At 33.5% G+C, this 57671-nt stretch carries 50 protein-coding genes (2 of these 50 cut by a window edge); 23 read left to right on the forward strand and 27 right to left on the reverse strand.

Translation table 11 applies throughout. The features are described 5' to 3' along the window. From EGI22_RS19325 to EGI22_RS19365, 9 genes are all read left to right on the forward strand, one after another. Nucleotides 1-1285, forward strand: the 3' portion of a protein-coding gene (locus tag EGI22_RS19325) for a RagB/SusD family nutrient uptake outer membrane protein (protein ID WP_255070092.1). The gene continues 443 nt to the left of window position 1, outside the view; only the last 1285 of its 1728 coding nucleotides appear in the window; its start codon lies beyond the left edge, outside the window; it ends in the stop codon at nt 1283-1285. A 169-nt stretch (nt 1286-1454) separates the two neighbouring features. Then, complete coding sequence (locus EGI22_RS19330; protein WP_255070093.1) at nt 1455-4862, forward strand: VCBS repeat-containing protein; 3408 nt, start codon at nt 1455-1457, stop codon at nt 4860-4862. Nucleotide 4863: 1 nt separating this feature from the next. Beyond that, nucleotides 4864-6354: a VCBS repeat-containing protein gene (locus tag EGI22_RS19335; RefSeq protein WP_255070094.1), complete on the forward strand. Its 1491-nt coding sequence runs from the start codon at nt 4864-4866 to the stop codon at nt 6352-6354. Continuing rightward, nucleotides 6351-8693 carry a prolyl oligopeptidase family serine peptidase gene (locus EGI22_RS19340; protein WP_255070095.1) on the forward strand — a complete coding sequence of 781 codons (2343 nt, stop codon included), beginning with the start codon at nt 6351-6353 and terminating at the stop codon, nt 8691-8693. Before EGI22_RS19335 ends, EGI22_RS19340 begins: the two co-directional genes overlap by 4 nt. 57 nt (nt 8694-8750) lie before the next feature. Continuing rightward, nucleotides 8751-10307, forward strand: coding sequence for a trehalose synthase (locus tag EGI22_RS19345; RefSeq protein ID WP_255070096.1), 1557 nt, complete (start codon nt 8751-8753; stop codon nt 10305-10307). Nucleotide 10308: 1 nt separating this feature from the next. Then, nucleotides 10309-11136 (forward strand): hypothetical protein, encoded by an 828-nt coding sequence (locus EGI22_RS19350; protein WP_255070097.1) that lies wholly within the window; start codon nt 10309-10311, stop codon nt 11134-11136. Between the two features lie 78 nt (nt 11137-11214). Next, nucleotides 11215-11895, forward strand: coding sequence for a response regulator transcription factor (locus EGI22_RS19355; RefSeq protein WP_255070098.1), 681 nt, complete (start codon nt 11215-11217; stop codon nt 11893-11895). A 59-nt stretch (nt 11896-11954) separates the two neighbouring features. Continuing rightward, entirely contained in the window at nt 11955-13001 is a 1047-nt protein-coding gene (locus EGI22_RS19360) for a cell wall metabolism sensor histidine kinase WalK (RefSeq protein WP_255070099.1), read from the forward strand. Nucleotides 13002-13024: 23 nt separating this feature from the next. Further along, nucleotides 13025-13777 (forward strand): RluA family pseudouridine synthase, encoded by a 753-nt coding sequence (locus EGI22_RS19365; RefSeq protein ID WP_255070100.1) that lies wholly within the window; start codon nt 13025-13027, stop codon nt 13775-13777. Between the two features lie 10 nt (nt 13778-13787). Here the strand turns inward: EGI22_RS19365 and EGI22_RS19370 are convergent, their stop codons facing one another. From EGI22_RS19370 to glyA, 3 genes are all read right to left on the reverse strand, one after another. Then, entirely contained in the window at nt 13788-14873 is a 1086-nt protein-coding gene (locus tag EGI22_RS19370) for an AI-2E family transporter (protein ID WP_255070101.1), read from the reverse strand. Continuing rightward, entirely contained in the window at nt 14870-15727 is an 858-nt protein-coding gene (gene tatC, locus EGI22_RS19375; RefSeq protein ID WP_255070102.1) for a twin-arginine translocase subunit TatC, read from the reverse strand. The genes EGI22_RS19370 and tatC overlap by 4 nt, the downstream gene beginning before the upstream one ends. Nucleotides 15728-15828: 101 nt before the next feature. Next, complete coding sequence (gene glyA / locus EGI22_RS19380) at nt 15829-17121, reverse strand: serine hydroxymethyltransferase (protein ID WP_255070103.1); 1293 nt, start codon at nt 17119-17121, stop codon at nt 15829-15831. Between the two features lie 335 nt (nt 17122-17456). Between glyA and EGI22_RS19385 the strand changes: the two genes are divergently transcribed. Further along, a complete protein-coding gene (locus EGI22_RS19385; RefSeq protein ID WP_255070104.1) occupies nt 17457-18176 on the forward strand; it encodes a hypothetical protein in 720 nt (239 codons plus the stop codon). A gap of 4 nt (nt 18177-18180) precedes the next feature. On the opposite strand, the gene EGI22_RS19390 is transcribed toward EGI22_RS19385, so the two are convergent. The 4 genes from EGI22_RS19390 to EGI22_RS19405 form a co-directional block, all read right to left on the reverse strand. Next, nucleotides 18181-19068 carry a TIGR01777 family oxidoreductase gene (locus EGI22_RS19390; protein ID WP_255070105.1) on the reverse strand — a complete coding sequence of 296 codons (888 nt, stop codon included), beginning with the start codon at nt 19066-19068 and terminating at the stop codon, nt 18181-18183. 100 nt (nt 19069-19168) lie between these two features. Next, entirely contained in the window at nt 19169-21457 is a 2289-nt protein-coding gene (locus tag EGI22_RS19395; RefSeq protein WP_255070106.1) for a family 20 glycosylhydrolase, read from the reverse strand. Between the two features lie 146 nt (nt 21458-21603). Then, nucleotides 21604-22815 (reverse strand): bifunctional 3,4-dihydroxy-2-butanone-4-phosphate synthase/GTP cyclohydrolase II, encoded by a 1212-nt coding sequence (locus EGI22_RS19400; protein WP_255070107.1) that lies wholly within the window; start codon nt 22813-22815, stop codon nt 21604-21606. A 56-nt stretch (nt 22816-22871) separates the two neighbouring features. After that, nucleotides 22872-23744 carry a hydroxypyruvate isomerase family protein gene (locus EGI22_RS19405; RefSeq protein ID WP_255070108.1) on the reverse strand — a complete coding sequence of 291 codons (873 nt, stop codon included), beginning with the start codon at nt 23742-23744 and terminating at the stop codon, nt 22872-22874. Nucleotides 23745-23855: 111 nt separating this feature from the next. On the opposite strand from EGI22_RS19405, the gene EGI22_RS19410 reads away from it, so the two are divergent. After that, nucleotides 23856-24395 carry an RNA methyltransferase gene (locus tag EGI22_RS19410; protein ID WP_255070109.1) on the forward strand — a complete coding sequence of 180 codons (540 nt, stop codon included), beginning with the start codon at nt 23856-23858 and terminating at the stop codon, nt 24393-24395. Here EGI22_RS19410 and EGI22_RS19415 read toward each other — a convergent pair. The 3 genes from EGI22_RS19415 to EGI22_RS19425 form a co-directional block, all read right to left on the reverse strand. Further along, nucleotides 24381-26723, reverse strand: coding sequence for a sialate O-acetylesterase (locus EGI22_RS19415; protein ID WP_255070110.1), 2343 nt, complete (start codon nt 26721-26723; stop codon nt 24381-24383). The genes EGI22_RS19410 and EGI22_RS19415 overlap by 15 nt on opposite strands. 41 nt (nt 26724-26764) lie before the next feature. Then, nucleotides 26765-27805 carry a phenylalanine--tRNA ligase subunit alpha gene (gene pheS, locus EGI22_RS19420; RefSeq protein ID WP_255070111.1) on the reverse strand — a complete coding sequence of 347 codons (1041 nt, stop codon included), beginning with the start codon at nt 27803-27805 and terminating at the stop codon, nt 26765-26767. 423 nt (nt 27806-28228) lie between these two features. Then, a complete protein-coding gene (locus EGI22_RS19425; protein WP_255070112.1) occupies nt 28229-28999 on the reverse strand; it encodes a M15 family metallopeptidase in 771 nt (256 codons plus the stop codon). Nucleotides 29000-29081: 82 nt separating this feature from the next. Between EGI22_RS19425 and EGI22_RS19430 the strand changes: the two genes are divergently transcribed. Continuing rightward, a complete protein-coding gene (locus tag EGI22_RS19430) occupies nt 29082-30323 on the forward strand; it encodes a nucleoside recognition domain-containing protein (protein ID WP_255070113.1) in 1242 nt (413 codons plus the stop codon). Here the strand turns inward: EGI22_RS19430 and EGI22_RS19435 are convergent. Beyond that, nucleotides 30320-30532, reverse strand: coding sequence for a hypothetical protein (locus EGI22_RS19435; protein ID WP_255070114.1), 213 nt, complete (start codon nt 30530-30532; stop codon nt 30320-30322). The genes EGI22_RS19430 and EGI22_RS19435 overlap by 4 nt on opposite strands. Before the next feature lie 162 nt (nt 30533-30694). Between EGI22_RS19435 and EGI22_RS19440 the strand changes: the two genes are divergently transcribed. Further along, complete coding sequence (locus EGI22_RS19440) at nt 30695-31837, forward strand: hypothetical protein (RefSeq protein WP_255070115.1); 1143 nt, start codon at nt 30695-30697, stop codon at nt 31835-31837. 34 nt (nt 31838-31871) lie between these two features. Here the strand turns inward: EGI22_RS19440 and accC are convergent, their stop codons facing one another. From accC to EGI22_RS19480, 8 genes are all read right to left on the reverse strand, one after another. Beyond that, nucleotides 31872-33215: an acetyl-CoA carboxylase biotin carboxylase subunit gene (gene accC, locus EGI22_RS19445; protein WP_255070116.1), complete on the reverse strand. Its 1344-nt coding sequence runs from the start codon at nt 33213-33215 to the stop codon at nt 31872-31874. A 19-nt stretch (nt 33216-33234) separates the two neighbouring features. After that, on the reverse strand, nt 33235-33711 hold the full coding sequence (accB, locus tag EGI22_RS19450) for an acetyl-CoA carboxylase biotin carboxyl carrier protein (RefSeq protein ID WP_255070117.1): 477 nt from the start codon (nt 33709-33711) through the stop codon (nt 33235-33237). Nucleotides 33712-33774: 63 nt separating this feature from the next. After that, nucleotides 33775-34344 (reverse strand): elongation factor P, encoded by a 570-nt coding sequence (gene efp / locus EGI22_RS19455; protein ID WP_255070118.1) that lies wholly within the window; start codon nt 34342-34344, stop codon nt 33775-33777. Nucleotides 34345-34346: 2 nt separating this feature from the next. Next, nucleotides 34347-34985: a hypothetical protein gene (locus EGI22_RS19460; RefSeq protein WP_255070119.1), complete on the reverse strand. Its 639-nt coding sequence runs from the start codon at nt 34983-34985 to the stop codon at nt 34347-34349. A gap of 4 nt (nt 34986-34989) precedes the next feature. Continuing rightward, entirely contained in the window at nt 34990-35976 is a 987-nt protein-coding gene (locus EGI22_RS19465; protein WP_255070120.1) for a beta-ketoacyl-ACP synthase III, read from the reverse strand. 29 nt (nt 35977-36005) lie between these two features. Next, on the reverse strand, nt 36006-36947 hold the full coding sequence (gene plsX, locus EGI22_RS19470; RefSeq protein WP_255070121.1) for a phosphate acyltransferase PlsX: 942 nt from the start codon (nt 36945-36947) through the stop codon (nt 36006-36008). A 39-nt stretch (nt 36948-36986) separates the two neighbouring features. Then, nucleotides 36987-37172, reverse strand: a complete 186-nt coding sequence (gene rpmF, locus EGI22_RS19475; protein ID WP_255070122.1) for a 50S ribosomal protein L32 — start codon at nt 37170-37172, stop codon at nt 36987-36989. A 22-nt stretch (nt 37173-37194) separates the two neighbouring features. Further along, entirely contained in the window at nt 37195-37734 is a 540-nt protein-coding gene (locus EGI22_RS19480) for a DUF177 domain-containing protein (protein WP_255070123.1), read from the reverse strand. Between the two features lie 147 nt (nt 37735-37881). Here EGI22_RS19480 and EGI22_RS19485 point away from each other — a divergent pair, with 147 nt between their 5' ends. Then, the gene (locus EGI22_RS19485; protein WP_255070124.1) at nt 37882-38643 is read left to right on the forward strand and encodes a type III pantothenate kinase; all 762 of its coding nucleotides are present in this window, start codon (nt 37882-37884) and stop codon (nt 38641-38643) included. Here EGI22_RS19485 and nadD read toward each other — a convergent pair. From nadD to EGI22_RS19505, 4 genes are all read right to left on the reverse strand, one after another. Beyond that, the gene (gene nadD, locus EGI22_RS19490; RefSeq protein ID WP_255070125.1) at nt 38634-39206 is read right to left on the reverse strand and encodes a nicotinate (nicotinamide) nucleotide adenylyltransferase; all 573 of its coding nucleotides are present in this window, start codon (nt 39204-39206) and stop codon (nt 38634-38636) included. The two genes, EGI22_RS19485 and nadD, sit on opposite strands and share 10 nt — an antisense overlap. Then, nucleotides 39206-39811, reverse strand: coding sequence for a guanylate kinase (gmk, locus tag EGI22_RS19495; protein WP_255070126.1), 606 nt, complete (start codon nt 39809-39811; stop codon nt 39206-39208). The genes nadD and gmk overlap by 1 nt, the downstream gene beginning before the upstream one ends. 66 nt (nt 39812-39877) lie before the next feature. Next, nucleotides 39878-40201, reverse strand: a complete 324-nt coding sequence (locus EGI22_RS19500) for a hypothetical protein (protein WP_255070127.1) — start codon at nt 40199-40201, stop codon at nt 39878-39880. Nucleotides 40202-40228: 27 nt separating this feature from the next. Continuing rightward, nucleotides 40229-40843: a sigma-70 family RNA polymerase sigma factor gene (locus tag EGI22_RS19505; RefSeq protein ID WP_255070166.1), complete on the reverse strand. Its 615-nt coding sequence runs from the start codon at nt 40841-40843 to the stop codon at nt 40229-40231. A gap of 177 nt (nt 40844-41020) precedes the next feature. Here EGI22_RS19505 and EGI22_RS19510 point away from each other — a divergent pair, with 177 nt between their 5' ends. Continuing rightward, nucleotides 41021-41566: a DinB family protein gene (locus EGI22_RS19510; RefSeq protein WP_255070128.1), complete on the forward strand. Its 546-nt coding sequence runs from the start codon at nt 41021-41023 to the stop codon at nt 41564-41566. Nucleotides 41567-41789: 223 nt separating this feature from the next. Continuing rightward, nucleotides 41790-43706, forward strand: a complete 1917-nt coding sequence (locus EGI22_RS19515) for a metallophosphoesterase (protein ID WP_255070129.1) — start codon at nt 41790-41792, stop codon at nt 43704-43706. 28 nt (nt 43707-43734) lie between these two features. Here EGI22_RS19515 and serA read toward each other — a convergent pair whose 3' ends face one another. The 3 genes from serA to EGI22_RS19530 form a co-directional block, all read right to left on the reverse strand. After that, complete coding sequence (gene serA / locus EGI22_RS19520; RefSeq protein WP_255070167.1) at nt 43735-45639, reverse strand: phosphoglycerate dehydrogenase; 1905 nt, start codon at nt 45637-45639, stop codon at nt 43735-43737. Nucleotides 45640-45850: 211 nt separating this feature from the next. Continuing rightward, nucleotides 45851-46189, reverse strand: coding sequence for a DUF2853 family protein (locus tag EGI22_RS19525; RefSeq protein WP_255070130.1), 339 nt, complete (start codon nt 46187-46189; stop codon nt 45851-45853). 80 nt (nt 46190-46269) lie between these two features. Then, the gene (locus EGI22_RS19530) at nt 46270-47103 is read right to left on the reverse strand and encodes a hypothetical protein (RefSeq protein ID WP_255070131.1); all 834 of its coding nucleotides are present in this window, start codon (nt 47101-47103) and stop codon (nt 46270-46272) included. A gap of 122 nt (nt 47104-47225) precedes the next feature. Between EGI22_RS19530 and EGI22_RS19535 the strand changes: the two genes are divergently transcribed. The 6 genes from EGI22_RS19535 to EGI22_RS19560 all read left to right on the forward strand — a co-directional run bounded on the left by EGI22_RS19535 (nt 47226) and on the right by EGI22_RS19560 (nt 56836). Further along, nucleotides 47226-47396: a hypothetical protein gene (locus tag EGI22_RS19535; protein ID WP_255070132.1), complete on the forward strand. Its 171-nt coding sequence runs from the start codon at nt 47226-47228 to the stop codon at nt 47394-47396. 144 nt (nt 47397-47540) lie between these two features. After that, nucleotides 47541-48893: a M20/M25/M40 family metallo-hydrolase gene (locus tag EGI22_RS19540; RefSeq protein WP_255070133.1), complete on the forward strand. Its 1353-nt coding sequence runs from the start codon at nt 47541-47543 to the stop codon at nt 48891-48893. Between the two features lie 117 nt (nt 48894-49010). After that, nucleotides 49011-50774 (forward strand): phospho-sugar mutase, encoded by a 1764-nt coding sequence (locus EGI22_RS19545; RefSeq protein ID WP_255070134.1) that lies wholly within the window; start codon nt 49011-49013, stop codon nt 50772-50774. A gap of 104 nt (nt 50775-50878) precedes the next feature. Next, nucleotides 50879-51949, forward strand: a complete 1071-nt coding sequence (locus tag EGI22_RS19550; protein ID WP_255070135.1) for a sensor histidine kinase — start codon at nt 50879-50881, stop codon at nt 51947-51949. Nucleotides 51950-52068: 119 nt separating this feature from the next. Then, nucleotides 52069-56079, forward strand: a complete 4011-nt coding sequence (locus EGI22_RS19555; RefSeq protein WP_255070136.1) for a PAS domain S-box protein — start codon at nt 52069-52071, stop codon at nt 56077-56079. A 4-nt stretch (nt 56080-56083) separates the two neighbouring features. After that, nucleotides 56084-56836: a LytTR family DNA-binding domain-containing protein gene (locus EGI22_RS19560; protein WP_255070137.1), complete on the forward strand. Its 753-nt coding sequence runs from the start codon at nt 56084-56086 to the stop codon at nt 56834-56836. Here EGI22_RS19560 and EGI22_RS19565 read toward each other — a convergent pair. Continuing rightward, entirely contained in the window at nt 56833-57267 is a 435-nt protein-coding gene (locus tag EGI22_RS19565) for a type I restriction enzyme HsdR N-terminal domain-containing protein (protein WP_255070138.1), read from the reverse strand. The genes EGI22_RS19560 and EGI22_RS19565 overlap by 4 nt on opposite strands. A gap of 69 nt (nt 57268-57336) precedes the next feature. On the opposite strand from EGI22_RS19565, the gene EGI22_RS19570 reads away from it, so the two are divergent. Beyond that, nucleotides 57337-57671 carry the start of an AMP nucleosidase gene (locus tag EGI22_RS19570; RefSeq protein ID WP_255070139.1) on the forward strand. Its footprint extends 442 nt past the window's final position, so 335 of the gene's 777 nt are visible here — the first part of the coding sequence; its start codon is at nt 57337-57339; its stop codon lies off the right edge, out of view.

Consider the following 57671-nt stretch of genomic DNA (forward strand, 5'->3'; position numbering starts at 1 on the left):
TAAGTTTTTAAGAGCTCACTTCTACTTCTCTTTAAAGAGAAACTATAACAATACACCTTATGTAGATGAGACTGTTGATGTTGGTAGTGGAATTGAATTGGTTAAAAATGACGCTGATTTATATCCGAAAATTGAAGCTGATTTCAAGTTTGCTTATGATAATTTGGCTGCTACTCAGAGCCAAGTGGGTCGTGCTAACAAATGGGCTGCAGCTTCTTATTTAGCTAAAGTTTATATGGCTCAGAAAAAATATGCTGATGCTAAAACTTTGTTTGATGCAATTATAGCTAACGGTGTTACCACTGGCGGTAAAAAATATGCATTGGTAGAAAGCTTCCCAGATTTATACAAAGCATCGAATGACAATAACTCAGAGTCAATTTTTGCAGTTCAAGCTGCTGCTAACACTGGAAGTGTTAACAATGCTAATGGTGAATTGGATTTGAACTGGCCATACAATACTGGACCTAACGGACCTGGTAACTGTTGTGGTTTCTTCCAACCTAGTTTTGAGTTAGGAAATTCATTTAGAACAAAAGATGGTCTTCCGTTATTGGATGGTTCATATAATACTCCAGCCAATGCTTTGAAAACTGATATGGGAATTCAATCAAGTGCAGCATTTACTTTAGATGCTGGTGAGCTAGATCCTCGTTTGGACCATACAATTGGTCGTCGTGGTATCCAATTTTTGGATTGGATTAAGCACCCAGGATTTGACTGGATTCGTAACCAAGCAAATGGTGGACCGTATTCTCCTAAAAAATACTCTTACTATAAATCAGATGTGGGTAAATATCAAGATAACTCTTCTTGGACTCCTGGATACACTGCTTTAAATGTAACAGTTATGCGTTTTGCTGATATCCTTTTAATGGCAGCTGAATGTGAAGTTGAAGTTGGAAGTCTTGAGAAAGCTCGTGAATATGTAAACATGATTCGTACACGTGCTGCTAAGACTGTTGTTATGAACGACGGAGCTCCTGCTGCCAACTACAAAATCAAAAATTACGAGTCGCCTTGGACTGATAAAACTGTTGCTAGAGCTGCTGTTCGTTTTGAGCGTAAGTTAGAATTAGCAATGGAAGGCCACCGTTTCTTTGACTTAGTAAGATGGGGAAGTGATGTTACAGATATTAACAACTATCTTAAATATGAAAGTCAGTTCTTGCCTAACACATTAGGCGGTTCTACTTATCAAGCTAAGCATGCATTGTTGCCATTGCCTCAAGGTCAAATTGACTTAGTTGGTGCTGATGTACTTAAGCAAAATCCTGGGTATTAATATTTAGGTTTTTAAAAGCATAAAAAAAGGGTAGAAGCAAAGCTTCTGCCCTTTTTTTGTTATTTTTGGGTATCATAAATTTTTCAATTTAATGCGGTTCTATTTTTTAATTCTTTTTAGTTTTTTGTTGTTTTTCTCTGCCTGTAAAGAGCAAACGCTTTTTGAAAAAATGGAGGCAAAAGATACTGGAGTTTTGTTTGCTAACAGAATCACCGAGAATGATTCAATGAATATCCTTGACTTTGAATATGTATATAATGGTTCTGGGGTTGGAATTGCTGATTTTAATAATGATGGTTTGCAAGATGTTTTCTTTAGTGGAAACCAAGTCAAAAACAAATTATACCTTAATAAAGGCTCTTTTAAATTTGACGATATATCTGAAAAGGCTGGGATAGATGGAAAAGGGAGGTGGTGTGCAGGAGTAGTGGTAGTTGACATTAACAACGATGGTTGGATGGATGTTTATGTAGCCGCAACTGTGAAAAAAATTGACACTGAACGACAAAATTTGCTGTATGTTAATCAAGGTATAGAAGATGGGATACCTGTTTTTAAAGAAATGGCAGAAGAGTATGGGGTCAATGATGATGGACATTCTGAAAATGCTGCATTTTTTGATTATGACAATGATGGAGATTTGGATCTGTATGTTTTAACAAATGTAATTGATCTATATCCCAATCAGTTTAGAGAAAAGATGGTTGATGGTACTAACCCTAATACGGACCGTTTTTATAGATGTGATTGGGATGAAAAACTTAATCATCCTGTTTATACAAATATTTCCAAAGAAGCAGGGATTTCAATTGAAGGTTATGGTTTAGGCCTGAATATTTGCGATATTAACCAAGATGGTTGGAAAGATATTTATGTAACCAACGATTACCTATCTGATGACTTATTTTATATCAATGATGGCAAAGGAAAATTTGTGGACATGGCTGCTAAATTACTAAAACACACAAGTAATTCGGCTATGGGTAACGATATTGCAGACATCAATAATGACGGGAATTTGGATATTTTTGCTGTGGATATGCTGGCCAAATCAAATTACAGAAAGAAAGTGTTGACAGGAGCTACAAATTATCAAACCTATAATCTTTACAATGAATTTGGTATCAATTACCAATACATGAGAAATACGCTGCAGCTCAATAATGGTGTAAATAAACAAAACCAGCCGATGTTTAGCGAAATCAGTCTTCTGGCAGGTGTGGCAGAGACAGATTGGAGTTGGACACCTTCTTTGGCGGATTTTGATAATGATGGTAATCGGGATTTGTTAATTACGAATGGTTTTCCAAAAGATGTGACAGACAGAGATTTTACATCTTTCAGAAATGAGGCAGAAAAATTAGCTGCTCGTCAGTTTATATTAGACCAAATACCCGTAGTAAAAATCAGCAATTATGCTTTTAGAAATACAGGAAATTTGCAATTTGAAGATGTAACCGAAAAATGGGGCTTGGATATTCCTTCTTTTTCAAACGGGGCGGTTTATGCTGACTTAGACAATGACGGTGATTTGGATTATATAGTAAACAATATCAACGATTCGGCTTTTGTTTTTAAAAATACTTTAATAGAAACTGACAAAAACAAAGAAAGTCATTATCTAAGACTTAGATTTGAAGGGGATGCTAAAAACAAAAACGGAATAGGAACTGTGGCCATTTTGGAGTTTGAAGATGGAGAGAAAATCATTCATGAAAACAACCCTTACCGTGGTTATTTGTCTAGCGTTGAGCCACTGGTTCATTTTGGGATTGGGGCAAAGAAAATCAAGTCTCTAGAGATTCAATGGTACAATGGAATGTCTCAGATTATTAATAATCCTCAAAAGGATCAATTAATGGTTTTAAATATCAAAAATGCAAATAAGCTGACTGTTCATGCATCAGAACCAAAGAATGAATTGTTTCAAGATATAACAGATCAAACCCATGTAGATTTCCTTCATAAAGAGTTGGACTTTATTGACTACAATATTCAGAATTTATTGCCATTTAAATTGTCTGAACTAGGGCCTGGAATGAGCGTGGGTGATGTCAATGGCGACGGACTTGAAGATGTATTTATGGGAGGTGGAAAGACCTTCAATGGTTTGTTTTTTCTACAACAACAGAATGGCGAATATTTAAAAAAATATTTAAATGATCAGGAAGAATCATCGGAAAAACTATCTGACGACTTGGGTTCCTTGCTTTTTGATGCGGATGGAGACGGAGACCTGGATTTGTACATCTGTAGAGGTGGGAGTGAAGGTCAACCCAATGATAAATCTTTTCAAGACATAATATATTTAAATGACGGGAAAGGTGGTTTTTCTGAAAACAAACAGATACTTCCACAATTCGCAACGAGTACATCTTGTGTAAGAGCAACAGACTTTGATAATGATGGTGATTTAGATTTATTTGTAGCAGGTAGGAATGTCCCTGGTCAATATCCAAAATTCACAGATTCTTATTTGCTACGCAATGATTCGGGAAATGGACTTGCGAAATTTACGGATTTGAAATTGCCTGAACTAAAAGATTTAGGCTTAATCTGTGATGTACTTTGGACTGATTTTGACAATGACGGTTGGATGGATCTTTTAGTTGCTGGAGAATGGGCTGCTCCGCGATTATTTAAAAATAATAAAGGAAAGCTTACAGAATTAAAAAATACAGGTCTTGAAAATCTCAAAGGATTGTGGACTTCGGCCAATAGTGGAGATTTTGACAATGATGGAGACATAGATTACGTTTTGGGAAATGTAGGGCTAAATACCTTGTTTAAAGGGACAAAAAAAGAACCTGTGAAGGTAATTGCTAAAGATTTTGATAATAATGGTAATTATGACATCATTCCTTTTATTTATTTTCAAGACCTAAATAAGAAAAAGGTTTTGGTACCTTACAATGGGAAAGACGACGTAAATAAGCAACTAAATGCTACTCGATCGAGATTTGTTTCTTACAAAGAATTTGCGAATGCCAATTACGACAATTTACTGACAAAAGAAGAGAAAAAAGGTGCCCAAGAGTTGGAATTAAATTATACCAAATCTTTGGTAATTATGAATCTTGGTGGAGGCAAGTTTGAAATTAGGGAATTACCTATTCAAGCACAATTTAGTCCTGTGAACGGTATTTTAGTGGAAGATTTTGATCAGGACGGTTTTCAAGATTTGCTGATTTCTGGGAATAATTTTGGTAATGAAACCTCTATGGGAAGATTAGACGCATCAAATGGATTTTTCTTAAAAGGGAAAGGGAATGGTGAATTTGTTAATGTTTCCAATTCAGGATATTATGTGCCAAAAGATGCCAAGTCTTCTGTGACCATTAGCAATGCAAAAGGTGAGATTTGTATTTTTGCGTCCCAAAATAGAGGCACTTTAAAAGTTTTTAAAACTCCTTTGATAAAGCAAAATATTGGTCTGAACTCGAAAAATAGGAGTTATACTTACCAAATCAATGGTAAAACCACAAAAAAAGAATTGAATTTTGGTTCGTCTTATTTAGGCCAATCTAGCAGGTATATTGTACTTCCTGCAAATGCTAAAAATTTAAAGGTAAATTGAAATGCACAAAGGCATAGTCTCAATTTTATTTCTTTATTTCTTTATTTTTAGCTGCACTTCAAAAAAAATAAGTGAAACTTTTAATGCTAAGCCTTCTGGACTAAGTGGGGAAGAGTTGGCGAAAATTCATTGTGCCAGCTGTCATGTTTTCCCTGAAGCCGATTTGTTGCCCAAAGAGATTTGGTTAAAAGGCGTATTGCCTAAAATGGCTTTGCGATTAGGGCAAGGAGATTTTATGCAAGAGATGATGTCACATCAGAATACTGAAATGATGGTGATAATGGAATCTGGAATTTATCCTGATAAGCCTTTGATTGTAAAAGAGGATTGGGAGAAAATCGTAAAGTATTATGAAGATAATGCTCCAGAAAATCTTAAAAGTACCCCTACGCACATTACCACAGACTTGGATTTATTTGCTGCAAGTCCCCAAAAAATAAATGCTCAAGAGATTGTGATGACCAAATTTGATTCTTTGAGTAAGAAAATATTTGTGGGCTCTGCTCTAAAAAGTTCGATTTATAGTTTTCAAATGGGTTCAAAAAAAATTGACTCTGTGAAAACAAAGAGCCCAAATGTGGATTTTGGATTTCATAATAATTTAGGAAGGGTTGAATTGGAAGTAGGGATTTTGAACCCTTCTGATTTATCTGAAGGAAGATTGTTAGCCAGTGGGAAGGTTTTAAAAGATAAAATGCATAGACCTGTTAATCTAGTCTTAGCAGATGTGAATGAAGACGGAACAGAGGATTTTATAGTTTCAAATTTTGGAAATTTGCTCGGAAGTTTGGTCTGGTACGATGGAAAAACCTTTGAAGAAAATCTGCTTTTAAATGAACCTGGTGCTAGAGTCGTATATTTTGTTGACTTTGACAAAGACGGGAAAAAAGACATTTTGGCATTAATGACGCAAGGAAGGGAGTCTATTGTTTTTTTTAAAAACATTGGAAAAGGAGCGTTTGAAATGAAACCTTTGTTGCGTTTTCCGCCGGTTTATGGTTCGAGTTATTTTGTGGTGAAAGATTTAAACAATGACGGCTATCTTGATTTTGTTTATACCAATGGCGACAATGCAGATTTGTCGATCGTAAAAAAACCTTATCACGGACTTAGGATATTTATTAATGATGGTAAAATGAATTTTTCGGAAAAGTATTTTTACCCAATAAATGGTGCTTCAAAAGTTCTTGTAGAGGATTTTGATCAAGATGGTGATTTTGATATGGCTATAATTTCTTTTTTTCCTGACGATAAAAAGAAAGAGGGATTTCTTTATTTTGAACAAACAAAAAACTTTAATTTTAATATTAAATCTAAAAAGAACATTTCCAACGAAAAGTGGCTCACTATGGATAAGGGTGATTTTGATGGAGATGGCGATATAGACTTGGTTCTCGGGGCGTTTAATAGAGACAGAAAAACGCCCTCAAAAATCAATTCTGTTGTGATTTTAGAAAACAAATTGAACCCTAAAACTTCAAAAAACAAATGAAAATCAAAATTTTACTTTTTTTAAATCTGTGTTTTTTTACTGCATTCTCCCAAAGCAAACTTACGGTAGAGAAAATAATGCAAGACCCGAAATGGATCGGTACTTCACCATCTGAGATCTCATGGTCGGATGACAGTAAAAGCATTTATTTTAAATGGAATCCGGAAAAGAACTTGGGAGATTCGTTATATAATTATTCTTTGAAATCAAAAAAAACAGAGAAAGTCTCAAAGAAAGATCGCTTGACTTTAACCGCTGAGGGTAAATATAATTTAGATTATACGAATAAAGTTTACGCCAAAGACGGTGACTTGTATTTATATTATCCACAAACCAATACAACGTTAAGAATTACAAAAACGGTGGATATCGAATCTAGGCCTTCGTTTTCTGTAGATGGGCAGTCAATTTTATTTGTAAAAAACCAAAATGTTTATGCTCAAAATATTGTGAATGGTTCGGTAGAGCAATTGACAGATTTTAAATCTGGCTCAAAGTCCTCAGAAAAGAAAAAAACAGAAGAAGAGGCTTGGTTGGAAAAAGACCAGATGGCTTTATTCGAAGTTCTTACGGAAAGAAAAACCAAGGAAAAAGAAAGCAAAAAAAATAATCCTGAGCCTAAAGGACCCAAAAAGATTTACTTAGAAGATAATAGACTCTCAAATGTTAATATAAGTCCAAATAGTGATTTTATAGCTTATAGTTTAATAGAAACTCCCAAAAATCAGAAAAGTACTATAGTGCCAAACTATGTAACTAACTCTGGATACACTACGGATATTCCTGCCAGAAATAAGGTAGGGTCTCCTCAAAATTCAAGTTCGGCATATATTTATTGTATAGCGGCAGATACGGTTTTTAAACTTTCGAGCAAAGGTTTGCCAGGTTTAAATACATTTCCGGAATTCTTTAAAGATTATCCAAAAATTGATAGTGCTACGAAAGCAAAAGGAAGGGAAGTGCAATTTTATAACTTTGTTTGGTCACCTTTAGGCACTAAGTTAATAGCCGAGGCTAGAACAATAGATCATAAAGATAGATGGATTGTAGAGGTTGATTTGGCCTCTGGTAAAACTAAAAGTATAGATCATCAAAGAGATGAGGCATGGATAGGAGGGCCTGGGATTTCGAATTTTGCAAGTACTTTAGGCTTTTTAGATGAAAATACGATTTATTTCCAAAGTGAAGAAACTGGTTATTCTCATTTATACAAAATGGACTTAGTTTCAAACAAAAAACAGGCTTTAACAAATGGTAAATTCGAAGTTCTAAAAGTTGAGCTTTCTGTTGATAAGTCTAAGTTTTATGTAACCACAAACGAAGTTCATCCAGGTGAGCAACATTTCTATCATCTTTCGGTAAATGGAGGTGAAATGAAAAAAATAACTAACATGACCGGGTCAAATGATGTGACGATTTCACCTGATGAGAAATATCTAGCAATTAGATATTCGTATTCAAATAAGCCTTGGGAATTGTATTTGCAAAAAAATGATGCAGGAGCAAAGGCCGAAAAATTAACGAATTCATTGACAAAGGAATTTGAAGCTTACGCTTGGAGAGACCCTAAGGTTATTACTTTTAAAGCTGAAGATGGGCAAGAAATTTACGGTAGATTATATGAGCCTGATGCGAAAATTGCAAAAGCTAAAGGAAAACCTGCGGTGATTTTTGTTCATGGAGCGGGATATTTGCAGAATGCCCATAAGTGGTGGAGCAATTATTTTAGAGAATATATGTTCCATAATTTGCTTACTGACCTTGGTTATACCGTTTTCGATATAGATTATAGAGCTTCTGCTGGCTATGGTAGAGATGTAAGAACGGGAATTTATAGATATATGGGGGGTAAAGATTTATCTGACCAAGTAGATGCTACTAAGTTTTTAATCAAAAACTATGGCGTGGACGCAAAGAAAATAGGGATTTACGGCGGGTCCTATGGAGGCTTTATAACATTGATGGCATTGTTTACAACTCCTGATGTTTTTAAGGCTGGGGCTGCACTTAGGCCTGTTACTGACTGGGCTGCTTACAATCACGGATATACTTCTAACATCCTAAATACACCTCAAACAGACAGCATAGCTTACCACAGAAGTTCACCAATTTATTTTGCAGATGGCTTGAAAAACAACCTTTTGATTTGTCATGGTGTGGTGGATGTAAATGTTCATTATCAGGATGTTGTAAGGCTAAGTCAAAGGCTTATTGAGCTGAAAAAAGACAATTGGTCAATGGCCTCTTATCCTATGGAAGACCACGGTTTTGTGGAGCCGAGCTCATGGACAGATGAATATAAAAGAATACTGAAGCTTTTCGAGGAGAAATTGAAATAAATCCTTTTTTATTATCTTAGGAAATAGTAATTTGTTGGAAAATACTTGACAAAAAATATGTCTAAATTCGTTTTACTGCTCGACTGGGAAGGATTTGAAAAAGATAAATATGTTCATACTGTTTTAGAAGACAATCTTTTGCCGAATTATTTTATTGGCTGCCGTTGGTTTGCAGGAAAAGCTCGCAAAAATTGGCGACTTAAAATTTCCCAAGTAATAAGGATGAATTATGAGGAATCTCAATATTTCTTTGCGTTTATTAATGTGAAATATCCTGAAGGTGACACTGAAACCTACATGTTTCCTCTTTCGTTTGTGGCGGATGATATTGAAGGTTTACCTAGTGAAGCAATCATAACGCCCGCAAGTTTAGAGGAAAAAGAAGGATATTTAGTTGAAGCCGTTTTTGATCCTGCATTTAGAGAAGCTATTTTTCATAATATTGTCAATAGCCAAAATATACTACAGATTACAAACGATCATCTGGTTTTTGAAAGAGGAAAGGGCTTAGAAGACGAAACAGCAATTGATAGCATAATTCCTGATATAGATTCAAGTAATACAGCCTTTGTGTTTGGAGGTAAGTATTTTTTTAAATTGTATCGCAAGCTTTTCGCAGAGACCAATCCTGAGGTAGAGATGGTGCAGTTTATTACCCAAAACTCTGATTTTAAAAACATTCCGAGGTATTGTGGAAGTGTAACTTTAGAGAAGAAGTTGGAAAGTGACATCACTATCGGATTGCTGGTTGAGGTTATAGCCAACGAAAAAGACAACTGGTCAAAAACGGGAGATTATCTCAACGATTTTATGTTCGCTTTTGTAGATGGTAATTTCCAAATTAAGGAAAATGTTTTCGAAAAAGTGGGTTTACTTGGTCAACGAACAGCCCAAATGCACGATGCCCTTTTTAATATTAATTGTGAAGAAGGATTTAGAGCAGATATTTTTGATAGACCTTACAGAAGATTTATCCATCAAAAAGTTGAGGACTTATTAGAACACCGCTATAATATATTGACAGAAAATTATCTTTCTTTAGACGAGCAATCGCAGATACTGGCTTGGAAGTTTATGGAAGCCAAAGACATTATCTTAGATTTTGTAGATCAAATATTAACAAGGCCAATAGAATCATTTAGAACCAGAATTCATGGAGATTATCATTTGGGGCAGGTTTTGGTTTGTAAAGAAGACCTAGTTATTATTGATTTTGAGGGCGAACCAGAGAGTACTATTTCAAGTAGAAAAGTCAAGCATTCACCACTTAAAGATGTTGCTGGGATGATTAGATCTTATCATTATGCAGTTTCGGCTAAGTTATTTAACAGTCCAGAAACCAAGTCTTTGAATGAGAAAGTTTTGCAAAGAGCTACTGATAGATGGTATAGATTAATGCGAGATACCTATCTCGATGAATACATGACGTATTTTGGGCCATTACACCCGCTTTTAAAAAATAACAATGAAATTAATTATTTATTACAATTTCATTTGCTAGAGAAATCAGTATACGAATTAGGCTATGAATTAAACTACAGACCAAGTTGGGTCAAAATACCGCTAAAAGGAATTTTAGATGTAATTTTAGAGATAGAAAAACTGAATAGGTAAAATGATTATTTATAAACTTTATTTGTTTTTGTTTGCTTTAAAAACCGCAACTTGTTCATGTAACTATGAACATAAAACATCTTTTTTTGAAAAAAGTCGTATTAATATTTCTAAGACAGGGAAGTTTCCGGTTTGCATTGGTGAAAATTCGGGTTTAAGCAAAGCATGGCAAGATGGTTTTTATTGGACGCATAATGATTCTGGTGGGAATCCTGAGCTATATATGGTTAATGCCGAAGGTTTAATGTTTGATACATTGGATGTGCCAGGTGCCATAAATGTTGACTGGGAGGATTTGGCAAAAGACAATAAAGGGAATATTTATATTGGAGATTTCGGGAATAATTCTAACAGAAGGAAAGACCTAACAATCTATAAAAGAAATTATTACGGCGTAGAAAAAATCAAGTTTAAATACGCAGATCAAACACCGGCAGATTCTTCGAATTTAATTTTTGATTGTGAAGCTTTTTTCTGGAAAAATGACTCTCTTTATCTTTTTACCAAAAGTTGGAACAAAGGGAAAAAACTTACCAAACTTTATGTTTTACCCGATAGTCCTGGTGAATATGAGGTTTTACCTATAGCTCAGACCTATTTTAAATCCCAAGTTACTGGAGCCGATATTAGTCCGGATGGTTCTAAGTTTGCACTTATTACCTATGGTAAACTGATGATATACAATATTATTGATGGACAAATCAATTTCAAATCGCCTCAAAAGTGCATAAAAATAGGAAAGAACCAAACAGAGGCTGTAGTGTTTGAAAACGACCACAAAATTATTTTTTCTAATGAACAACGTAAGATATTCAGCATAGAAATTTAACACTGACTTAACATACCTCTATTTAACAAAGCTTACTTTTGTGCTGTAAAATTAACGTTCGTTTAACAAAAAATTAATATGGCTAAAAAAGTACTTGTCATTGACGACGATTTAGACATACTAGAACTTTTGATTTATAATCTAAGTAAGGAAAATTACGAGGTAAAATCAGCTGTTAATGGACTGGAAGGTATAAAAGTTGCTAAAAGTTTTATGCCTGACCTCATCTTGATGGATATTATGATGCCCGTGATGGATGGCATAGAAGCTGGTAAAATCATCAAAAATACTGAGAGTCTTAAGCATATTTATGTTATCTACCTCACTGCTCGTGCTGAAGAATACTCTGAAGTTGCCGCATTCGATGCAGGTGCCGACGATTATTTAACCAAGCCTATTAAACCAAGGGCTCTAGTAAGTAGAATAAATGCCTTTTTTAGAAAAGAAACTCAGAAAAATGTAGTTGATGGAATTCTAGAAATTGCAGGATTAAGAATTAATAAAGAAAATTATTCTGTCACCAAAGAGGATGGCTCGATAGTTATTTTACCTAAAAAAGAGTTTGAAATTTTGTATTATTTGGCAACTGTTCCTAACAAAGTTCAATCAAGAGATAGCTTATTACAAAAGATTTGGGGCTCTGATATTTTTGTTGTTGAGCGTACGATTGACGTACATATTAGAAAAGTCCGGGAAAAAATAGGAGACAAATATATAGGTACACTCAAAGGTGTTGGCTACATGTTTAAAACAGAATAACAGGCAAATGCTTGTTTTTTTGTTATAAATCCTACAATTTCGCTATGTAAACTTTGCCTATGTTTTTATCACCGAGGTGGATATCGCTTTTTACTTCTTTATTGGTTACGAGCATCGTAGTAGCTTTTTTGAGCTTTGTTCCTGCAGCTGATAGTGGCGTACTATTTGTAGCAGGCATTTCAAGTTTTTTTTCGACCTTCTTTTTTACCTACTATATCGTTGACCTTCTAGTATTTAGAGAGGTAAATCAAATCTATGTTTCTATTCAAAAACTTAAAATTCGGGATTTTGATATCTCAAGAAAATCCTTGCTAAGAAGTGTAAACCCACTGAAAAAACTTAACAGGGAGATTTCTAACTATGTAAGCAAAAAAGAAGAAGAAATAGGTGAGTTGAAGCGAATGGAGATTTTTAGACGAGAGTTTCTTGCTGATGTTTCTCATGAACTTAAAACACCGATTTTTGCAGCTCAGGGCTTTGTACATACATTAATTGATGGAGCCATAGATGACCCCGAAGTTGCGGTTAGGTTCTTAAAAAAAGCTGCTAAAAGTCTTGATGGTTTGGATGTATTGGTGAGGGATTTGGTGGTTTTGTCCCAAGTTGAAACTGGAGATTTAAAGATGCATTTCGATAGTTTTAATATTGTGGAGGTGATAAAAGAAATCTTCGAACAATTAGAAAATAAAGCCAACAAGCGAAATACGGAATTGGTTTTAAAGCCTAAGGAAAAGGAAGAATGTTTTGTTTTTGGAGATAAACAAAGGCTTTCTCAAGTTTTGACAAACCTGGTCGAGAATGCCATAAAATATGGAAAAGACAATGGCAAAGTAGTTTTGGAACTTAAAATAGAGAACAGGAATGTTGAAATCTCTGTAGAGGACAATGGACCAGGGATTCCACAAGACCAATTACCACGGATTTTCGAAAGATTCTATAGAGTGGATAAAAGTCGATCAAGAGAAACTGGCGGGACTGGTTTGGGTCTGGCCATCGTTAAACATATATTAAATGCCCACGATTCAGTGATAAGTGTAACTTCGAAAATAGACAAAGGCACAAGATTTACCTTTCATTTGACTAAACCACCCAAGGAATTTGCGTAAATTGCAGTCCAAATACAGATACAATGGACTTAAGCAGGTTTAAAAAGCCACCAAAAAATTTAGTTTTTACGGATTTAGTGATTTTTGAAAATGACAATTATGTTATAATCAATAAACCTCCGTTTGTTCCTTCTTTAGATGAGCGTACAGCAGATAGATCTTTGAGTATATTAAAACTTGCTAGAGAGGCATTTGGTGACATACAACTTTGTCATAGATTAGATAAAGAAACTTCTGGAGCATTGGTATTAGCAAAGAATCCTGAAGCTTATAGAAACCTTGCCATGCAATTTGAGCACCGCGAAGTTCAGAAAGAATATCACGCGGTAGTAAATGGTCTACATGACTTGGACAGTATTTCGGTGTTTTTGCCCATTGCTCCTTTAAAGGATGGCACCGCTGTTAGAATTGATAAATTGAGAGGTAAATTAGCTGAAACATTGTTTTTTACCATTAAAAAATATACGAGACACACTCTGGTCAAATGTATGCCCATAACTGGTAGGATGCATCAAATTAGAGTCCATTTGCAGTGTTTAAAAGCTCCAATCGTTTGTGATCCTACCTATGGAGGAGAAATGGTTTTTTTGTCAGACATTAAAAGGAAGTTTAATTTGAAAAATGAAACTGAGGAACTTCCGCTAATTAAAAGAGTGGCATTGCATGCACATACCATTAAGTTTTTAGATGTAAACGGAGAAAAGATTGAAGCTACAGCGGAATATCCTAACGATTTCCAAGTATTGGTAAATCAATTGGAAAAATTCGCTAGATAAATATTCGGTTTTATCTTTGAAAATTCTTTTTAACTTCTTCGTGGTCTGCGTCGCCTAAAAGAAAACCCCAAGCCTTTAAAGAATCAGTAGAATCGAATACCACTTTTATGATTGCGGTCAAAGGCAAGGCAAGTACTAATCCACTTATGCCCCAAAGGTTGGCAAAAAGTAAAAGAGAAATAATTGCAGCTAAGGAGTTGATGCTTACTTTATTGCCAACAATGTATGGGGTAATGAAATTGCCCTCTAAAAATTGAATTACACCAAAAGAAGCTCCTACGCCAACAGCATACCAATAGGAATCTTTTGTAATCAGTGCAACTATAATTGGCAAAGCTGAGCCTATTGCAATACCTATGTAAGGTATTAAAACTAAAAATGAAGCAAAAAAGCCAAAGAAAAGAGCGTTTTCGATGCCCAATAAATAAAGGGAAGAAGTGTTTAATATACCTATAATTAAGATAACTAAAAGTAATCCAACAATATAGTTTCTAACTACTCCATTTATTTTGTTAATAGTCTGAGAAATAGCATGTTTGCTGCTTTTTCTCATTAAGAGATACACAAAAGTTACTAAAAAATCTCTATATAATAAAAAAAGAAAAATGTAAAGTGGTAAAAGAGAAAGGTTTATAAGAAATCCAGAAGTTGTACTTAGCGTTTGACCTATAATAGTTGTACTATTTTTTAATATTTCTGTTAAATATTTTTTACTTTCAGCTATTAATTGAGTCTGATTAAAATTAAAATTATGTCTTAAGAACCTTTCAATATCCGCAATCCACACTATTCCTTTTTCTTCTATTTGAGGGAGTAAACTCTCCAATTGGATTATTTGGGTATACGAAAAATAGCCAATTAAGGTTAATATCGAAAGTGTTAGAAAAATGGAAATCAAAATAGCAATAGGCCTTGGAATTTTATGATTTTCCAAAAACTGACATACCGGAAATAGCAAAAATGAAATTAAACCCGCAATTATAAAAGGAATAACGACGTCTTTTAATATTGACATTGCAAAAATAACAATCACCAAAATTATCAGGCTGTAAGCAGCATTTTGAACACTCGGGATGTTATTTTTTATATACCTCATTCGGCTTCCTGAAGTTTTTGCTTATAGATTCTTTGAGAAACCACAATACTTACTTCATATAAAAAATATAGAGGTATAGCCACCACTATTTGGCTTATCATATCTGGAGAAGGAGTGATAATGGCAGCCACAATCAATATTACAACAATTGAATGTTTACGGTACTCTTTTAGAAACGCTGGCGTCACAACCCCAATTTTGGTTAAAACCAAAATGGCCATAGGAAGCTGGAATGTAACCCCACATGCTAATGTCAATGTAGCCAAAATAGATATATATGACTGAATATCAAATTGATTTTCTATACTAGGGTCAATTTGGAAATTTACCAAAAAGTTTATTGCAAAAGGGGCTACAATATAATATCCGAATAAAACACCAATGAAAAACAAGGCTGTAACATAAAAAACAGAGCCAGTTGCTGCTTTTTTCTCAGTTATTTTTAGTCCTGGTTTTATAAATCTCCATATTTCCCAAAAAACATAAGGAAATGCAAAAAGTAGACCTATTATAGCAGAAGCAGTCAATGCCATCATAAATTGACCAGAGACTTCGCGACTCATTAAAGAGAAATTAAGCTTATCGACACAAAGACTTTGTATACCAACTAAATTTCCAAGCTCACAAAGTTTTCTATATGTCCAGAAGTCAGGACTTGCTGGGCCTAAAATAATGTTTTTGAAAATAAAAGACATAGAAAACCATGCGATTATCATAAAAACTAAAATTGCAGCGACTGATCTTATGATGTGCCAGCGTAATTCCTCGAGATGCTCAATAAAAGTCATCTCTTTTTCTCCTTTTTCTTCCTCGTTATCGTCGTAATCTATATATGGTGCTTGATCTAAAGGCATCTATTTAATTTTCTTTTTACAAATGTAACAATTTTATACACTTATTTTAAACAAAATACCCCATCTAAACATTCAGATGGGGTATTATATTTTTTTTGATTTTATTTAAAAAGCGGAAACCATTTCATCCACTCATTTACTTCATTTCTTACATCACTAATAATAGCCTCATTGTCATGATTCATCAACACATTATCAACCATTTCCACAACTCTCACAAAGTCATTTTCTTGTAAGCCTCTTGTAGTCATTGCAGCAGTTCCAACTCTGATTCCGGATGTAGTCATTGCTGAAGCATCGTCAAATGGAACCATATTTTTGTTAACTGTAATGTCCGCTTTTATCAAAGTGTTTTCAGCCAATTTTCCAGTTAAACCTTTTGGTCTTAAGTCAATTAATGCCAAATGATTGTCTGTTCCGCCAGAGATTACTTTGTAACCTTTGTTCATAAATGCTTCAGCCATTACTTTGGCATTTTTTTGTACTTGGACGGCATAGTTTCCAAAGTTTTCCGTTAAAGCTTCGCCAAAAGCAACAGCTTTAGCCGCTATAATATGCTCTAATGGCCCACCTTGTGTTCCAGGAAATACACCAGAATCTAACAAAGAAGCCATAGATCTGATTTTGCCTTTGGCAGTGCTGATTCCAAATGGATTTTCGAAATCATTTCTCATCATTATTACTCCACCTCTGGTTCCACGAAGCGTCTTGTGAGTAGTGGTTGTAACAATATGACAATGGTCAAATGGATCTGCCAAAAGACCTTTGGCAATTAAACCTGCAGGATGTGATATATCAGCTAGTAAAATTGCACCCACTTTGTCGGCAATATTTCTTAAACGTGCATAATCCCAGTCTCTAGAATAAGCTGAAGCACCACAAATTATCATTTTTGGTTTTTCTTTTACCGCAGTTTCTTCGACTTTATCCCAATTTATTAGACCAGTTTCTTTTTCAACGCCATAAAAAAACGGTTGGAAGTATTTTCCAGAAATATTAACAGGAGAACCATGAGATAAATGTCCACCATGAGATAAGTCAAATCCTAAGATTTTATCACCAGGCTTTAAGCAAGCAATAAAAACAGCCATGTTTGCTTGTGCACCTGAATGAGGCTGAACATTGGCCCAAGTTAAATTAAATAATTCTTTAAGTCTGTCTATGGCTATTTGTTCTATTTCGTCTACAACCTCACAGCCACCATAGTATCGTTTCCCGGGCAATCCTTCGGCATACTTGTTAGTTAGCACGCTCCCTGCGGCATCCATTACTTGAGGTGAAACGAAGTTTTCTGAGGCAATTAGCTCAATTCCATGCAATTGTCTATCATGCTCTTTTTGAATTAAATCAAAAATTTGATTATCTCTGTTCGGCGTAGAATTCAATACTGACATTGATTAATATTAAATTATAGATTATTTATTACTCGATTTTTCTGAGCCGCAAAATTAAAACTTCTTTCTAAGAAATACTTGAATATTGTGCTTTTTTGTTGTCTAAATCTAATAATTCTTAAATTGTTCAGTAATTGATTTAGAGGAATTGAATTTCCTAAAGCCTTCCTTATGTTTTATGCAATTAACATTGGTTTAGTTTTTAGTCTTTTTTTTGATGATTTAAAGGGTATTTTTGAAAATATCGAAAAATAATTCTATTTTTATAAATTATACCATGAAACCCTAATTCTATATAAACCCAAATTTGATAAGTTCTTTTAATTAAATGATTATTGAATTTATTGAAATTGCCCAATGAACCCATTAATATGCCAATTCTTTTTGATTTTTCTTTGAATATTTCATCATTGATATACGAGCCTGTAACTACTCTGACTGATTTACTTTTGGCTTTTAGTTGCTTCTATTTTTTCTTTTCAATACAAAAAATTGAAGTAAATGTGATTTTTATAAGTCATTGGCAGAAATTCTTCTTGTTCTTAGGTGTTTCTACCATGTTAGGTGCCATAGCACACAGTATTTTTGAAAGGGAGAAAAGCACGGTGTATGATTCTGTGTGGATATCGATGCAGATATTTGCAGGTTTATCCATTTTTTATGCCCAGGCGGCTGCATTTAGACAACTGAAAAATCCTAAACATCGTAGTTTATTTTTGTCACTTTCTCTTGCCCAGCTTCTAATATTTATTCCTTCAATTTTTTATTTTTTTGATTTCAGAGTTGTCGCATTAAATTCCTTTATTGCTTTGGTGCAGTTGGTAATTGTGTTTTTCCCCAAGAACTTTGAAAATTGGGTTTATAAAGCATATATAAGTTTCGGTTTTTTTATTTCTTTTCTTACAGTATATGTACACAACCAGAAACTTTCTTTTTCAAAATGGTTTAATCACAATGATATTTCACATTTGATAATGTATTTGAGTATTTTGCTGATTTTCAGAGGTATAAAATACCAATGCAAGTCTGATAATATTTTACAAACCAATAACTGATAAACTATCCCAACAGGTTTTGTAAAGCTTTATCTAGTGTTTCAAATTTGAATTTTATTGGAGAAATTTGCTTATTTATTACTTTACTGCTACCTAGTATTACAACTGACATTTCTCCAAGAATCATTTTTAGAATAAATGAAGGAATATTAGGTAAGAGTATTTTTTTACCTAATACTTGGGCTGCAGTTTTTGTAAATTCTTGATTAGTAACAGGGTAGGGGGCTACACCATTTATTATGGTTTCGATATTTGGGTTTATTATTGATTGAAAAAAAATCTCCACCATATCATCAATATGAATCCAAGACATCCATTGTTTTCCACTTCCAAAAGCCGCTCCTGCGTAATATTTAATTGGATTTATAATTTTGGGTAACGCACCATCATTTTTATCTAAAACTACTCCAGTTCTTATTTTTACTACTCTCAGTTCAAACTTTTTAGCAAAATCATCTTCAGCTTTTTCCCATTTTTCACAGCAGTCTGCCATAAAGTCTTCGCCAGCCTCCGAGTCTTCATTGTTTTCGATATCGCCAGTATCACCACCATAAAATCCAATAGCAGAGCCACCTATTATGGCTTTCAAAGAGTCGCCTTTATAGTTTTCTTGTATCAATTTAAGCGTATCTACTCTGCTATCTATAATTTCTTTTTTACGTTGATTTGTCCAATGCTTATCTGCAATTCCGGCTCCTGCTAAATGTACAATTGTTTCAACTCCCTCAAAAGCTTTAGGGTCAACAGAGGTTTTGTCCCAATGAAATTCTTTAACGGATGAGCTATTTTTGACATTTCTAGTTAAAATGTTAACTTCATGCCCTTCACTCAAAAGCTTTTTGCTTAAAGCTTTACCTATCAATCCACTTCCACCTGTTATTAGTACTTTCATATATAATAAGAACTTTCACTTAAGCCCTTTTGTTTTTTATTCCAAAAAAAAATACCCTCATCTTTTTCAAAATGAGGGTAAACTTTTTCTGCTTTAATTTTTACTTTACTGAAATCTCATCCACAAATAACCAAGAGGGGCTACCTTGTCCAGGATGTCCAATTGGAAGTTTTCCATAGTTTTCTGCTACAATTTTTAAATATTTAGCATTTGCAGTTCCCACTGATATGTTAAGTTGTTGAACAAAACTTTCGTTTTTTGTTGAAAGGCCCAAATCCATTTTTTTAATAGATTTGAATGTTTTATTGTCGTCAGAAGTGAAAATCTCAAGACTTTTAGGTGGCATAATCCATGCTGTAGCTGCTCCTAAGAAACCGATTGAAACATTAGAAAACGAAGTCTTCTGTCCAAAATCCAAAGTAAAGTCAAGGTTGCCTCCGTTAAATCCAACCCATGGGTCATTACTATTTTCGTCTCCCCGAATCCCGTTAGTTAGGGCCATTTTTTCTCCACCAAAATACTTCTTTGGCTCTGTGCCAAGAGAATAGCTTTTTCCAGTAGATTTTGAGATAGTGTATGATTTTGATGAGATAGTGCTTATCATATTTCCCTCTTTTGAAAACAAAGCTGCGGAAATATTTCTATCTCCACCAATCGTTATTTTGTTTTTTGGCGAATATTCAAATGACTTCGAATTTGGCATAGTTCCGTCTATTGTATAGCGAATTACACCATTTTTATCATTCGAACTCATACTTAAAACTGGTTGGTTTAAACTGTTTTTTTCTGTTGTAAAAGATACATTATAAAATGCTTTAGAGTAATTTACTGCCATCTGATCAAGCCTTTTAAAATGTTGCATGAGCCTATTGCTAAAGTCTTCAAAATCTTTTGTTTTGTCAGACCAACCGATTTCAGCAGTAGCTATGGCCCTCGGAAACAACATATACTCGGCATATTCTGGTGTAGCTACATATTCTGTCCAAAGATTAGCTTGTACGCCTTTTATGTATTTTGCTTCTTCAGTAGTTAATTCTGGTGAAAAAGGCTCAAAAGAATAAGTTTTTTCGATTGGCAAAAGACCACCTATAGCTAATGGTTCTGTACTTGGATTGGCTTGGTAATAATCCAAGTACATGTGGCTGTTGGGAGACATTATAACGTCATGTTTTTGTTTTGCTGCAGCTATTCCTCCTTCCACACCTCTCCACGACATTACCGTTGCATTAGGCGATAGGCCACCTTCTAATATTTCATCCCATCCAATTATTTTTCTACCTTTTGAACTTACAAATTGGTCTATTCTTCTTATAAAATAACTTTGTAATTCATGTTCATCCTTCAATCCTTCCTTTTTCATAAGATTCTGGCAAAAGTCAGACTTTTTCCAAGCTTCTTTGGGGCATTCGTCGCCACCAATATGGATATACTGGCTTGGGAAAATGTCCATTATTTCTGTTAATACATCCTCTAAAAAAGAAAAGGTTTTTTCATTTGGACAAAATACACGAGGTTCTACTCCCCATTTAGTTCCAACTTCAAACTGCTCTCCAGTGCAACCAAGTTCTGGATATGAAGCAAGTGCTGCTAAAGCATGCCCAGGCATTTCTATTTCGGGTACTATCGTTATGAATTTTCTTTGAGCATAGGCTACCAAGTCACGCATTTGATCTTGTGTATAAAAACCACCATAAGGTGTTCCGTCGTACTTTTGGTCTCGGTAATGTCCTACCATTGATTCTTTTCTTATTGAACCGATCTCTGTTAGTTTAGGGTATTTTTTGATTTCTATTCTCCAGCCTTGGTCTTCTGTGAGATGAATATGGAAAGTATTCATTTTGTTGATAGCCATCACGTCAACCATTTTTTTAAGAAATTCAATCGAGAAAAAATGGCGACCTAAATCTAGCATAATACCACGATATTCAAACCTTGGTTCGTCTTTAATGGTACATGCGGGAATAGAAAGATTTAGATTAGGTTGAATTGAAGCTCCAAAAATTTCAGATGGAAGTAGTTGGAGCAAGGTCTGTAATCCATAGAAATGCCCAACTGGGTTTGAGGCCTCAATTGTTATATTTTTGTTGCTAACGCGTAGTTCGTAACCTTCCTTTGCAATCTTGCTGTTTTTTAAAAATAGGATTTTATTATTTCCTGAATTCGCAGAAACTATCTCAATTGGTCTGTTTTTTATAATTTTTAACCTTATCGCCAATTGTTCGGCAACGGCTGTGGCTTCTGTGTTGTCTGAGGAAACTGCAATTTGAGTATTTTCATCAATCGAAAATTTACCTTTACCAATGTCTATACTTTGAGGTTTGGGTATAATTGAAAGAGTATTTTGGGCGAAACATCCGACCGAAATTAAGAGTGATATGATAAGCTTCATTATTTAATATTTATTAGGACATAGACGCAAAATAACGATTTTTTATTTAATAAATTATTTTATAAAAAAAATCGACTTAAAAACAGGTTTAAATCGATTCGTTTTTTTTGAAAATATTAAATATTGAGCAGGGTTTTTAATACTTCTTATTTCAAAATTGTATGCCCCATTTTGTCTCTTTTTGTCTTTAGATATTCTTCATTGTGTGGGTTTGAGGCTATTTCGATTGCTACAGAGTCTACTATTTCAAGTCCATAACCCATTAATCCTATCCGTTTTTTGGGATTATTTGAAATTAATTTTATTTTCGAAATTCCTAAATCTCTTAAGATTTGAGCTCCTACGCCATAGTCTCTTTCGTCAGGAGCAAATCCAAGCTCGAGATTTGCCTCTACAGTATCTCTCCCCAGCTCTTGGAGTTTATAGGCTTTTAATTTGTTTAACAATCCTATTCCTCTTCCTTCCTGATTCATGTAAATTATTACTCCTTTTCCTTCTTTTTCAACCATTTCCATGGCGGCGTGTAATTGGGGCCCACAGTCGCACCTGCAAGAACCAAAAATGTCGCCAGTTACACATGAAGAATGTACTCTTGCTAAAATGGGTTCGTTTTCCTCCCAATTACCTTTTACCAAGGCCATGTGAATCTGATCATTATTTAATTGTCTAAAAGCTATTAGTTCAAAGTTTCCCCAATTGGTCGGCATATTTACGCCGATTTCTCTTTTGATAAGACTTTCTTTTTCAAGTCTATAGGCTATCAAATCTTTGATAGAAACTAGTTTGAGGTTGAACTTGTCTGCTAAGATTCTGCACTGTGGCAAACGAGCCATTGTGCCGTCTTCATTTAATATTTCAATCAAAACGCCAGCGGGTTTTAAACCTGCAAGTTTTGAGAAATCTATTGCGGCTTCTGTATGTCCTGTTCTCCTTAATACTCCTCCTTCTGCTGCTATAAGTGGGAAAATATGTCCAGGCCTACCTAAATCTTCAGGTTTGGTATCTGAATTAACCAATGCTTGTATAGTCTTTGACCTGTCAGACGCAGAAATACCCGTAGTGCAGCCATTGCCCAATAAATCCACAGAAACCGTAAATGCTGTCTGATGTTCAGCTGTGTTTTTTCCTACCATTGGGTCTAAGCCGAGCTCTTTACAACGCTCCAACGTAAGAGGTGCACACATTAAACCACGACCTTCTTTTACCATGAAATTCACCAATTCAGGACTTATTTTTTCAGCTGCACAGATAAAATCACCTTCGTTTTCTCTATCTTCGTCATCTACTACTATTATTACGTTTCCATTTTTTATTTCCTCTATCGCTTCTTCAATGGAATCCAGTTTTATTTGCTGCATAAAGTGTTTTTTTGCAAAGTTACCAATAATAGCCAAGTAATTAAAAATGAATCAGGTTAAACATCACACAATTCTACTGCCTTTTTTAAAGAATCTATTTTATCCGTCTTTTTGGGAATGAATTCTTGACCTACATATCCTTTAAAGCCCGTTTCAATAATGGCTCTCATTATAGCTGGATAGTTTAGTTCTTGAGTTTCGTCAATTTCGGCTCTTCCAGGTACTCCACCAGTATGATAGTGTCCAATAAATGCTTTGTTTTCATTAATAGTTCTTATGATATCTCCTTCCATAATTTGCATATGATAAATATCAAAAAGCAATTTAAAATTTTCTGAGTCTATCATTCTGCAAAGCTCTACGCCCCAATCAGTGTTGTCGCACATGTATCCTTTGTGGTCTATTTTGCTATTTAGGAGCTCCATCACTATAGTTATGTTTTTCTTTTCAGCATAGGGGATTAATTTTGACAAACCTTCTGCACAATTATCTAAGCCTTGTTCGTCATCTATTTCTTCATCTCTATTTCCCGAAAAACAAATAATGCTTTTATATCCAGCTTTGGCAGTTTCATCAATTAGGTATTTATACCAGGCAATTAGTTTTTCATGATGTTCTATCTTATTCCATCCTTTTGTAATTCCCCATTCTTGGCTTGAATTAGAAACCATTGAGCAATGAATATCGTGTTTTTTTAATATGGAAAATTGTTTGACATCTACTAAATCTATCGCATTTATACCAATTTTTTTTATGGCAATTGCAAAATCTTCTAAAGGGATTGTTCTATAACACCAGTGGCAAACGCTGTGATTAATGTTACCTTTCAGGTTTGAATTTGTGTTTTTTAATTCTTTTGAAAAGGGTAGCATCAAACCTCCTAATGCTAGGTTTTTGATGGTTTCTCTTCTGGTATTTAATTTTTCCATAAATTAATCTTTAGATTTGCCCTAAAATTAGTATTTTCTTTAATATTATGAAATAGAAATATTTTTTGGGAATTGGTCTGATTTTTAATCAAATGAATAAACGAAATAAGGATGAAAAAACTTGTGATGGAGGAGCTCAATAGATTAACTGTTGAGGATTTTAAAGTGGCAGATAAAAATGATTTTTGTTTGATATTAGATGATATACGAAGCATGGCAAATGTTGGTTCTATTTTTAGAACAGCTGATTGTTTTCGTGCCTCTAAAATATATTTATGTGGAATCACTGCACAGCCGCCACATCGTGAGATTGAAAAAACCGCATTGGGGGCTACTGAATCAGTAGATTGGGAATATCGAGAAGATGTTTTGGAATTAATTGGAGATTTAAAATCTAAAGATTGGCAAATTGTAAGTTTAGAACAGGTCGAAAATAGTATTTATCTAGATGATTTTTTGCCAGAAAAAGGCAAGAAGTACGCTTTCGTATTAGGGAATGAGGTTTTTGGAGTGAAACAAGAAATTGTTGAAAACTCAAATTTAATTTTAGAAATTCCCCAATTTGGCACTAAACATTCTTTTAATGTAAGTGTTTCAACGGGTATTTTGCTTTGGGATTTTTATTCCAAAACTAAATTATTGCTTAAATAATATAAAAACTCTGCTAAGGCCTTTAACTTTTAACTCAACATAATATCTGTCGGATGGCAAAGTAGGATCGAGAGGAACTTCTTCAGGTAAGAGAATACTTGGAAAATAAGTTTCTTTTATCTTTTGTCCAATAGAATTAAATATTGTTACATTGACATCAATTAATTCAGCATCTGAAGTAATATAGAACTTATTATCGACAATAGGATTTGGATATACAGCTATACCGTAATGATTTAAGTCTTGCGTTATAGAAATAATACTTGACATGCCTGATCTGCATTCGAGTACTCTAGAGCTAGGAGTTGTAAAAGTATTTATTCCTTTTACAGAATATAAACCTGATTCTCTTATATAAAAATTCTCATTTTCTAAGGTTGTAAGATAGTTGTTGTTTTGAAACCACTCTATTTTTTGAACACTATCTTTTTTTAACGCTCTAATGAAAAAAGGACCTTCCTGCTCAATATCTGGAGTTTTAGGTACTTCTAAAAAAAGGTATTTTATTGTATCTGACTCTGGTGAAGGACAATCAAAATTACTGTAAAGCGTTACTTTTAGTGGTTCAGGGAGTTCTTTTGAAATAGTAATATTGTTTCCTTTTGTACCGTCGCTCCATATTGCATCGAAATTATAAAAATTATCTACTTTTGCCTGAATAGTTTTACCTTCACATTCATATCCATCGGAAGCAATTAATTGAATAATCGGTTTGGTTGGTGGGTCGACAAATTGAGGATATATATCATTTGACTTTGGCGACAAACAGCCTTGCGAACTTCTGTAATAGGCAAAATATTGTCCAGGTTGATTTACAGATAATTGATTTGATATTTTACCTGTATTCCAATTTACTTCATATTTGAAGTTTGAGGCTTGTAAATCCACTGTTTTTCCAGTGCAGCCTTTTAGGCTATTTACTGCTGAAACTACAGGCTTGTCTTTGGGGAATACATTTGGAACTATTATTTTGTTAGTATATAGAAGATTTGTATAACCATCTCTTAATACTGCAGACACCTCTCCAGTAGAAGCTTTTAAAGTACTCGAACCACTACTATTGTTCCACAAGTAAGTTTGATAAAGTTTGTCAAATTTAAAATTAGCTTCAGATTGATTAATACATGAATATTTAATTTCTACAATGCCTTTTGGCAAAACAGGATTTACTTGAGAAAAGAATTGATTTGTTAATGCTAAGTTCCAAGCTTGCCCTAATAGATCTATTCCTTTGATTGTACTCGTGTTTTCAAAGTGAACGCCATCAGGTCTTGATGGTTGAATGTCGTCAGTAGCAGGACCTGGCCAAACGTTTTCTATATTTGCAATTGCTCTATTTTGTGCGTTTATTATTGAGGTATTAATAGTTGTATTGTTTCTGGAAGCTCTAGAAATTACCCACGGTATTTTTTCTCCAGTATTATTTCTAGTTTCATTTATTATAGTTCGAAGATTTTCGAAATGTGTTTGTTCGTGCACATTTATTGCGGCATCTGACTCGCCTTGATGCCATAAAATGGCTCTTATGCCATAGATAGTAATTAATGAATGTAAAGTACGCCTTAGACCATGATAAGGCATATACCTTTGAAACACTTCTCCAGTTCTAATGTGATAAGTATCGACACCATATATTGAATTTACCCAGTTTTCAGTAGAAGTTCCAGATAATGCTGTGTTGTAAAACATTATAGGAACATTAAGTTTGTTAACCAATAGGTCACCGAGTTCTGCATAGCACCAAGGTGAATAACCTGTAGGCCCAATATTGGTATTACCTAACACATTGGTAAATTTGTCAATTGGAAGTGCAAGCGGAAAATTGTCATAATCGTAGGTTGACTTGTTGAAGTAGTTAGGTTCAAAAGCCAAAACTCTTTCATCGCTTGCACCTGGGGCATTTGGAGAAGCACCATCTCCTTGGGCATTAGATTGGCCAGCAATAACAAAAACTTCACCTATTCCAACTTTTTCAACACTTCTAGAAGCAATTATATTTCCATTCAGAATACTTCGAAGCTCCAATTTATACCAACCTCCTTTTCCCTCAATAGAGCCGGTAAAGCTAAGACCATCTATTTGGTCATCAACCGTTACCCAATCAGTAGCTGTACCAGAGTTATTAAATCTAGGCACAAGCCTTCCCTCTACTTTGTCTGCATCTTTGTCAAGAATACCAGTAATATGTATGTTTCCAATATTGTTTGTATTTCTTTGAAATACAGATTTTTCATAGGGAATCGTAATACTCATTTGTGCATTACAAAACAGAATACCTCCTAAAAAAAGACCTATATTACTTAAAAAATATTTTTTAAAAATATTCATCAAAATTTAAAGTTGGTTAAAATTGGGTTCTTTTAACAATATCAATGTATGCCATTAAATTGTTTTAAAAATCTAACATCGTTTTCAAAAAACAGTCTAAGGTCGTTTATGCCATACTTTAACATGGTAATTCTTTCGATTCCCATGCCAAACGCAAAGCCAGTATATTCTTCAGAGTTTATATTACAATTTTCTAATACATTGGGGTCAACCATACCTGAACCCGCTATTTCTACCCATCCTGAATGTTTACAAATATTACATCCTTTACCATGACATATAAAACATGATACGTCAATTTCAGCACTAGGTTCAGTAAATGGAAAATAACTTGGTCTGAGTCTTATTTTGGTATCTTTGCCAAACATTTCTTTCGCAAAATGCAAAAGCGTATCTTTTAAATCCTTAAAGCTTACATTCTTATCAACGTAAAGACCTTCTACTTGGTGAAATTGGCAATGGGCTCTGGCTGATATAGCCTCATTTCTATAAACTCTCCCAGCCATAATTGACCTGATTGGAGGTTTTTTATATTCCATTAATCTGATTTGAACATTAGAGGTATGCGTCCTTAATAACAAGTCATCTTTTGTGATTGCATTTTTTTCTACAAAAAAAGTATCTTGCATTTCTCGTGCTGGATGATTTTCGGCAAAATTTAATGCTGAGAAATTGTACCAGTCACTTTCAATTTCCGGGCCATCTTCTGCATTGAAACCCATTCTAGCAAAAATCTCTAAAATTTTACGTTTTACGATGGTCAATGGATGTAATCCTCCTAGTTGATTAGGAATTTCAGGAAGCGTTAGGTCAGGGATAGCTCCCGAAGATTTTTCAATAGAAGTTGTTTTTCCAGAAATAGAAAGTTCTTGATGGATATCTTCTAACTTATTTTTAAGCTTATTGAGATTTTGTCCGACTATTTTCTTTTGCTCATTATTGATTTTTTTGAAATCATCAAAAAGCTCGTTTAAAATTCCTTTTCTACTTAAATATTTTAGTCTGAAATCTTCTGAATTTAGCTTATTGTCTTGTAAAAAACTTTCCGCCTCTTTTATTACTCTTTCTATTTTTTCTATCACAACAATATACATTAAACCGCAAATATAATATTTTGAAAGCATTAATATTAATAATAATGAGCAGATTGGCTTTTTAAATGTGGAAAATCTTATTTTAAGGTTTTGTAGCCTAAAATTACTTAAAATATTTTGAGGTATTTTTACTTAACTTAATAGGTAGAAATACCTGTTTTGTATCTTTGGGATATCATTAATGCGTTGATTTTTAATTGTTTATTTTTTTTGAGCTGTTTGGGAAACATACAATCTAAGATTTTATATATTAATTTTACAATTGTTAGTCTTTTCCGCTGAATAAGCCATCTAAAATTTCGCATAATTATTAAATCTCTTTAGCTATTTAAAAACTAATTCTGAATTAAAGATTTATTTTATTCTCAAGAAATCCAGAAAACAGCATTTTAGAATGTATTTCTGGATTTTTTAATTTACAATTTTATAGAGCTCTTTTGCTTTGGCTCTTGAATAGAAATTAAAATGCCACCACTCGCTATTAATTGATTCAAAACTGTATTTTTTCATAACATTTCTCAATAACACCCTATTGCTTATTTGCTGTTCTGAAAGTTTACCTAGTTTTTGCATTTTATTTTCAAGGCGAGGATAAGCCAGATCCCCGAAAAAATCATATTTTGTTCCCATATCTAATGGTTCTTGTTTATTCACATCAAAAAGTGTGAGGTCTACGGCACACCCATAGTTATGTATGGAACCTTCAGAGGGATCAGCCACAAAATCTTTCCTACGTTTTGGAGGAATTGAATCTAATTTTTCCCAAAGAATAACTTGTATTGAATGCGGTCTAGTGGCATCATAAATTAGTAATCTTAATGCTGGGTTTATTGTTTTTAAATAATCATTTGCTTTCGCAAGTTCTTCTGCTGGTTTTTTCTGCAAAAAACCTTTATCAAAATCTCCGTATACATCTTCACCAAAAAAATTGTCTTTAGAGCTATATTTTAAATCTACTAAAATCGTACTGTCCAAAGTTTGAATATTTACCAAACCTTGGGAAATCATGGAGTTTTCAAAAGGGGATGTTTTTGCTGATTGTGGTTTTTCTGTAATTCTTTCGTCTAAAATTAAATTCTCTGTTTCGGCCTGTTCTTTTTTATTGTTGCAAGAAATAAAGAGAATCCAAGCTGCTGAAAATGAGATAAATTTTAAACAATATTTTTTTTGTATTTTTTGCATTCTTAAAATAGCAATCTTTTGTTTTCGAAATCTAATATAAAAAAACTAATTTGCTTCTTTTATTTATAAAAAGGAAACATTCATGATTTTAAATTACATCTGGGTTGGTTTTTTTCTTGTTGCTTTCATCGTTGCCCTAATAAAATTAATATTTTTTGGAGATACAGAGATTTTTAAAATACTAATGGAGGGGATGTTTAAGTCTGCAGAATCTGCGGTAATGGACTTGGCTTTGCCATTAGCTGGTGTCATGACATTTTTTTTAGGAATACTGAAATTGGGTGAGGAAGCAGGTGTTATAAGAGTTTTGGCCAAAATTATTGCACCGTTTTTCAGCAGACTCTTTCCTGAGGTTCCTAAAGACCACAAAGCCAACGGTGAAATGATTATGAATTTTTCAGCAAATATGTTAGGTTTGGATAATGCCGCGACACCATTTGGACTTAAAGCTATGAAAAGTCTTCAAGAGTTGAATCCGAATAAAGATACCGCTTCAAATGCTCAAATTATGTTTATGGTTTTGCATAGTGCTGGGCCAGTTTTAATTCCACTTTCTATCATGGCACAGCGTGCAATTTACCATGCTGCAGACCCCTCAGATATTTTTATTCCTGCCTTAATATCAGTATATGTGGCCACTTTTACTGGACTTTTAATTGTTGGGGTTAAACAAAAAATAAATTTTTTTGATAAAACTTTATTCTCCTGGTTGATAGGCATTACAGCTTTTATCGTATTTGTTCTTTGGTATTTTTCCGGATTATCAAAAGATGAAATTGAGCTTAAATCAAAGATTTTGAGCAACTTAATACTCTTTTCGTTCGTAACTGGATTTGTTGGGGCAGCATTTTACAAAAAGGTGGATATTTTTCCAACTTTTATTGAAGGTGCCAAAAGCGGTTTTGAAACCTCCGTAAAGATTATACCTTATTTGGTAGGTATGTTGGTTGCTATTAGTGTTTTTCGAAATTCAGGAGTTTTGACAGATTTAACCAACGGTTTGAAATGGTTAGTATCTTTTACTGGTATTAATACCGAATGGATTGATGCATTACCTACTGCATTAATGCATCCATTGAGTGGTAGTGGATCTAGAGCTATGATGATTGAGACATTTGACAATCCTAATTTCGGTGTTGACTCTTTTGTTGGAAAGCTTTCAAGTGTATTTCAAGCTTGTTCGGATACTATTTTATATGTCTTAGCAGTATATTTTGGTAGTGTAAGTATTAAGCATACTCGCTATACTTTAACTGCGGGGCTTTTGGCAGATTTAGCTGGGGTTATTACCGCTATAGTTGTTTCCTATATATTCTTTTATTAATGTCTTCTACGGTATTTTGCCCTGATTTCATCTCTTGAGCATGAGTTATTGCTACAACCAGTGTTTGTCAAACTTTGTACTAAAAAACCTATTCCTAAAATATAAAGAAAAACATTGTTGGAAAAATATACGGCAGCTCCGATAAATATAACTGATATGCTTAGATGAGTTATTCTTAGTATTGTCCAGTTTTTTAAGAAATTTTCCATTATTGTTATTTTATACTTTTGTAACAAATTTAAAGGGAGAATAATTTGTTTCTGACCGTTAAATGCTAAAGTATTGTTAAATCTTGTAATAATTTTGATTTTGTTAATTTTACAAATTAAAATTGTTCAATAATTTTAAGAAAAGGTAAACCCATAAAAAAAATGAAAACTATTAAAGTATTATTGATTTTAATATCAATAACAATTATCTCCTGTTCTAAATCAGGGAAAAAAGCCTTGGAGTCAGGAAATTATTATCAAGCGGCAATTCAAGCCATTGAAAAACTCCGAAAAGATAGTAATAATGACAAATCACTAGAAGTATTACCTAATGCCTATGGATTGGCTAAAGAGGATTTATTGAAAGATATTGGAAGAGCAAAAGTCGCGAATCAGCAATTTAAGTACGAAAGAGTTGTGGAAGACTACAAAAAGTTGAACGATCTCCATGACAGAATTGAAAAATGTGTTGCTTGTAGAAATATAGTTTCTCCAGATTCTTACTATTCTGAATATCAGAAAGCCGTAGATTTAGCAGCAAATGAGCGATATGACTTTGCAAATTCCTTATTAAAAAAAGGAACAATCGATAATGGAAGAGCAGCTTATGATAATTTTAATGCTTTATTAGCTTTTGCACCAGATTTTAAAGACGCGTCTGAAAAAGCGGAGGAGGCTCTGTTTGTGGGGTCCTACCATGTGGTTGTTGAGCAGCCTGCAATAAACTCAAAAATGTACCAATACAGCAATGAGTTTTTTCAAAGTAAAATAGATGAGTTTTTACAGACAAATAGAAGACTTAATAAATTTATAAGATTTTATCAACCTGCTGAAGCAAAGGAAATTAAACTTAATCCTGACCATGTTGTGAGATTAGAGTTCATTGAATTTGTTGTTGGAGAAACCAATCTTAAATCGGATAAAGAAACTGTTATTAGTAAAGATTCTGTAAAAACAGGAACTGCGAAATTAGGTGGCAAAAACGTAGATGTTTATGGCTTAGTAAAAGCTACTATAACTAGATATCAAAAATCTGTTAGATCTCGTGGAATAATGTCTTTAGAAATATATGATTATAAATCAAAGAAAGTTTTATTGAAAGACCAACTCCCGGGTGAATTTGTTTGGGATACTAAGTGGGCATCATACAACGGCGACGAAAGGGCTCTGTCGAAAATTGATTTAGAAGCAACTAAGTTTAAAGAGCAAATGCCGCCTCCTGCTCAACAAATGTTTATCGAATTCTGTAAACCGATTTATGATCAGTTTTCAACAAGAATAAAGAAATTTTATGACAAATATTAAAAAAAGAAAAGTCGAGATTGCTCTCGACTTTTTTTTATAAATTTTCAAAATCAAAAGTTTCTAGAAATGAAGTATTGAACTTTCCAGATTTAAAAGTTTCGTCATCCATGAGTTTTAAATGGAATGGAATCGTAGTTTTTACGCCATCTATAAAAAACTCTTGTAATGCCCTTTTCATTCTTACTATTACTTCTTCTCTGCTTCTAGCTGTCACAATAAGCTTAGCTATCATTGAGTCATAATTTGGTGGAATAGTATAACCTGCATAAACATGCGAGTCAACTCTGATTCCATGCCCGCCTGGTAGGTTTATCTGTAAAATTTTACCAGGGCTTGGTCTAAAGTTATTCTTTGGATCTTCTGCATTTATTCTACATTCCATCGAATACATTTTCGGGAAATAGTTAATTCCAGAAATTGGTATACCAGCAGCCACCTTTATTTGTTCTTTTATTAGATCAAAATCAGTAACTTCTTCTGTTATAGGGTGTTCCACTTGGATTCTGGTGTTCATTTCCATGAAATAGAATTTTCCGTGTTTGTCAACTAGAAATTCTACAGTACCAGCACCTTCATATTTAATGGCTGTTGCACCTGCTATAGCTGCAGCTCCCATTTGCTCTCTTAGTTCGTCAGAAACTACTGGAGAAGGAGTTTCTTCAACGAGTTTTTGGTGTCTTCTTTGAATTGAACAATCACGCTCAGAAAGGTGGCAAACTTTACCGTATTGATCGCCAACTATTTGGATTTCAATATGTCTAGGTTCTTCAATGAATTTTTCAAGATATAAACCATCATTACCAAAAGCCGCACCAGATTCCATTTTGGCATCGTCCCAGTTTTTTTGGAAGTCTTCCGATTTCCTGATGATTCTCATACCTCTTCCGCCGCCGCCAGCCGTTGCTTTTACTATTACAGGATAACCCATAGCTTCGGCTAACTTTATACCTTCTTCAACAGATTCTAATAAGCCTTCTGAGCCGGGTATACAAGGAACACCAGCTTTTTTCATCGTTTCTTTGGCAGTGGCTTTATCTCCCATTTGGTTGATTTGCTCAGCGGTAGCACCGATGAATTTTATTTTGTAATCTTCACAAATTCTAGAAAATTCAGCATTTTCTGATAAAAAACCATATCCCGGATGAATGGCATCTGCATTGGTAATTTCAGCAGCAGAAATTATACTAGGTATATTTAGATAAGACTGTTTACTAGCAGGAGGTCCAATACATACAGCTTCATCTGCAAATCTAACGTGTAGGCTTTCTTTGTCTGCTGTGGAATAAACAGCAACAGTTTTAATACCCATTTCTTTACACGTACGAATTATTCGAAGAGCTATTTCGCCTCGATTGGCAATTAATATTTTTTTAAACATAGCTTTTGAAATTTAAACCTCAAGATGGGTCAATTAAGAAAAGAGGTTGGTCATATTCCACAGGAGTAGCATCGTCAACCAATATTTTTACGATTTTACCTGAAACTTCGGCTTCGATTTCATTAAATAATTTCATCGCCTCAAGTATACAGATTACTTTTCCTGAGTTTATTTCATCTCCAACCTCGATGAAGTTTGGTTTTCCTGGCCCCGCTGATCTATAAAATGTTCCAATCATAGGAGCTTTTATTTCGATCAAATTTGAAGCAACAACTGGTGCTTCAACTATTGCAGGAGCACTTTGGCTTTCTTTTGAAGGGGCAATATATTCCACCGCCTGGCTAGTTGATTCTTGAACAGGAGCTGAAACATAATGAACCGGGCTTCCTCCATTTCTTTTGATTTGTAGTTTCAATTCCGAGGTTTCAATGTTTACCTCATTTAAATCAGACTTTGAAATAAAATCTATAAGTTTTTGAATTTCTCTAGTATCCATGTTTTAAAGGTTATTAAGGTTTAGTTACAAATGTAATAACTTAAACCATTTTTTATAAATATTTTATTTCTCTTTTACTCGAGAATCGTACTCGTATGAAGAAGTGTTTACTTTGATAAGTTCGTCGTTGTTAATAAAAAGAGGCACTTTAATAGTAGCCCCAGTTTCTACTGTCGCTGGTTTGCTTGCGTTTGTAGCTGTGTCTCCTTTTATTCCAGGTTCAGTGTAAGTAATTCTCAATTCTACATAAGCAGGCATCTCAACTGAAAGTGGAGTTTCTGTTTCTGAATGAACTAAAATATCTACGTTTGAGCCTTCCTTCATCAAATCTGCTAAAGGAACCATTGCATCGCCTAATGATATTTGTTCAAAAGTATCATTGTCCATGAAATTGTATCCTAATTCATCTTTGTATAAAAACTGATATGGACGTTTTTCAATTCTTGCCGTGGTAACTTTTTCTCCGGCAGTAAATGTATTGTCTAAAACTCTGCCAGTTTTAATGTTTTTAAGTTTTGTACGAACAAATGCTCCGCCTTTTCCAGGTTTTACGTGCTGAAACTCTACTATAATAAAAAGGTCATTGTTCCATTCTAAACATAAACCGTTTCTAAAATCTGCTGTTGTTGCCATTGTTATTTTTCTATATTTATTCTTAAGCTTAGAAATACTGATTTCTCAGAGATTCTAGCAAAATTTATTTTTTTTGAATCTTTATAAAAATTAAAGTTATTAGCTCCTGAGTTTAACCCTAGTTTAACTGAAAATGAATCACTTACAGTATAAACTACATAAATAGTGGAGTTTAGATTATTGTTTTTTGAGAAAATACTGTTGAAAACCACAGGTTTAAGTTCCATATCTACAGGAATTACAACTTTGGATGAATCCACACTTTTTGAAAGATTAAATGAGGCAACTTCTTGCATTATGCCTAATCCAAAATCTTTATGGAAAAATTCAACACCTAAAGGTAGATTAAAACTAGAATTTAAAAAACTATCTTTGACAATAAGCTGAGTCGAACCACTTTTTTTGTCTGGAGGCCAAATGGTTTCCTTAAATACTTTACCAGTAAACTGGAAAGAAGTAATAATACGGACAGGAATTCTCTTTTTTAATTGAAGCATTTCCCCAACAGAAATCGAGAAATTATTATTTGATTTTGATAGATTCGTTTTAAAATTAACATTAGTGAAGGTTCTAATTTCTTGAGAATAGGAAAAACTTAGTCCCAAAAACAAAACCAATAATGTTAAAATTATTCTTCTCATATAATCAAATAGCCCATTTTACATAAACAGACCCCCATGTAAATCCACCACCGAAAGCGGCTAATATAAGATTATCTCCTTTTTTTATCTGATCTTGGTAATCAAACAAACAAAGCGGTATAGTAGCAGCGGTGGTATTTCCATATTTTTGGATGTTTACCATAACTTTGTCTTCGCCTATACCCATACGGTTGGCTGTAGCATCTATAATTCTTTTGTTGGCTTGATGTGGCACCAACCATCTTACGTCCTCGCCCTTCAAATTATTTTTTTCCATTATAGCAGCAGCAACATTTGCCATGTTAGTCACGGCAAATTTAAATACTTGCGGGCCTTCTTGATTGATATAGTGGTAGCGTTTGTCGATGGTATCATGCGAGGCGGGATATTTACTTCCACCACCTTTCATAATCAAATGGTTCTCTCCACTTCCATCTGAGTGTAACATAAAATCTATGATTCCGTTTTCACCTTCGGTTGGCTCTAATAAAACGGCTCCAGCTCCATCACCAAATAAAACACAGGTTGTCCTGTCTGTATAATCTATAATTGAGGACATTTTGTCCGCACCTACTACTATTACTTTTTTGAACCTTCCTGACTCTATGAACTGAGCACCAGTGGTTAAGGCATATATAAAACCAGAACAAGCTGCTAAAATGTCAAAACTGCAGATACTTGGAATTCCAACCTGAGTACATACCAAATTGGCGGTTGAAGGGAACATATAGTCTGGAGTAACTGTCGCTACAATAACCAAATCTATATCATTTGGGTCTGTGTTGGTTTTTTCTAAAAGACCTCTTACTGCTTCTGCAGCCATTACTGAAGTACCTTTACCTTCACCTTTTAGAATCCTTCTTTCTTTTATGCCTGTTCTTGAAGTTATCCATTCGTCATTAGTCTCTACAATTTTCTCTAAATCGGCATTGGTCATCACGTCTTCAGGTACATAACCGTGTATACCAGTAATGGCAGCTTTCAAATTCATAGGCTTAGTTCTATTAGAAATCTAAAATTTTACAAAAATACTTCTTTTATTTTATCTACCACCTTAGACTCAATTTGTTTTTGAGCAAGTAGTATCATGTTTTTTATTGCAAGAGGCGTTGATATACCATGACCAACAATCACGTTTCCGTTTACGCCAATTATAGGGCTACCACCAGCCACCTCATAATTCATCCTGTTGATAAGCTGATCATTAATGCCTTGTGTTGCACAATATTCATAAAGAGATTCACCCATTTTAAACATCACATTTCCAGTAAAACCATCAGTTACAATTACATCAGCATGTCCATCAAATAGATCCCTGCCTTCGATATTTCCAATAAAATTTACTTTCTTGTTGTTTTTCAGGAGTTGATAAGCAGCTTGAGCAACAGTATTGCCTTTTTCTTCTTCTGAACCAATATTTAAAAGCCCAACTTTCGGGTTTTCAATATTTAATGCAAATTTGGCATAAAGACTACCAAGTTCTGCAAACTGCATGAGTACTTCAGGCTTACAGTCGGCATTGGCACCAATGTCCAGCATAAGACTATATTGCCCATTTTTTAAAGGAAAATAACCCGCAATAGGTGGCCTTTGAAGGTTTCCGATTGTTCTTAAAGTAAACAATGAGCCTACCATCATAGCACCGGTATTGCCAGCACTACAAAATGCTGACACTTGGCCTTCCTTTAAAAGCTTAAACCCAACTCCTATAGAAGAATTGGGTTTTTGACTAAATGCTCTAGTAGGATGTTCGTGCATTTCGATGACATCATTGGTGAATATCATCTCAATAGCATCTTTTCTAAACTCAAGGTCATGAATGACTTCGAGCATAGCATCTTGCTTTCCGATTAATACAATTTGATAGTCTTCTGGTAATTCAGAAGTAGCTAAAATAGCTCCTTCTATTACTGCTTTGGGGGCAAAATCGCCTCCCATTGCATCAACTGCAATTTTCTTCATCGGTTAAATTATTTTTTGGAAACTAATATTTACTTCGAATTAATTGTAGTTTTCTACAACCAATTTACCACGATAGTAAAGGTTTCCTTCGCTTACATGTGCATGATGACGAAGGTGAACTTCGCCTGTAGTTACATCTACTGACAATTGTTTTGTAGACAATGCATCATGTGTTCTACGTTTGTCTCTTCTGGTTTTGGAAATCTTCCGTTTAGGATGTGCCATATCTGTCTAAAAATTATTATTACTATTCTTCTAAATTCTTAAGTTTAAACAATGCTGCCCACCTTGGGTCTACATCGGTTATGTTTTCTTTGATTTCTATATTCGGATCAATGTATATCAATTTTCCGTCTTCGTAATCATCGTCCTCTTCTCTGTATTTGGGATGAAGCTTTTTCATGGGAACGCTTAGTAATATAAAATCTGAGATTAACTCAGCTACATTTATTTTAGGTGTTCCAAATGCCAAAACTTCAATCTCGTCGCTCATTTCTTGAGCTTCTTCTCCAAACTTATAAATGTGAATTTCCTCTATTTTGAAATTTTCTACAAACTCTTCAAGACTTCTGTCACAAACAAGCTTTAGGTCAGCATCAATATTGAATTTTAACCTAATTAACAAACTTGTTTTCTCTAAAGCAAGATTTACCTTGAAATTCCCGCCCTCGATGATGTCCTGCTCAAAGAGTTGGAAAAAAGAATCAGACCCTTCGAATTGGTACTCATAGGTTCGGTCTTCTAAACCATGAATGTTAATGTCAAAATCTGAAATTACTTTGTTCACTTTTTTACAGAAAGGCTGCAAATTTACAGTCTTTTTTTGAGAAGAAAAAGTTTTGATTGAATAAAATCCGATATAGTTAATTATTTGTGGATGATTTTCTGTGTTTTCCCAAATAATTCCTATTTTAGCAAAAATAATAACAGAAAAATGATTGTTTTCGATGTTGGAAATACCGATACTGTGGTTGGCTTTTTTGATGGTGAAGTATTGGTTAATAAGTTTAGAATTAAGTCCTTAAAAAGTGAGAATTCTATATTTTTCGAGTATCGAATTCTCAATTTTATGTTGGAAAATAACATAGAAAAATCAAAATTGAAAGTAGCGGTAATTAGTAGTGTTGTGCCAATACTCACTCCTTTTTTTGTGAATTTTTGTGAAAAATTTTTAAATATTCGTCCTAAAGTTGTTTTTCCAGCAAAATCTAATTTGTTAAAAGTTAGTATTGATATGCCAGAGGAGCTTGGGTCTGACCTTTTTGTTAACGCTCTTGCTGCTTATCATATTTTCAAAACTGACTGTGTAGTAGTTGATTTTGGCACCGCTCTTACTTTTACAATTGTTAGTGAACAAAAAAATATTGAAGGGGTTGTGATATTGCCTGGGATGAAGACTGCTATAAAGTCTTTGTTTTCGCAAACATCTCTATTGCCCGAAGTAAAACTGGAAAAGCCGGTATCTATTATTGGTAAAAACTCAATGCATTCTATCCAATCTGGAATAATTAATGGATACGAAAGTATGGTCCTTGGGATTGTATCAAAAATAAAGGCTGAGGTAGGTAAACCGATGAAAGTAATAGGAACGGGTGGTTTGTCATCTGTTTTGACAGATATCGGTTATTTGTTTGACTTGGTAGATATTGACCTGACTATTAAAGGCTTGTACTTGTTTGGCAAACATCAAATATAGAATTTTTTCAATTCTATGTATGCTTCGACTTGATCTGTAACAAGGTATTTTATATTCTTTTGTTCTTGTAATCTTTTGCGAATGTATGTGGCCGATATATCTAAAAGGGGAGCTTTCACAAACTTTACTTTTGGATGATTTCCGAAATCATGAGCTGGAGTGTTTGGTCTTGGATAAAGGTAAATTTCGTAAAATTCTAAGATTTTTTCGTAGTTTTTCCAGTTTTGAAATTGCACCAAATTGTCTTCTCCCATAATCAAAACAAACTCATGTTCTTTGTACTTGTCTGCTAAGATTGTCAAAGTATCTATAGTATAACTAGGTTTTGTTAGGCTGAATTCTATATCAGAAACTTTGAGTTTGTGGTTGTCAGCTATAGCCCGCTCAACCATAGTATATCTGTCGAATTCGTGTAAGAGAGAGCTGTTCTTTTTAAAAGGATTTTGAGGGGAAACAATAAACCAAACTTGTTGTAAGTCAGTAGAGGTAGCCATAGTATTGGCAATAATTAAATGGCCAATGTGTATTGGGTTAAAAGAACCGAAAAATAATCCAATCTTCATTAGATGTAAAGAGGTTTTTCTTTGATTTCTAGTTTTTCATTACAAAAATCTTCGTACAGTTGTTCGGTCTTTAAATAAGAAGATTCTAGGTCGTCGTTTAATAAAACCACATCGAATTGATCTTGGAAGGCCATCTCAAATTTAACTTTGTAAAGGCGTTTTGAAAGGCTTTCTTCGGTTTCAGTTCCTCTGCTGACTAGTCTTTTTTCGAGTTCTTCCATTGATGGTACTTTTACAAAAATAGCAACAGCAGTTTCTCCAAAATATTCTTTAAGTTTTAGTCCTCCCTTTACATCTACATCAAAAATTACATTTTTGCCACTTTCCCAAAGGCGTTCAATTTCTGTTTTTAAGGTGCCATAATATCCTCCTGGATACACTTCTTCCCATTCAATAAACTCTCTATTTTTTATTTTTTGCTTAAACTCATCTATAGAAAGGAAATAATAATCTTGGCCATTTACCTCATTTCTTCCTCTGCGGTCTCTGGTACATGCTGAAATAGAAAAACCCAAGTCAGATTTAGTACTAAGTAGATGCTTCACTAGGGTGGTTTTTCCAGAGCCAGAGGGAGCACAGAATATTATTGCTTTTCCTTTTTTCATTCTAAAAATAAAAATCCACTGAAAGAGAGTTTTTTCAGTGGTTTAATCTAAAATTGATGATATTTTTTAAATAAATATTTCTTGGATAACTTTGATTTTTATAACTAATCCCAATATTAAAAGTAATCCTATTCCTATTTTAACTTTGAGTTGTTCTATCGTTTTTTGAGGACAACATACTTTGCTTACTTTCGTTTTTAGGCTTTCCTTTATAGATTTCTCTAGTTCGTAACCATCAACGCAAGGTTTGCAAACTTCAATGTTGTTTTTGAAATGTTCAATTTCGTCTGGAGTTGCAGAACCATCCAAAACTGCCTGAATCATCTTCATGCATTTTTCGTGATTTTCACACTCCTCTTTCATCAATTCATTCCCCGAGCATTGAGCCATCCTAAATATCAGTTTAAAATAATTTTATTAACGTAATTCTTTATATCCCATGGACTTTGCATAAGAACGTAATTTCTCTTTCAATAAGTTCCTTGCTCTGTGTAATCTTGATCTTACAGTGCCAATTGGTATATCTAAGATCTTCGCCATTTCCTCATAAGTGAAGCCCTCAATGTCGCAGAGGATGATAACTGTACGAAAATCTACTGGCAGACCATTAAGTGCCATAGCTACTTCGTCACCAATCATGTCTTGTACGGCTTCTATTCTTAGGTCTGTAGTGCTCTCGTATTCAGCATCTTCAGTAGAGTTGTAAACAGTTTCAACTTCTTGATAGTCAACCTTTGAAGGTTCTTTGCTTTTCTTACGGTAGTCGTTTATGAAACTGTTTTTGAGGATTCTAAACAACCAAGCTTTGGAGTTGGTGCCTTCTTGAAATGAATTGATGAACCTAAAGGCCTTCATGAAAGTATCTTGCATGAGGTCGTTGGCATCGTCTTCATCGTTGGTTAGTCGAAAGGCGAAGTTATACATCGAATCTACGTGGGGCATAAATTCTTTATCAAATATCCGGTACTTTTCTGCTTCCGAATATTTAGGCTTACTTTCTATTAACTCTTCTTCTTCTTCTTCGAATTCCATGCCTTGTTGCCGTTTCTGCAAAATTACCTTATTTTTTTTATTTAAGTACAAGTTAATTGGGCAATCGTGCTAAAAAAATATTTATTTGATTAATGGTAAATATCTTTAAAGATAGGTCTCATAAAAGTATGAAAACTTTTTTGAGTATCTTTGTTTATAAAATTTAAGATTTAAAACATGACAAGAAATTCAATTGGTGAGCTTCCTGAATTCTTCGATAGATATATATTGTTAAACGATGAGAATTTGGATTTGTGCGAAGGTTTGGAGAAATTCTCTCCCCAAAGAATATTTTCTGATGTTGAAAAATATAATTTGTTAGGTGAAAGAGTTTATGCTCTTGGCAAGTGGACTGTTAAAGATATTTTACAGCATTGCATAGATACAGAGCGTATTATGGCGTATAGAGCTATGAGTTTTGCTAGAAATGAGAATCAATTGCTGCCAGGGTTTGATGAAAATAGATATGCTGAAAATACAAATTTAGAAAACAGAAGCATTGAGAGCTTGTTGGAAGAGTTTTCGATTTTGAGAAAATCTACAATTTTCCTTTTTGAAAATATGGATAAGCCCATGCTATTAAGAAAAGGTCAAGCAAATAGCCAGAAGATTTCATCATTATCTTTGGGGTTTGTTATCATTGGGCACGCTATGCATCATGAGAAAGTCTTGAGAGAAAGATATTATCCAATTTTATTGCAGACTTTAGAATATGGGAAATAAAAATTAATTTTCTTATAGTATTAAAATTATTTAAAGAATCGTTTGCAATTTCTAAAGTGCAAGTTCAAAATTCCAGATTTATCCTCTTGCCTTTTTTGTTTTATATAATGTTACCTTTTTGAAAAAATATCTCTTTTTTATTTTATCTCTTTTTGTTTCAAACGTTTGCCAAAGCCAAACGATATCCAGAGGTCCATATTTGCAAATGGGTTCTTCAACTAATATGACGATAAGGTTAATAGCAGACATTGAAGTATTTGCCAAAATAAAATATGGAGAGTCTTTTGAAAATCAAACCTTGAATTTGTCCAGTTTGACTGCTCAAGCCTCTCACATCCTACAAATTGAAAACCTTAAGCCCAAGACTAAATACTATTATAGTGTGTATTTAAATGATAAGTTAATTGAAGGAGATACTTCTAATTATTTTATTACTTCACCGTTGGCTGGCGGTATTGAAAAGGTAAGTATGGTAGCATTCGGTGATTGTGGAACTTTGCAAACAGCTCAAGTAAAGGTAGCTGAAAGTGTTAAATCTTACTTTGGTTCTAAGCCTATCGATGGTTGGCTTTTATTGGGTGATAATGCTTACAATTACGGTTTTGACAAGGAATATCAATCTAATTTTTTTAATGTTTATCAAAAATATTTCTTAAGAAATACTGTGATTTGGCCTGCACCTGGTAATCACGATTACAGCGACAAAGTTTGGCCTAATGATATTGGATTAAAACCAGATTATTATAATATTTTTAGTGTGCCAAATTTGGGTGAGTGTGGTGGCCTCGCTTCGGGAACATCCGCTTATTATTCTTATAATTACGCAAATATCCATTTCGTCAGTTTAGACTCTTATGGTGTTAATGATAGTAAAAAGTTATATGAATCGCCAAATTCCCAAACGGATTGGTTAGAGGTAGATTTAAAAGCCAATAGTGCCATGTGGACGGTTGTGTATTTTCACCACCCTCCTTTTTCCAAAGGCTCTCATGACTCCGATAAAGAGTTGGATTTGATTGCTATTAGGGAAAATATTGTCAGAATTTTAGATAAATATAAAGTTGACGTTGTGTTAAGCGGTCACAGCCATAGCTATGAGAGGTCCTACTTACTTCATGATTATTTCGGAAATGAATTGAGTTTTGAAAATGAAAAATATGCTAGCAGCAATTCTAATGCAAACTATAATGGTTCTATAAATTCCTGCCCTTATATTAAAACTGATAAGGGGACAATTTACGTAGTAGCTGGAAGTTCGGGTTGGGTCGGGTCAAAAAGCGAAGGTTATCCACATAATGCCATGGTTAATTCAAATGTTGAAAATCCAGGAGCTTTTATTCTAGAAGTTGAAAGCAATAAATTTACAGGGAAATTTTTGACTTCAAATGGTGTGATATTTGACGAGTTTACGATTTTGAAAAATGTAAATCAAAAAATAGATAAATTGATAGAATGCGGAGAAGAGTTTTCGGTAAAACCTTCCTGGGATGGAAAAGCTTTTACAGAGTTGGGTATTTGGAATAACAATGAATTTACTATTGATAGTTTGAATAATAACATAAGTTTCTTGATATCAGATGAGTATGGATGTTTAGCTGATACTATAAATGTACAGGTTTTGGACTACCCCAAGCCAGTGGCTTTTTCTAACTCTCCAATTCTGGAAAGGCAAGATTTACAATTGACAAGTAAATTTGAAGGAAATGGTAACCTTACTTGGTTATTTAAAAAAGATACAGTTGGCGTTGCTGAAAATCTTACATTAAACAATGTTACTATTGAGAATGCAGGTGAATATATTCTAAATGCAAATTATAAAACTTGTATAAATAGTGATACTGTTTCTGTTGAAGTGCTTAAGATTCTTGAAAAAGAAATAGAAAACGAAAACATTGCTTCGGTTTTTCCCAATCCTGGCTCTGATGTATTTACTTTGGATTTAGAGATGTTTAAAGGCGGTGAATACTATTATCTGATTTCGGATATAAACGGTCATCTTTTGTTTAAATCGAAATTGATAAAGTTTATTGAAGGGAAAAGTCAAGTTTCGGTAAATTTGGAGGGTTTTGCTTCAGGAAATTATTTTTGTATTTTAATAGGAGAGGATTTTAAAGTTGTTAAGAAGATTATAAAAAAATAGCCTTGGGATTTCCAAGGCTAAGTTTTCTTTAAAATAACATTCTGAATTTTATCGTTTCCTCAATTGCCTTTATGTCTTGGACAAATTCTCGTGAATAAGATTTCTCTATATCAACAATCACATAACCAAGCGTCTCGTCGGTTTTGAGATATTGACCCGTTACATTTATATTATGTTTGGCAAATACATTGTTAAGTTTGGCCAAAATACCTGGTACGTTTTTATGCACATGAAGCATTCTATGAGAATTTTTAAGCAATGGTAAGGTTAATTCAGGGAAGTTTACGCTTCCAGTAGTGCTTCCATTATTTATATATTCTAATAGCCTTTCAGGAACATAAGTGCCAATGCCTTGTTGTGCCTCTTCGGTACTACCACCTATATGTGGGGTAAGGATAACATTACTCAATCCCATCAATTCAGAGACAAAAGGGTCACTGTTGGTTTTTGGTTCTTCAGGGAATACATCTACCCCAGCTCCATGAATTTTGCCGCTTTTCAATGCATTCACTAAGGCAGGTATTTCAACAACCGAACCTCTGGCCAAATTCATAAAAATAACGCCATCTTTCATTTGACTAAATTCTTTTTCTCCTATCAGGTTGGTGTTTTCTTTTCTGCCATCTATATGAAGCGAAACCACGTCAGCTACTCTGAAAACTTCCTCCATGGTACGGCATTTTTTTGCATTTCCGATTGGCATTTTATCTACTAAGTCATAAAAATAGATTTCCATACCTAATGCTTCTCCAATAACAGAAAGCTGCGTTCCAATATGTCCATAGCCTATCATACCCAGTTTTTTACCTCTTACCTCAAAACTATGGTTGGCGGACTTATCCCAAACGCCTTCGTGCATTGAAGTACTCTTAGGAAATACCTTTCTGATCAACATTATCATTTCTCCTATCACCAATTCAACTACCGAACGAGTGTTACTGTAAGGAGCATTGAAGATAGCGATACCTTTTTCACTAGCTGTTTTTATGTCGATTTGGTTGGTTCCAATACAGAAAGCACCAATCGCCATCAATTTCTCTGCATTTTCTAAAACCTTTTTTGTTAAGTTCGTTTTAGAACGAATACCTATTATCGAAACATCTTTGATTTTTTCTATAAGCTCATCTTCGTCCATAGCTCCTTTATGGAACTCCACATCAAAGCCTTGGCTTTCGAATGCCTCAACAGCTGCTGGGTGAACGTTTTCGAGTAAAAGAACTTTGATTAAACTTTTCGGATAAGATTGGCCTCTTGGTAGTTGGTTATAGAAAAGAAACTCGTCCAAAGATTTTATAGAAAAATCAGCTACATCTGTTACTTTTTTACGTTCTACATTCTCTATGAATGCATAAAACCTATCTGCTAAGCCACTTTGTTTGATTTCAAAATCTGTAAATCCATCGCCAATTACAGATACGTGTGCATCTAGATTAAGTGATTTTACAAGTTTTATTTTTCCACCAGTATTTGCTAGAACGTTGTCATTGTCTATTCCAATAATGTCCCCTTGCTCATTGTAAACGAAGGTATTGGCATAAACATTTTCAGGTTTTAAGCCTAAAATAGTAGTTATTGGCAAAATAAAGTCTTTGAAACCGCTAGAAATCACCAAGATTTGGTCGGCATATTCCGAGAGGAACTTCTTATTTCTTTCGAAAGACTCTGAAATGTTTTCTTTTAAGAACAAAACCAGCTCATCTACATGTTTTTTATTAGCACTCAAAAGAGCTAGCCTTTGATTGAGAGCTTCCGAAAAAGAAAGTTCTCCATTCATACCTAAATCGGTCAAGTCTTTGATTTTCTGAACAATTTGCTCTCCTTCTGGGCTATTCGAAAGAGCAATAGCAGCCAACTGATCTAAACCTTCAACTTTGGTAATAGTACTATCGAAATCAATGATAAAAATTTTCTGTTCTTTAATAGCAGTCACAATCTGTTTTGTTTTTTGTAGTCGCAAATTTAACAATTTGGCTTTTGGTTTTATTTCAAACTATTCGAAAAGTATTTTTTTTTATGTAAATAGTGCAATAAAATTTTGCATATGTTCGATAAAAGCAATTTTTTGTTGGTAGATTTTAGAATAAACAAAAAAAAGCACAAGATAACCTCGTGCTTTTCTGATATTTCTAATACAAGAATAAGTCTTATAAAAACATACTTTCTTTGCCGAATTTTTTAGCTAACAAAGCATATACTACTGCTCTTTGTTTATTTCTATTACTTGTTCCCAATTGAATCATCACTTCTTCTATCGCCGCATCTAATGCTGGGCTATCAGCCAATCCCAATTTTTTAATTAGGAAATTGTTCTTAACAGTTGCTTTTTCTTTGTCGTCAGATCCTGAAACCTTAGAGGAGTCAGCATTATAAATAGATGGACCTAAGCCTTTGGCTACACCAATTAATAAAGCCTCGTCTAGTCCTAAGCCCAATTCGCTGCTTTGGCTTTTGTAAAGCTCAACACATTCGTTAAATTTACTCATTACATATAAAAATTAAGGGGGTTTGAAAAATTGTTTTTAAAGATAGTTTTATTTATTTTTTATTCAAAATATTTTCAATTTTATTCTACTTTACTTTTGTACCTAAAGTATTTTGGGGAGTTCAATTTTGCCTGTAACCCAAATACCAAAGAAACGGATTTTGAGAAATTTCCAAAACTGTCATAATTCCCATTTATATAATTCAATTGGAAGTTATTTTTCTGGTTTTGAGAACTTTTTACAATCCCTTTAAAGTATAGACTCAGTTCAAACCTTTCGGTCACTTTTCCCCTTAATTCTGTCAAGAATTCAAAAGTAACCGGAAATTTAGATTTATAAATTTCATAATCCAAAGTGTTGAAATCCTCAGGACTTGGATTTCTTTTTTTTGTAAACTCAAGTGTTCCATTTTCAGAACCAATTTTAGGTTTATTGACTAGATAGTAGGCACCTATTCCGACATTGATAAATGCATTTCGGCTTACTCTGTCCAATGTTACGATTTTTTTCTTGACTCTTAAAGGTATAAAATATTGTTTTTCCTCATTTATGAAACTCAAAGACCCGTTTCCAATTTTGGTAAATCGGGTGGTTAGATTATTGTACATTTCTGAAACTCCAATTTCATAGTGCCAATTCTCGTTTCTGTTTTGGCCGAATGTAATCTCCCAAAGTCCATTAATAGGGGAATTAGCAACTATTTCAGTTGGCGATATTGCTGTTGAGCCTGGATAAGATTTTTTAAATCCTCCAGAAACTGCAAAAAAGTAGGAAATCGAAAAGGAATTTAAATTCGGTAAGTTTATAATTTCATGGTTCAGTTTTCTTTGGGTAAGTAATTGGTAATACGGCGTTTCTTGAGCAATTATAATTTGTGGAAAGATTAAAAAAACAAGAAATATTTTAAAATACATTGTTTTAACTATGTTCAAAAATAAGATTTTATCCGAAAGAAAGAGCATAAACGAAAATTAGCAATTTATTTCTTTTGGACAAATAGAAATATCTATTATTTTTGTCAAAAAAAAGAAAAGATATGTCGCAAGAAATAAGCAAAGTTCCTTCCTGGTTAATGATATTGGTTTATGTTGTTATTTTAGCAATTTTTGGTTTTTGTACAGACTTATTCACGTTTATTGTTGGTGCATTGATTACCACCTTGGTTTTTGCTTCTGGATACGATCAAACTCATTCTCATGATCATTGATTAAATTTAATCAGATATATAAGCTTGTATTTTGAAAAGAATGCAAGCTTTTTTTTGTCTTTAAAGGACTTGAGTTGTTTGCTGTTTGGGTTTTTGCTAATTTAGTTTTTTAAAAAACTTATAAAATATTCATCAAAATATTCCATGAAAAAATTACTCTTTCTCTTTTTTGTTTGTCAGTATGCTTTTGCTCAAAATTCTGATTCCGTTTTTGTTTCAAAAATCTACAGTGAAATATTGAGCAATGGAAAAGCTTACGATAACTTAAGGTTTTTGTGCAAGAATATAGGCCCTCGATTATCTGGTTCTATTGGTGCTCAGAAAGCAGTAGAATATACCCAAAAGTTAATGGCATCTTATGGTTTTGATAGGGTGTACTTGCAGGATGTAATGGTGCCGCATTGGGAGCGAGGTGCTAAGGAAGAAGCATACTATTTGTTAAATGGAAAAAAAATAAAAGTTGAAATAGCAGCTCTAGGGGGATCTGTTGCCACAGGCCCAAATGGTCTCTCGGCAGAAGTGGTAGAGTTTAGGGATTTTAATGAGTTAAAAGAAGCGGGTATTGAAAAAGTAAAAGGGAAAATAGTGTTTTTTAATAGGCCTATGGATCCTACTAAAGTAAATACATTTGCTGCATATGGAGGAGCTGTTGATCAACGTGGAGCTGGGGCATCTCAGGCAGCTCAATACGGTGCTATTGGTGTGATCGTTAGGTCTATGAATTTACGTTCAGATGATTTTCCACATACTGGAGGTATGCGTTATTCAGGAGGGAATATGATTCCTGCAGCGGCTATTTCAACAAATGGAGCAGATGCTTTAAGCTTGGCAATAAAATCTAATAATAATTTGAAATTTTATTTTAAGCAAAACTGTAAAACACTTGAAGATGCACCATCTTATAATGTTATAGGTGAAATAAAAGGGTCTGAATCACCAGATGAAATTATTGTTGTAGGTGGACATTTAGACTCTTGGGATTTGGCAGAAGGAGCCCACGACGATGGAACAGGGTGTATGCAGTCTATTGAAGTTTTGAGAGTGTTAAAAGCTCTTGGCTACAAACCTAAGAAAACAATTAGGGCTGTGATGTTTATGAATGAAGAGAATGGATTAAGAGGCGGCACAAAATATGCAGATGAAGCAGTGAAAAATAAAGAAAAACATGTGTTTGCTTTAGAGTCTGATTCGGGTGGTTTTACTCCTCGGGGCTTTGGAATAGTAGGAGAGGAAGGCGATATTTCTAAAATCGAAAAGTTTAAAGAATTATTTGTTCCATATAGTATTCATGAAATCGGAAAAGGAAGTGGTGGAGCCGATATAGGCCCATTAGCCAAAACAGGAACGGTACTGCTGGGCTTTAAGCCGGATTCTCAAAGGTATTTTGACTACCATCACGCAAGTACTGATACATTTGAGTCTGTTAATAAACGTGAACTCGAACTTGGTGCTGCTGCAATGGCTTCAATGGTGTATTTATTAGATAACCAGAAATAAGGTTCTGTTTTTCAAAAAGCTTAAATTCAGCATTTAAATAGTACAAAATCAATGTAAATATTTTGATTAGATGCCTTAAGTTTATTTATTTGTCTATTCCTTAAAAAAATAAAAATTATGTTGAAAAAACTCAAACTAGATGCAACCGCTGAAAAAAATATAAAGATTTGGTTAAAAGGTCGTTACGATCAAGATGTAAAAGACGAAATAAATGCATTGATAGAATCAGAAAATGTTACGCAACTAACGGATTCTTTCTACAAAAACTTGGAGTTTGGTACAGGAGGTATGCGTGGAGAACTTGGAGTAGGTTCCAATAGAATGAATAAGTATACTGTTGGTGCAGCTACGCAAGGTTTGGCTAACTACCTGAATAAATGTTTTGTAGGAGAGCCAATTAAAGTGGCAATAGCTTTTGATAGTAGAAATTTCTCGCCAGAATTTGGTCAAATCGCTGCTAACATTTTATCAGCTAATGGCATTACGGTTTATTTGTATAAAGAACTTAGACCTACCCCTCAGTTGTCATTTACAGTTCGTGAACTCGGTTGTCAGTCAGGGATCGTAATTACAGCTTCTCATAATCCAAAAGAATATAACGGCTACAAAGTATATTGGAATGATGGCTCCCAAGTTGTTGCTCCTCATGACAAAAACATTGTGGCAGAGGTAAATGCAATCACTAACGTAAAAGATATCAAGTTTAAAGGCGTAAAAAAACGCATAAAAATGATAGGTGAAGTATTGGATAAAAAATACTTGAAGGCCGTTAAAAGTATTGCGGTTTCACCGAGGATTATTAAAAAAGAGAAAGATTTAAAAATAGTTTTTAGTTCTATTCATGGCACTGGTATCACAATGGTACCTCCAGCTTTGGCACAATTGGGTTTTGAGAATGTTACAATTGTAAAAGAACAAGCTACGCCCGATGGTAATTTTCCAACGGTAATTTACCCAAATCCTGAGGAAAAAGAGGCAATGAGCATGGCATTAAATAAAGCCAAAGAAATAGATGCAGATCTTGTAATAGCTACTGACCCAGATGCTGATAGAGTAGGAATGGGTGTTAAAAATCCGGAAGGCGAATGGCAACTATTAAATGGAAATCAAGCGGCAAGTTTGATAATTTATTATTTATTAAAAGCTTGGAAGTCGGCAGGTAAACTCACTGGCAATGAGTTTGTATGTAAAACCATTGTGACAACTGACTTGATTGATGCCATGGCAGAAAAAGCTGGAGTCCATTGTTATAATACCCTTACAGGTTTTAAATATATTGCTCAGGTCATTAGGGAATTAGAAGGAAAGCAAACATTTATTGGCGGAGGAGAGGAAAGTTATGGATATTTAATTGGGGATAAAGTTAGAGACAAAGATGCAATAGCAAGTTGTGCTATGATAGCCGAGCTTACCGCTTATGCAAAACACAAAGGAATCAGTCTATTTGATTTCTTGGCAGATATGTATAAAACTTTTGGGTTTTATTATGAAGGCTTAATTTCAGTAACTAAAAAAGGAAAAACAGGTGCTGAAGAAATTCAACAAATGATGACCGATTTTAGAACAAATCCTCCTAAAAGCCTTGCTGGTTCTAAAGTTATAAGAATGGATGACCTTGGTGCTTTGACAAGAACTGATATGAAAACAGGAGCTGTAACAGTAATAGAGTCTGGTAAAATGGGCATGGGGTCTTCAAATGTATTACAGTTTTTTACAGAAGATGGTACAAAGTTTACCTGCCGACCATCTGGTACTGAACCCAAAATAAAGTTTTATATTGGTGTGAAAGATAAACTTAAAAACAAAAGCGAGTTTAACGAAACATTGGAAAAACTAAAGTTAAAAGCATCTAAAATTGGCGAAGAGCTAAATTTGAATTGAAAACTTGGCAGTTAAAATCATGTTTGCTGAATATTTTGTTAATATTCAGTGTAAAAGCTTTTTGCGAAAAGCAAACTGTGGTAGAGCTGCCCAAAATACAATTGTTGAATATAGAAACTTCAGGAAAGGACAATCCTGTTAAGGGTGTTTATAAAATGGAATACTTTGAAGAAACAGTCAAAGTGTATTTTAGAAAGCCTATAATTAAGGGTGATTCTGTGTCAGGAGTGTTTTATAGAAAAGAAAAAGTGAATTTATTCAATGAGGTAAAAAATGATTGGATCAAAATAAATGGCAATAGTTTTAAAATCACCGAATTAAATTCAGGTGAATATGTGGTTTACGTCAAATACCAAACAATGTCTGGTAAAACATCTCCAGAGATAAGTTTTATTTTAAATATTCAGAAACCATGGTGGCGAACCTGGTGGTTTTGGGGTGCTAGTTTTATCTCATTATTTGGTTTGTTTTATGGAAGGGAGCGTTTCTTGAAATTTTGGGCAGATGAAGAGCAGAGACATACAAAAAAAATTGTTGAATTAGAGTTAAGGACACTTCAACTTCAAATGAACCCCCATTTTATTTTTAATGCTCTAAATTCTATTCAGTCTTATGTAATGACTCACGATGCTCTAACGGCCAATAATTACCTTTCTAAATTTGCACAATTGATAAGGATGTTTTTAGACTCTTCTCGGAGTAAATATATTTCGCTTCAAGAAGAAATAAGAATGCTTAACTTATATGTGGAGATGGAAAGTTTGAGGTTTGAAGATAAATTTTCCTGCGAAATAATTGTTGACAATGACGTAAATAAATATATTGAGATTCCAACAATGATACTACAGCCTTTTGTAGAAAATGCTATTAATCATGGGCTTAGGTATAAAAAAGTTAAGGGCTTTTTGAAAATTCACTTTTTTTATTCCAAACAATATCTTATTTGTAGATTAGAAGATAATGGTGTAGGTAGAAGGATCGCAAAAGAGATTCAATCTAAGTCTCGGAAAGGTTATAAATCCCAAGGTTTAAAAATAACGGCTGAGAGATTAGTTACTTATAATAAAATAAATGAAACCAATATTGCTTTTTCTATCAATGATTTAATGTCATCTGATATATCAGATGATGAAGATATTGGTACTTTAGTCGAGGTGAAATTCCCCATAAACTAATTCCAATAGGAAGTTTTTTTATGAGCAAATAAATTATTTGTTTCGTTTTTGTTATTTTTTCTTTTTCATAATAAGCAGATCGTTTATTCGAAATCTACATTAATTTAAATAACACAATATTGAATTTAAATACACAAGAATTTACATTCATAGCTGAAAATAGTTCCGATGGTGTCTTAATTATCGAGAATGGAAAGCTTGTGTATTGTTCCGAAAAACTAACGAAATATTTTCCATTAGACTTTTTCCTTTCTTCTGTAATTACTCTTAAAGATTTTGAAAAATTTGTTTTGACATCAGATATTAAGAGGGTAAAGTCCGAAATAAAAGATGCCATTGAATCCAGAATAGTTGAATTTTCTCTAAAGTTTAAATTATTTTTTTCTGATGAAAGAATTTTAGACGCCGAAAATCTTGTTAAAAATTTTTATGACCCGAAGGGTAAACTTTTAAAATCAATAATAATAGTTAAAAGTTTAAAAGAGGCGTTTAATGCAAATAAAGAATTCAATATTGAAACCGTAATCAATTTAGACCTTTTTGAATATTACCCAGGATTTATTGTCATTAAAAATTATGAAGGAGAATTTGTTTTTGTAAATGAAAAAGCGGCTCAGATGTTCAAAAAGAAGCCTGAAGAGGTAATAGGACTGAGAGATGATGATTATATTTCAAATCAAGTTTTAATTCAAAAATACCTAAAAGACGATAGGGAGGTTATTGATTCAGGAAAAGCCAAAGTAATTGCTTCAGAGGAAGGTATTAGGCTGGATGGGAGTATGGGTTTTTATAGTGTTAGTAAGTTGCCAGTTAAAATTCCTGGTCAAGAAAAGAAATGTGTTATGATTTTTGCAACAGATATAACAGAAAAAATTATAGCTGAGCAGGAATTTGTTAAGAAGACTGAAGATGAGATAAATAGGAACAGAATTTTATTGGAGCTTCCTATTTTACCAACCATAAATGATAATGCTTTTCGAAAAAATTGCAAATTGTTAACCGAAGCACTTTGCAATGGATTGCATTTAGAAAAGGCCGGAATTTGGCGTGTTAATGAAGAAGGAATCGAAAGTATAGATACTTACGGAATTTTAGCGAGAAGACATAATTCGGGACTGGTAAAAAAGGGACCAAAAATTATTGAGTTTGTTGAAGATTTATTTTCTAAGTCTGAATTGCCGATCGAAGTACAAATTGAAAATTGTTTAGATTTTGATTTTTTTGAAGAAAGTACCTTTAAAGATCATAATAAGTCCTATATATGTATTCCAATCAAAATGCACCATGGTTTTAAGGGTTTTATTTCTTGTGAATATAGTATCCCAAAAAAATGGACGAGTGAAGAGTTGACTTTTTTAAGAAATATAATAAATATTTTTGTTTCAATAAAAGAACAAAAAAATAGAAGTTTGGTTGAAGCCAAATTATTACATCGGAGTGAGATTTTAAAAGCTTCGGCAGAATTGAATCAGAAACTATTAATGTGCGACAGTTTTGAAGTAATAGCCGATGAACTTTTAGAAATTATAGGTAAAGCATCTAATACAGACAGGGTTTATTTTTTTAAAAATGATAAAGAAAATGAATGGTTTACTCAAACAAACGAATGGGTTTCGGAAGGAATCAAAGCAGAAATAAATAACCCACTTTTAAAATCACTTTCATATTCAAAACTCGGCAAATACTATCATGATTTAATTAATAACAAACCTTTTCAGTTTAAAATCTCTGATATTAAAGATGAAGAAAATTTTAAAAGGCTAAATGACCAAAGGATAAAAAGCCTATTGGTTATTCCCATTTTTATTAAAAATGAGCTTGCAGGGTATATAGGTTTTGACGATTGTAAATCAGAGTTTGAATGGGATAAAGATATTATTAACTATTTAGTTTCTATCGCCGCCAGTATTTCTTCTGCTCTCGAGAGGCAACTTTCTGAGTTGGAAAACAAAGAGAGTCAGGCTAATTTTAAACAAATTAGTGAAACGCTTGGAGAGGTTTTTTGGCTTTTTGATATTGTTGAATCTAAATTTCTTTTTATAAGCAACGCTTGTCAAGATGTTTTTGGCGTATCGGTTGACTCGGGATATCAAGATTTTCAATTTATCGAAAAGCTTATTCTAGAAGAGGATAAACAAACAATATATAATAGAAAGAAAAGTATCACAGAAGGTATTTATAAAGAAATAAAATATAAAATAAGAACGCCTCAAGGAGAAGTAAAAATTATAAATGAGAAAATATCCCCAGTATATAATGGTAAAGGAGATCTTTGGAGAATAAGTGGTTTCGCACAAGATGTTACTGGGAAATTGAAAATTGAAAATGAACTCAAAAACCTTTCTACTGTAACGGAAAAAATAAGTGATGGTGTAGCAATAGCCAATCTAGATTTTGAAATTATTTATGCAAATAAGGCTTATTTAGATATTTTTAGTGCAAAATCAGAGCAGCTTTTGAGTAAAAGACCTTCTGATTTATTCCAATTAGAAAATAAAGAAGAGATTCTAAAAAAAGTGAATTTTAATTCAACTGGAGATGCTGTTGAATATAAAGTAAAAACTTTTGATGATAGATGGATTTGGGTAGAAATGAAAACCAATATTCTTTATGACGAAAATAACAATCCATATCAAATTGTTGAAATTCTTAGTGATATAACAGAGAGGAAGAAAAACGAATTAGCTCTAAAAGAAAGTGAGCGAAGTCTTAGATTTATGACCGAAAATACCTCTGACGCTTTAATAATATTTAAAGGAAGTACTGGTATTTATTATTCTGGAAATTGTCCCAAGTTGTTTGGTTATCTTTTAGATGATGTAAGAGGTTATACCTTAGTGGATATTGTTGGTTTTGTTCATCCTGAGGATATAAATATTTTGTTTGCGGTATTAGATAATTTGTTTGAAAAATTAAAAGAGGATTTAGTTTTTCAAATTAGAATAAAGCATAAACTTGGACATTATTTTTGGGCTGAGGTGGTTATAAATATAGTCATTGACGGTCAAGAGAGCTTTACATCTTTGGTCGTAGTGAGAAATATAGCCAAAAGGAAGAAAGCAGAGTTAGAGCTACAAGCCAGTGAAAATAAATTAAGTGTTATCTTAAATTCTCTTGATGAGGTTGTTTGGGCACTAGAATATCCTTCTTTAAAGCCTCTTTTTGTTAGTGAATCTGTCCAAAGCCTGTATGGTATAAGTAGTTCGGATTGGGTAAAAAACAATTTCAGGGTTTTAGCACAGACTATTCCAGAAGATAATCCAATTTTAAAAAGGTTATATAGGGAAGTTAAACATGATGGATTTTCGTCAGGTGTTTTCAGGATAAAGGATAATCATCAAAAATTAAAATGGATTAACTCAACTAATAAAATAGTGAATTTTAATTCAAATGGAAATCAAATATTAATTGGGGTTTTATCTGATATTACAAAAATAAAGGAAGCTGAAAGTGAGACATTGAATGCAAAAAAAGAAATGGAATTTGCACAAAACGCTTATTCGGAGCTTGAATTAAGGGCATTACAGATGCAAATGAACCCCCATTTTATTTTTAATGCATTAAACTCTATCCAAAGTTATATTTTTAATAAAGAAGAAGAATTGGCCAACAATTACTTAAGTAAATTCGCTTTTTTAATTAGGCAGTTTCTTGATTCCTCCAGAAGCAAATATATTTCTATAGACGAGGAGGTTGCAAACTTGAAACTTTACATTGAGCTTGAGAAATTAAGATTTGAAAATAAATTTGATTATCTAATAGAAATAGACCCAAAGGTTAATAAATACGCTGAGATACCTACAATGTTACTTCAACCATTTATTGAAAATGCCATAAATCATGGCTTAAGATATAAGAAAGAGAAAGGAATGTTGAATTTTAAAATCATTGAAGTTGATAATAAAATTGTGGTAAGTATCAAAGACAATGGAGTAGGAAGAAAGGTAGCTGAGGAAATAAAATCGCTTTCAAGCCAAGGTTATAAGTCTCAAGGTCTTAAAATTACCACCCAGAGAATTGAAAATTACAATTTGTTAAATTCTGAAAATATAGAATATAAAATTACAGATATTGATGAAAATTCTGAAAATATCGGTACATTAGTCGAAATTTATTTCCCAAAAATATAGCCAAATGTATACCTGCCTTATTGTCGATGACGAAAATAAAAGTATAGAGACACTTTCTAAAATCTTGCTAGAGTACTGTGATAATAAAGTTCAGATATTGGGAATTGCCAACAATATCGATGAAGCCTATCCTTTAATTTTGTCTTTAAAGCCAAATATTGTATTTCTTGACATTGAAATGCCGTTTGGTTCAGGGTTTGATTTATTAGAAAAATTCGACAAAATAGATTTTCAGGTAATTTTCACAACGGGTTTTGATCAGTATGCTATTACTGCTATAAAGTTTAGTGCCTTAGATTACTTATTAAAACCCATAAATATTCAAGAAGTAAAAGATGCGGTTGCAAAGGCTATAAGAAACATCGAATCGAGGCAATTAAATGACAATTTTAAAATATTGCTAGAAAATTTAAGAAAGCCTAAAAATACAACAAATAAAATACCCTTACCTGTTATCAACGGCTTGGAATTGGTTCAAATCGATCAAATTGTTCATTGTCAAGCAGATGAAGATTATACACATTTGTTTTTGAAAGATGGCACTAAAAAGGTGGTAACAAAAAGTATCAAAGATTTTGAAGAATTACTGACTGAGTATGGCTTTTTTAGAATTCATCATTCGTTTCTGATTAATAAATTTTACATAAAAAAATATACCAAAGGAGAGGGAGGCTCAGTAATAACGGAGCTAGACACAGAAATACCTGTTTCAAGAAGAAGGAAAGTTGAATTTTTACAATGGCTTAACGAACTCTAATTAATTAAGGGTATTTCATTTATCTGCTGGATTTTATTATTTTCAAAATTAATATTAAAACAAAATGTCTTAATCCCGTTTGTTACACACAGATATGGAGCTTTGATTATTAAATTATATCTACTCGCTTGTTCTATCGTATTTTGAGTAATAGCGACTGTGGTAGCTTTACATTCTACAAGCAAAAACGCCACTCCTTTATTGTCATAAACTAATATATCCGAACGTTTATTTAAAGAATTGTAAACTATTCCTGACTCTAATTTTATTAAGTTTTTTGAGTATTTTTTTTCTTCTATTAAATAATCCAAGAAATTCTGTCTGACTATTTCTTCAGGTGAAAGAAAAATGTATTTTTTTCTTAAATAATCAAAAATGTATTGCTTTCCATCAACTTCTTTAATCTTGCGTTTTTCATTTTTAATATTCATATTGCAAAATGGAATTTTCCACTACTGATTTTGGTTATTTACTTCAAATTTTAAACAAACTAATGATATATGCAAACCAAAGAAGAAATAGTTAAAAATTGGCTTCCAAGATATACAGGAACACCAATTGAAGAATTTAAGCCTTATATTCTTCTTACCAATTTTTCTAACTACGTGAAAATGTTTGCGGACAAATATGGCGTGGAGGTTAGGGGAACTTCAAACGCAATGCAAACAGCCTCAGCCGGCAATATTACGATTATTAACTTTGGAATGGGTAGTGCTATGGCAGCAACTGTGATGGACTTATTAACAGCCATTGAACCTAAAGCTGTTTTGTTCTTGGGCAAATGCGGTGGTTTGAAAAAAATAAGTGCTCTTGGAGATTTTATTTTGCCAATAGC

This window comes from Lacihabitans sp. LS3-19 (assembly GCF_024343575.1).
Lineage (GTDB): Bacteria > Bacteroidota > Bacteroidia > Cytophagales > Spirosomataceae > Leadbetterella.

What these genes read in the sequence shown, in the direction of transcription:
- EGI22_RS19335 (WP_255070094.1), top strand. Translation starts at nt 4,864, where the DNA reads ATGCACAAAGGCATAGTCTCAATTTTATTTCTTTATTTCTTTATTTTT.
- EGI22_RS19435 (WP_255070114.1), bottom strand. Translation starts at nt 30,532, where the DNA reads ATGGAAAATTTCTTAAAAAACTGGACAATACTAAGAATAACTCATCTA.
- EGI22_RS19540 (WP_255070133.1), top strand. Translation starts at nt 47,541, where the DNA reads ATGAAAAAATTACTCTTTCTCTTTTTTGTTTGTCAGTATGCTTTTGCT.
- EGI22_RS19405 (WP_255070108.1), bottom strand. Translation starts at nt 23,744, where the DNA reads ATGGAAAAATTAAATACCAGAAGAGAAACCATCAAAAACCTAGCATTA.
- EGI22_RS19410 (WP_255070109.1), top strand. Translation starts at nt 23,856, where the DNA reads ATGAAAAAACTTGTGATGGAGGAGCTCAATAGATTAACTGTTGAGGAT.
- rpmF (WP_255070122.1), bottom strand. Translation starts at nt 37,172, where the DNA reads ATGGCACATCCTAAACGGAAGATTTCCAAAACCAGAAGAGACAAACGT.
- EGI22_RS19395 (WP_255070106.1), bottom strand. Translation starts at nt 21,457, where the DNA reads ATGAAGCTTATCATATCACTCTTAATTTCGGTCGGATGTTTCGCCCAA.
- EGI22_RS19465 (WP_255070120.1), bottom strand. Translation starts at nt 35,976, where the DNA reads ATGAATTTGAAAGCTGCCATTACTGGTATACACGGTTATGTACCTGAA.
- EGI22_RS19425 (WP_255070112.1), bottom strand. Translation starts at nt 28,999, where the DNA reads ATGCAAAAAATACAAAAAAAATATTGTTTAAAATTTATCTCATTTTCA.
- EGI22_RS19345 (WP_255070096.1), top strand. Translation starts at nt 8,751, where the DNA reads ATGTCTAAATTCGTTTTACTGCTCGACTGGGAAGGATTTGAAAAAGAT.
- EGI22_RS19415 (WP_255070110.1), bottom strand. Translation starts at nt 26,723, where the DNA reads ATGAATATTTTTAAAAAATATTTTTTAAGTAATATAGGTCTTTTTTTA.
- EGI22_RS19340 (WP_255070095.1), top strand. Translation starts at nt 6,351, where the DNA reads ATGAAAATCAAAATTTTACTTTTTTTAAATCTGTGTTTTTTTACTGCA.
- efp (WP_255070118.1), bottom strand. Translation starts at nt 34,344, where the DNA reads ATGGCAACAACAGCAGATTTTAGAAACGGTTTATGTTTAGAATGGAAC.
- EGI22_RS19565 (WP_255070138.1), bottom strand. Translation starts at nt 57,267, where the DNA reads ATGAATATTAAAAATGAAAAACGCAAGATTAAAGAAGTTGATGGAAAG.
- plsX (WP_255070121.1), bottom strand. Translation starts at nt 36,947, where the DNA reads ATGAAGAAAATTGCAGTTGATGCAATGGGAGGCGATTTTGCCCCCAAA.
- EGI22_RS19400 (WP_255070107.1), bottom strand. Translation starts at nt 22,815, where the DNA reads ATGCAGCAAATAAAACTGGATTCCATTGAAGAAGCGATAGAGGAAATA.
- EGI22_RS19535 (WP_255070132.1), top strand. Translation starts at nt 47,226, where the DNA reads ATGTCGCAAGAAATAAGCAAAGTTCCTTCCTGGTTAATGATATTGGTT.
- accC (WP_255070116.1), bottom strand. Translation starts at nt 33,215, where the DNA reads ATGTTTAAAAAAATATTAATTGCCAATCGAGGCGAAATAGCTCTTCGA.
- EGI22_RS19515 (WP_255070129.1), top strand. Translation starts at nt 41,790, where the DNA reads ATGACGATAAGGTTAATAGCAGACATTGAAGTATTTGCCAAAATAAAA.
- EGI22_RS19360 (WP_255070099.1), top strand. Translation starts at nt 11,955, where the DNA reads ATGTTTTTATCACCGAGGTGGATATCGCTTTTTACTTCTTTATTGGTT.
- EGI22_RS19430 (WP_255070113.1), top strand. Translation starts at nt 29,082, where the DNA reads ATGATTTTAAATTACATCTGGGTTGGTTTTTTTCTTGTTGCTTTCATC.
- nadD (WP_255070125.1), bottom strand. Translation starts at nt 39,206, where the DNA reads ATGAAGATTGGATTATTTTTCGGTTCTTTTAACCCAATACACATTGGC.
- EGI22_RS19530 (WP_255070131.1), bottom strand. Translation starts at nt 47,103, where the DNA reads ATGTATTTTAAAATATTTCTTGTTTTTTTAATCTTTCCACAAATTATA.
- EGI22_RS19390 (WP_255070105.1), bottom strand. Translation starts at nt 19,068, where the DNA reads ATGAAAGTACTAATAACAGGTGGAAGTGGATTGATAGGTAAAGCTTTA.
- EGI22_RS19330 (WP_255070093.1), top strand. Translation starts at nt 1,455, where the DNA reads ATGGAGGCAAAAGATACTGGAGTTTTGTTTGCTAACAGAATCACCGAG.
- EGI22_RS19500 (WP_255070127.1), bottom strand. Translation starts at nt 40,201, where the DNA reads ATGGCTCAATGCTCGGGGAATGAATTGATGAAAGAGGAGTGTGAAAAT.
- EGI22_RS19355 (WP_255070098.1), top strand. Translation starts at nt 11,215, where the DNA reads ATGGCTAAAAAAGTACTTGTCATTGACGACGATTTAGACATACTAGAA.
- gmk (WP_255070126.1), bottom strand. Translation starts at nt 39,811, where the DNA reads ATGAAAAAAGGAAAAGCAATAATATTCTGTGCTCCCTCTGGCTCTGGA.
- tatC (WP_255070102.1), bottom strand. Translation starts at nt 15,727, where the DNA reads ATGCCTTTAGATCAAGCACCATATATAGATTACGACGATAACGAGGAA.
- EGI22_RS19510 (WP_255070128.1), top strand. Translation starts at nt 41,021, where the DNA reads ATGACAAGAAATTCAATTGGTGAGCTTCCTGAATTCTTCGATAGATAT.
- EGI22_RS19350 (WP_255070097.1), top strand. Translation starts at nt 10,309, where the DNA reads ATGATTATTTATAAACTTTATTTGTTTTTGTTTGCTTTAAAAACCGCA.
- EGI22_RS19560 (WP_255070137.1), top strand. Translation starts at nt 56,084, where the DNA reads ATGTATACCTGCCTTATTGTCGATGACGAAAATAAAAGTATAGAGACA.
- EGI22_RS19505 (WP_255070166.1), bottom strand. Translation starts at nt 40,843, where the DNA reads ATGGAATTCGAAGAAGAAGAAGAAGAGTTAATAGAAAGTAAGCCTAAA.
- EGI22_RS19460 (WP_255070119.1), bottom strand. Translation starts at nt 34,985, where the DNA reads ATGAGAAGAATAATTTTAACATTATTGGTTTTGTTTTTGGGACTAAGT.
- accB (WP_255070117.1), bottom strand. Translation starts at nt 33,711, where the DNA reads ATGGATACTAGAGAAATTCAAAAACTTATAGATTTTATTTCAAAGTCT.
- EGI22_RS19545 (WP_255070134.1), top strand. Translation starts at nt 49,011, where the DNA reads ATGTTGAAAAAACTCAAACTAGATGCAACCGCTGAAAAAAATATAAAG.
- EGI22_RS19525 (WP_255070130.1), bottom strand. Translation starts at nt 46,189, where the DNA reads ATGAGTAAATTTAACGAATGTGTTGAGCTTTACAAAAGCCAAAGCAGC.
- EGI22_RS19485 (WP_255070124.1), top strand. Translation starts at nt 37,882, where the DNA reads ATGATTGTTTTCGATGTTGGAAATACCGATACTGTGGTTGGCTTTTTT.
- glyA (WP_255070103.1), bottom strand. Translation starts at nt 17,121, where the DNA reads ATGTCAGTATTGAATTCTACGCCGAACAGAGATAATCAAATTTTTGAT.
- EGI22_RS19370 (WP_255070101.1), bottom strand. Translation starts at nt 14,873, where the DNA reads ATGAGGTATATAAAAAATAACATCCCGAGTGTTCAAAATGCTGCTTAC.
- EGI22_RS19440 (WP_255070115.1), top strand. Translation starts at nt 30,695, where the DNA reads ATGAAAACTATTAAAGTATTATTGATTTTAATATCAATAACAATTATC.
- EGI22_RS19365 (WP_255070100.1), top strand. Translation starts at nt 13,025, where the DNA reads ATGGACTTAAGCAGGTTTAAAAAGCCACCAAAAAATTTAGTTTTTACG.